Here is a 48215-nt window from a genome sequence, read left to right on the forward strand (position 1 = left end):
GCGTACGACTTGGACAGGTCGATGTTGCTCGTCCGGGCGTGGTGCTTGATCCACGCGGCCCGGGACTCGCCGACCAGCGGCGGCCCGGACAGGAAGCCGGTGCAGCGACCGCGGTCGTCGACGGCCAGCTCGGCCGCGACGATCTCGTCGAACAGCGGCTCGAGCGGGCGGGTCAGCGGGCGGACCGCGCCGGTGATCAGGATCGTCTTGTGCCCGGCGGCGCGGTGCTCGCGGATCCGTCGTACGGCGGCGCCGCTCAGCCGTTCGAGCACGTGCTCTGCGAGGATCTCGTCGACGATCTGGTTCAGCTCCTCCAGATCGGCACCGGCGTACCGGCGGTAGATCGTCCGGAGGAACGTGCCGCGGTCCTTGCGCTCGGCCGCGATCAGCTTCGGCAGCTTGCGCAGCATCGCGCCGAGCTCGCCGACCCGCTGCGGGCCGTCCAGCTCGGGCAGCCGCATCCACAGGTAGGTCTCGATCACGTTCGAGGACAGCAGCGTGCCGTCCATGTCGAACGCCGCGATCACCTTGGACTCCGAGGAAGGCTCGACCTTCTTCAGTACGCCGGCGGACTCGGCGAGCGCCTTGTTCCGCTTCTTGCGGACGACGTCGAGGCGGCGCATCGACTCCGTGACGCTCGGACAGTGCAGCTCCTGCAGGTAGTACTGCCAGTCCACGATCGAGGTGTCGCACCAGAATTTCTCCCGGTCGTCACCCTCGAGCGCGTTGTGCAGCGCCAGCACGTTGTCGTCGATGAACTGCAGCTCGGCCTGCGCGTACTCGGAGTACAGATCCATGTAGCGGCGGAGGAAGTCGAGCCGGCGCTTCTGCACGTCGAGCTCGCGCGCGTACTTGCGGACGCGTTCGCTCCGCGGCACGGTCGTGATGATCTTGTCGGCGATCTTGTGGGCCTTCTCGCCGTACCGGAGCATGCTCTCGACCGAGTCGCCGCCGGGGAACTTCCAGACCGGGAGCCGGACCGCGCCGCGCTCGCCGAGGTCGAAGGGGTGCTTGGAGAAGTACGCGCGGACGCCGGCGTACAACTGCTCGAAGGTCAACGGGTTCCGGGCGCCGGAGCTGACGTGGTAGTACTCCGGCTTGCTCAACTCGGGCTCGGTCGCCATCACCGCGCAGATCGCGCCGACCACGTGGTCGACCGGGATGATCTCGACGACGGAGTCGGGGCTGGCCGGGAACTCCGGCAGCTCACCGCGCCCGTAGGCCAGGATCAGCGGCTCGGCCATCTTGAAGCCTTCGATCCAGCCCGGGTGCGGGGACTGCAGCGCCGACTCGATGATGGCCGGCCGGACGATCGACGTCGGCAGCTTGCCGGCGAACTCCTCGACCACGCGCTCACCCAGCGCCTTGGTGAATGTGTAGCAGTCGGTCCAGCCGAGGCTGCGGGCGCGCTCGGTGCCGGTCTCGACCAGCTTCTTCGCGACCCACTCGATCCGGCGGCGCTCGGTGTCCGCCGCGGCGGTCAGGTGACCGGCGCGGCGATGCAGCTTCTCCGCTTCCTTGCGGAACTTCGCCAGCATCGGCGCAGAACGGGACTGCTCCTCGATCCGGGCCTTCATCGCCATCCCGGCCTCGGCCTCGGCCCGCCAGTCGACCAGGTGCTCGACCGGGGCCTCCGGGATCGCGCCCCGGCGGCGGCCCGCGGTGTAGGCGGTGGAGATGTGCACGTAGTGGACCGGGCGGCCGGTCTCGACGATCCGCTCGAGCAGGCTCTTGGTACCGAGCACGTTGGTCGTGAACGCCTCGTGGATCGGCGGGTCGAAGCTGACGTCGCCGGCGCAGTGCACGACGATGTCGAGATCCTTCGGCAGCTCCGGTACGTCGGACAGGTCGCCGTCGATGACATGGATCCGGGCCGCGGTCAGCGCCTCGGCGTCGGCGTACTCCGTGCCCTCGCCGTAGAACGGCTTGAAGATGTCCTTGCGGAGCATCTGCGCCATCCGGTCCGCGCCGGACAGCGAGCCCTTCGGCCGGACGATCGCGGCCACGGTCGTGCCGGGCAGCTCGCCGATGATCCGATGCAGCAGCGCTTCACCGACGAATCCGGTGACGCCGGTGACAAGGACCTTCTTGTCCTTGAGCTTGTCGGCCAGACTCACTTGTCGCCTCCACGCGTGAGCTCGAGTGCCTCGGTCAGGGTGAACGCGCCGGCGTACAGGGCCTTGCCGACGATCACGCCTTCGACGCCGTCCGGCACCAGCGTGCTCAGAGCCCTGAGATCGTCGAGGCTCGAGACGCCGCCGGACGCGATGATCGGCTTGTCGGTGCGCGCACACAGGTCGCGGTAGAGCTCCAGGTTCGGGCCCTGGAGCATGCCGTCCTTGGTGACGTCGGTGACCACGTAGCGCTCGCAGCCGGCCGCCTCCAGCCGGTCGAGCACCTCGTACAGGTCGCCGCCTTCCTTGGTCCAGCCGCGCGCCGCCAGCGTCCGGCCGCGGACGTCGAGCCCGATCGCGATCCGGTCGCCGTACTGCTGGATGATCCGGTCGCACCACTCCGGGTCCTCGAGCGCGGCGGTGCCGATGTTTACCCGGCGGGCACCGGTCGCGAGGGCGGCCGTCAGGGAGTCGTCGTCGCGGATGCCGCCGGACAGCTCGACCTGGACGTCGAGCTTGCCGGTCACCTCGGCGAGCAGTTCCCGGTTGCTGCCGCGGCCGAACGCCGCGTCCAGGTCGACCAGGTGGATCCACTCCGCGCCGGCCTCCTGCCAGGCCATCGCGGCAGCCAGCGGATCGCCGTACGACGTCTCGCTCCCGGCCTCGCCCTGCACGAGCCGAACCGCCTGCCCGTCCGCCACATCGACGGCAGGCAGCAGCACTAAATGCCCTGACCGGGGCGGCGGGGTGGGGGACGAATCTGACACCGACATGGCCCACACCCTAGAGGGCGTTCCTGAAGGATTCGTAACCCGGACGCCCGCTGAGTCGTTCATATCCGATCTGTCTCAGCAATACCAGCAGGGTCAGTGGTCCTATCATTACGCTGGTCGGGTGGCGACTGTCGAGCAACTCGAAACCGACCCGCATCCGACGCTGGCATCGATCCGGCCGATCGGGTGGATCGAGGCGCTGAGCACCTGGATGGTCACCTCTCGCGCGCTGGTGCTGAAGGTGTTGCGCGACCCGGAGACGTTCACCGTCGACGATCCGAGGTTCTCGACGGCACAAGTCGTCGGTCCGTCGATGCTTTCGCTCGACGGCGCCGGTCACAAGGCACATCGCGATCCGTTCGAGTCCCCGTTCACCCTGGCCGAGACCCGCCGTCGCTTCGTCGGCCCGGTGCAGCAAACCGTCGACGAACTGATGGCCGCTCTTCAGGCCGATCGCGCAGCCGTCGGCCCGACCGCGGACCTCCGCCCCGCGCTCGCAGGGCCGTTGTCCGTCGCGGTGGTTGCGTTGTCGCTCGGGTTGCCGCCTGCCTCGGCCTCGACGGTGCTCGACTGGTACACGGCGATCTCCGCGTCCGTGTCCGGTGTTTCCGCAGGCCACCCGGTGAGCGCCGAGGGCGCCGCCGCGTTCGGTGAACTGCACAAACATGTTGCTGCAGGCATCGACTCGTCGGACTCGCTGATCGCCGCGGCTGCGCAGGCCGGGCTGGGTGTCGACGAGGTCGTCGCGAACGCCGCCGTACTGATGTTCGGCGGTATCGAGACCACCGAGGGCATGATCACCAACGCCCTCTGGCACCTGCTGACCAACCGTGACCAACTCGACCTCGTCCTCGCCGACCCGACGCTCCTCCCCAACGCCATGGAGGAGTCACTCCGCCTCGAGCCGGCCGCCGCAGTGGTCGACCGCTACGCCACCCGCGACATCGAGCTCGCGGGCGCACAGATCCGCCGCGGCGACATGGTGACCGTCTCCCTCGCCGGCGCCGGCCGCGATCCGGAGATGTTCGAGTCGCCCGACACGTTCGACGTACGCCGACCCAATGCGCGCCGCCACCTCGCCTTCGCGAGTGGACCGCACATCTGCCTCGGCATGCACCTGACCCGGCTCGAAACGCTCACCGCGCTGGAAGCCGTCCTCCGGCTCCCCGGCCTTCGCCTCGCCGCGGACTCACCCGCGCCGAGAGGTCTCGTCTTCCGCAAGCCGTCCGCGCTGCGCGTCAGCTGGGACGCCTGAGAACCAGCATCGTCGCGGAGTACACCGGCATCAAACGATCCGGATCCTGCTCGGCATCCGAGGCGAACCGCTCGAACCCGGGCACGACCTCATCCTCCGACAGGTACTCGAACGTCGAGAACGCCCGATGACTGAGCCGCTGGTAGCTCTCGCTGAAAGTCCGCGGCTCCTCGGCAGTGATCCGTACGACGTCCTCGTCCGGGACCAGCCCCGCCTCGGTCGCGAGCGCCTTCACCTCCCCGATCGAGAGGTACATCGCCGCGTCAACCGCCCGCGCGGACGGGAAGTACTCGTACCAGAACAAGTCCGGCATCACATCCGAGAACTGGCTGCGCAGCAACGCCACTCCCCCGGGCCGCAGGACCCGGTGCACCTCGCGCAGAGCCTGCAGCTGATCCGGGAAATGATGGAACGACAGGAACATCAGCACCGCATCAACCGATGCCTCAGGCAACGGAATCTGCTCGGCGCTGCCGCTCAGATAGGTCACGCGCGGATGCAGCTGGGCGGCCTCACGCATGCGGTCGGACGGCTCCACGCCGTACACCCGGCCCTGGAACTCCTCGGCCAGCCCCGGGCTCAGCCGACCGGTCCCACTCCCGAGATCGAGCACATCCAACGGCCGCCGCTGCGGCAGGTACGTCGCGAACGCCGAGGTCCACCGGCGTACTTCGGCGGGCTGCATCCCACGGCCCGCGGCGTACACACTGCCCATCCGACCGTTGTAGTCGACCATCTCAAAACCCTACCGTGCGAAGAACACGTCGTACGCGAGTCGCAGGATCAGGGCGGACACGACGACCAGGAAGATCACTCGGACGAACCGGCTGCCACGGGCAACCGCCGTCCGGGCGCCGAGGAGACCGCCGAGCATGTTGGCCGCACCCATGATCAGGCCGAGGCCCCACAGCGGTGCGCCGTGGAGGGCGAAGACGATGATCGCGCCGAGGTTGGTGGCGACGTTCGCGATCTTCGCCTTTGCACTGGCCTGCAGGAAGTTGTAGCCGAGCAGACCGACGAGGGCGAAGATCAGGAACGAGCCGGTGCCCGGGCCGACCGCGCCGTCGTAGAAGCCGATGAGTACGCCGACCCCGCTCGCCGCGAGGTAGTGGTCGCGGCCGTCAAAGCGCAACGCGGTCCGTGCGCCGAGCGACGGCTTCATCGCGGTGTAGATCGCGACCACGATCAGTAACACCAGCACGATCGGCTTGAACCACGACATCGGGATCTTCGTCGCGACCAAGGCGCCGGTCGCCGCGCCCAGCCCGGCGAGGATCGCGAGCGGCAGGACGGTCTTCTTGTCCGGCCGGACCTTCACGCCGAACGTGACCGCGCTGGTCGTCGTACCGCACAGCGACGAGATCTTGTTCGTCGACAGGATCTGCGCCGGCGAGGCGTTCGGGAGACCGAGCAGCATCGCGGGAAGCTGCAGCAGTCCGCCGCCGCCGACCACGGCATCGATCCAGCCCGCCGCGAAGGCGGCGATCACCAGGAACAGCAATGTCCACAACGAAATATCAGGCACAGCGGGAGATCCTCACGGACCCGATGATCAGGTAATGGCGTTGTGCGATTCAACCCTTACAGACCCTTAGGCGGGTCAATGAGAGCTATGACACCCGATCCGGGAGAATGGCGGAGTGAAGTTCCTACTGCTGATCCACAACAACGCCGAGGCGCTCAAGCAGTTCACCGAGCAGGAGCTGGTCGAGATGTCCGGCGGGGGCGAGCTGGTCGCCGCGACCGCGCGCGAGCTGTTCGCGACCGGGGAGCTGGTATCGATCCTCGGGCTCAAGGACCCCGGTGAGGAGAAGGACATCCAGCTGGTCGCCGGTACGCCGGTGATCTCGGACCGTCCGCTGCTGGAGACGAAGGAGTTCCTGGCCGGCGCGATGGTGCTGCACTGCGACTCGGTGGAGCGGGCGCTGGAGATCGCGGCGCGGATCCCGTTGGCAAGCTTCCGTCGCGTCGAGCTCCGCGAGATCCGTCTGGACCAGGACGACTTCCTGTCCCAGCTGGACGGTTTCCTGACCGGGCCTGGCGAATCGTGAGCGATCCCGCGGTGCCCGAGCTCGAAGCGGCGATTCGGGCGGCGGCGCCGCGGGCACTGGCGGTTCTCGTCCGGCGGTACGACGCCTTCGACCAGTGCGAGGACGCGGTCCAGGAGGCGCTCGTCGACGCGTTCGTGCAGTGGGGCGCGAACGGCGTACCGGAGCAGCCGGTCGGCTGGCTGATCAGCGTCGCGTCCCGCCGGATGATGGACGGCTGGCGACGCGACAACGCGCGGCGGCAGCGCGAGCTGAAGGACTTCCTGCGGGCGCCGACCGACCAGTACGACCCCGACGAGTACCACGAGGACGCCGACGACACAGTCCGGCTCCTCGTGCTCTGTTGTCATCCCGCGCTGACGCCTGCCTCCCAGATCGCGCTGACGTTGCGCTCGGTCGGCGGTCTCACCACAGCCGAGGTGGCCGCCGCTCTGCTGGTCAGCGAGAGCACCGTCGCGCAGCGCATCAGCCGGGCGAAGCGGTTGATCAAGGACGCCCGGTTCGAGCTCCCGACGGCCGAGGAGTACGACGAGCGGCTGGCCGCCGTACTGCAGGTCCTTTACCTGATCTTCAACGAAGGCCACACCGCGAGCGCCGGGGAATCGTTGCAGCGCGTGGATCTCGCCGAGGAGGCGCTCCGGATCACCCGCTTGCTGTGTCAGGCCACGGGCGAAGCCGGCGAGGTGGCGGGCTTGCTCGCGTTGATGATCCTCACCCACGCCCGCCGCGACGCGCGGACCGGGCCTGGCGGGGACCTGATCCCGGCCGATCGGCAGGACCGATCCCGCTGGCACGCCGACGAGATCGCCCAGGGCACACGCATCGTCGAGGAGACGCTGCGCACCGGCGCCGTCGGCCCGTACCAGCTGGAAGCAGCGATCGCCGCCGTGCACAGCGAGGCCGACTCGGTCGAGACCACCGACTGGGAACAGATCGCCGGCCTCTATCGCCTCCTCGAGAAGGTCGACCCGAGTCCGATGGTGAGGCTCGGCGCGGCCGTCGCGATCGCGATGACCGAAGGCCCGGAGGCCGGCATCGCGATCGTCGAAGAACTCGCCGACGACAAGTACCTCGGCGAGCACCATCGCCGCCTGTCCGTCCTGGCCCACCTGCACGAACTCGCCGGCCGGACGGACCTGGCGCGCTCCAACTACCTCGCCGCGTTGGAGCGCACCCGGAACACGGCCGAACAGAACTACCTGCGCGACCGCATCGCCAACCTCGACACGTGATGCCGGCTCACACGGCCTGCGGAGGCACGCTCAGCGCGTTGCGGAACACGTGGCCGGGGTCGACCTCCCGCTTGAGCGCGGCGAGCCTGGCCCGGTGTGACGCCGGGTAGCAGCTGTCGAGGTCCGCGTCGGTCGGGTCCGACAGGAAGTTCAGGTACGCGCCGTTCGGCCGCAGGGTCTGCCAGAAGGCGTCGAACTCCGCGGGCTGCGAGCCTTGGGCTTCGAGCGTTCCCATCAGCACCGAGTTGACCATGAACTGCGCGTCGCGGTGGGCGAACGCGGTCGCGTCCGCCGGCATCGCACCGAACGCGCCACCGAGCGCCCGGATCTCCATCGCCATCGCCGGCAGCTGCTGACGTCCCTCGAGCAGCCTGCCCGTGAGATCGGGCCACCACATGTCGAAGAGGCCGTTGCGGATCCGCGGACGCCAATCCGCGGGCATCGACATCTCCGAGAACACCTCGGCGTACGGCACCTCGGCGACCTTGTCGGTCAGCAGCGTGCCGAGATTGCGCAGCGGCTCGAGAAGCGCAGGGTCTCCGGCGACGCACACCATCACGGCGACGGGGACCTGACGATCGGCCATCATCGTCGGCGCGAGCTGCAGCGACGACGTCACCTCCGCGGGCGCATGCGCTGCGTACTCCGCCCAGCCGTTGAGCACCTGCTCCGTTTGAGTCCACGGGTACAGCAAGGTGCCGAAGTGCACGGTCGGCTGCCGCACGGCGGTGATGTCGTACGACGTGACCACCCCAAGACTGCCGGCCGCGCCGCGCAGTCCCCAGAACAACTCCGGTTCGTTCGCGGCGTCGACCCGGCGTACCGAACCGTCCGCGGTGACGACCTCGGCCGACACCACGTTGTCGATCGCCAGCCCGTGCTTCCGGACCATCCAGCCGATACCACCCCCGGCCATCAACCCACCGACGCCCACACTCGCCGTATCCCCCGACGAGATCGCCAGCCCGAGCTCTCCAAGTCGCGCGGCCACGTCTCCCCAGGTCGCGCCGACGCCTACGCGAACGACATCGTCCGCCAGCACCTTGACCTCGTCCATCGGCCGTACGTCGATGACCACGCCGCCGTCGTTCGTACCGAACCCGGCCGCGTTGTGCCCACCGCTCCGTACGGCGACGGGCAGGTCCTGCGCCTCGGCGTACCGCAACGCAGCGACCACATCAGCGGCACCCGTACAGCGCACCACCACGCTCGGCCGGCCCTCGGCCATGATCACCCGTCCGGCATCGGCGTACCCGGCGTCTCCGTCCACGAGGACCTCACCCAGCACAGCCCCGCGAAGCTCGCCGATCCCCCGGCCAACTACTACAGATTCCGTCATCGCCAACTCCCTAGATCCGAGACGCCCCCTCTGGCGTCTCACCCCGGGATCGGAGCCGATTCGCATTCCTCGACACGGTCGACGAAAGAAATGCAACCGGCCCCACTCCGTGCGGAGTGGGGCCGGTCCAGTGCTGGGGCTCAGCCGCGGACAGCCGCGACCAGGTGGTCGACGACGTCGGCGACCGGCACGTCGGCGCGGTCGCCGGAGCGGCGGTCCTTCACCTCGATGGTGCCGTCCACGAGACCCTTGCCGACGACGGCGATCGTCGGGATGCCGATCAGCTCGGCGTCCTTGAACTTCACGCCCGGCGACACCTTCTCCCGGTCGTCGTAGATCACGCTCAGCCCGCGCGCCTCCAGCTCGGCGGCGATCTCGGCTGCCTTCGCGAAGACCTCGGAGTCCTTGCCGGTGGCAACAAGGTGGACGTCGGCCGGTGCGATCTCGCGCGGCCAGACCAGGCCGAGCTCGTCGTGGTTGCCCTCGGCGATCGCGGCCACCGCGCGGGTGACACCGACGCCGTACGAGCCCATAGTGACCGTGACGAGCTTGCCGTTCTGGTCGAGGACCTTCAGGTCTAGAGCGTCGGCGTACTTGCGGCCGAGCTGGAAGATGTGGCCCATCTCGATACCGCGCGCCGTCTCCAGCGGACCCGAACCGTCCGGCGCCTGGTCGCCGTCGCGCACCTCGGCGGCCTGGATCGTGCCGTCCGCGGTGAAGTCGCGACCGTGCACCAGGTTGATGACGTGGAAGCCTGTCCTGTCCGCGCCCGTCACCCACGCCGACCCCTCGGCCACCCGCGGGTCGAGCAGGTACCGGATCTTCGACGTGTTCTCGGCACCCAGCACGCCAGGCCCGATGTAGCCCTTCGCCAGCGACGGGTTCTTCTCGAAGTCCGCCTCCTCGAAGGCCACGACCTCGGCCGGCTCCACCTGCGCACCGAGGCGCTTCTCGTCGATCGCCCGGTCCCCCGGCACGCCGATCGCCAGCGGCTCCCGGGTCCCGTCCGGGTGCACGAGCATCACGAGCACGTTCTTCAGCGTGTCCGCGGCGGTCCACTCGCGGCCGTCGGTCCGCGGGTGCTTCGCGTTCAGCGCGTCGACGAGCGTGTCGATGGTCGGCGTGTCCGGCGTATCCACGACCTCCGCGGCCGGTACGCCGGACGCGTCGACGGCCGGCGACTGCGGCACCACGACCGCCTCGACGTTGGCGGCGTACCCACCCGGGGAGCGGACGAAGGTGTCCTCGCCATTCTCCGCGATCGCGAGGAACTCCTCGGACCGCGACCCACCCATCGCACCGGACATCGCCTGCACGATCACGTAGTCGAACCCGAGCCGGTCGAAGATCTTGATGTACGCCTCGCGATGCTTCTCGTACGACGCGGCGAGGCCGTCGTCGTCGACATCGAACGAGTACGAGTCCTTCATCACGAACTCACGCCCGCGCAGCACGCCGGCCCGCGGCCGCGCCTCGTCGCGGTACTTGTTCTGGATCTGGTAGATCGACAGCGGCAGGTCCTTGTACGACGAGTACAGATCCTTCACGACCAGCGTGAACATCTCCTCGTGCGTCGGACCGAGCAGCATGTCGGCGCCCTTGCGGTCCTTCAGCCGAAAGATGTTCGGCCCGTACTCCGTCCAGCGGCCGGTCGCCTCGTAGGGCTCGCGGGGCAGCAGTGCCGGGAAGACCAGCTCCTGCGCGCCGATGGCGTCCATCTCCTCGCGGACGATCCGCTCGACGTTGCGCAGCACTCGCAGGCCCAGTGGCAGCCAGGTGTAGATGCCGGGCGCGGCGCGACGGATGTACCCGGCGCGGACGAGCAGTTTGTGGCTCGGGACCTCCGCGTCCGCCGGGTCCTCGCGAAGCGTGCGGAGGAACAGCGACGACATACGCAAAATCACGGGAGTCTCCAAGCGTGCAAAAGTAGAAAACGGGACGTCACAGAGAATATCCGTCCGGCGGATATGCTCTCACCACGTTATCCACAGGGCCGCACCGGGGAGCGTACCCGAGGGTGATCAGGGCAGTCGGCCGTACGGAGTCGCGGCGGCCCGGGCCGCGTAAACCAACGCTGGTTTCAGCAGCGGCCAGAACGTCGAGGAGACGCACGAGAAGGGCGGCAGAAATCCGGCGCACCAGCCGGTTCGAGGGCCGATCTCGAAGGTGTACGCCGGGACGCCGCGCGTCCCGTACAACCAGTCGATGGTCGAGCCGGGTGTGAAGTACCCGATCCCGCCGTCCCCCGTCGACACCGGATAGCCCGTGAGCGCACCCATGTTGTTGCCTAGGGCCACCAACGCCTCCCGGTCCGGCGCGGCCGTGTCGGTGTATCCCCAAGGGGCGAGGATGTCGTTGCCGTAGCTGTGCAGCGTCACGAAGACGCCGGTCGTACTCGCGGCGGCCCGCTCGTCCTCGGCGCCCTTCGTGTCGGGAAAGATCTTCGCCAGCAGTCCCTGGATCGCAACCGTCTCAGGCTCGGACGCCGCCTTCGCACCCGGATACATCTCCGTGCACGGACCGCCTTGGTCCGCATCCCAGTGGAACGACGAGTTGCGGTTGAGGTCGACTCCGGGATACCCGGTCGAGCATCCGCCCGCACTGTCGTCGAGGTTCTTGCGCTGCAGCAGCGGCCGGGCCGGATTCGACGCGACGACATCCACGCCGTCCGGGTTCGCGATCGGCACCACCCACAGCTCGCGGGTGTCGAGCAGGGCGGTGAGCTCAGGGTCGACGCCGTACGACGAGACGAGCAGGTCGATCCACTGGTACGCGATCTCGCCGGTCACGATCTCGCGCGCATGGATCTGGGCGTGCAGGACGAACTTGGGCTTCTTCCCGGTGCTGTTCAGGGCACAATCGCCGGGCGCGAGCTTTGTGATGCACAGGGCCTGGATCTCGTGCCCGCCCCGGCCTTGCGCCTTCGTCCACGAGTCGCCGATGTCGTACAGCTTCACCAGATCCGGATGTGCCGCGGCAACGGCCGCATCGTGCTGCTCGTGGCCGGCGACGGTGTGGTACCCGCCGTAGTACGTCACGCCGGGCGCCGAGTAGGCCGTCGAGGACAGCAGCATGAGGGCAAAGGTGCACAGAAGAACCGCGAGCCTTCGCATGCCGACCAGCCAACCCGACAACCGCCGGCTCCGGATCACGGAGAGTAAGCAGTATCAGAACAGAATCGTCGCGAAGGTCTCGATCGTGCGGAATCCGACCCGCTCGTACGCCGCGCGCGCCGGCAGGTTGAAGGCGTTGACGTACAGCGTGACGACGGGCGCGATCTGCCGGGCCAGCTCCACCACCGCCGCCATACCTGGCGCGGCGAGGCCGCGACCGCGGTACTCCGGATCGACCCACACGCCCTGGATCTGGCACACGCCGGAGCCGACCGAGCCGACCTCGGCCTTGAACACGACCCGGCCGTCCTCGATCCGCGCGAACGCGCGCCCGGCCCGGATCAGCTCCGCGACCCGCGACCGGTAGAACGTCCCGTCCGGACCGGTCTGCGGCGGTACGCCGACCTCCTCGGTATACATCGCCACGCACGCCGGATACAGGATCGGGAGCTCGACCGGCTCCACCTCGCGGACCAGCGGATCCGGAGCGATCAGCGGCGACCCCTCGATCACCATGAACGGCTGGTCGTCCCGCACCTCCCGGGCCGGACCCCAGTGCGGCTCGAGGATGCTCCACAGCTGATCGACCGCCCGGGCCTGTCCGAGGATCTGGAAGCAGTTCCGCCCGCGCCGCATCGCGTACGCCGCGAACGCGCGCAGCGCCGCGTCGTCCGCGCCCACCGGCACCATGTTGCCGCCGGCGTGGCACAGGGCCTCCAGCGCGCCCTTGTCGACATACCCCCAGACCTCGGCGCCGCGCCGCGGGTCGAGTCCGGACGCCTGGACCAGGCTGTCGACGAACACATTCACGACCGGATCGCGGGCGATGACCGCGCGCGCCGCCGCGAGGTCACGAGGACCGAGAACCCGTACGCCCACGCGCAGAACCTAGCGGATGAACGCCGTACTCGTATGCAACGGGGCCGGGTCAGGAAAGCTCGGTGTCCTATCCGGCCGCGATCCGGCGCAACGGCGAGGTCCAGGCGAAGACCACGCCGACGCACCCGCACAGCCCCATCAGCACCATTCCGGTGCGCGGTCCGAAGGCGTTGCCGAGCACTCCGCCGACTACCGAGCCCAGCGTCCACCCGACGCCCCAGGACAGCATCCGGCCCGCTGTGTTGACCCGGCCGAGCAGCTTCTCCGGAGTCACCTGCTGGCGGTACGAGATCGCATTGACGATCACCAGCACGTACGCCGAACCCCAGACGAGCGTTGCCAACGCAGCGGCGACCCAGTCGGGTGACAGCGGTGTGAGCACGCCCAGGAGCGCAGAGACCGGCAGTGCGTACAGCGTGATCGCTGCGGGCGGCATCCGCTTCAGCAACCGGGGCAGACTGAGTGCGGCGATCAGTCCGCCGATGCCCCAGGTCCCCCAGACCAGTCCGAACCGGAGTCCCGACGTACCGATGTGGAGGACGCGGTCGCACCAGACCACGATCAGGGCCATGAATCCACCGCCGGCGAACGACTGCACGCTGCCGACGATCGTCATGGTCCGTACGCCGGCGTGGTGGATCAGGTACCGCAGGCCGTCAGCGATGTCGGTCAGTACCACCCGCGGCCGGAGCGGTGGCTGACCCGCGCGGGACTCGGACATCGCCCGCACGATCCCTCGGACGGCGAACGCGGACGCTGCGAAGCTGAGCGCGTCCAGCGTGAGCAGGCTGGCCGGATCGAGTACGGCGAGAGTCAGACCGGTCAGTGGCGGGACGAACAGCTCGATCAGGCTCGACGCAGTCCAGACCGCGGAGTTGGCCTGCGCTACCCGGGCCCGGCCGACCAGGACCGGCAGTGCACCGAAGTTCGCGCCGTCGAAGAACGTGTAGACGGATTGAACGGTGAACGCGACCACTAGCACATGCGCGATCGAGAGCACGCCCAGCAGATGCGCGAGCGGCACCGACCCGACGAGTACGGCGTTCACGCAGTCCGCGGTGATCATCACGCGCCGCCGGTTCCAACGGTCTGCGAGCGCGCCCGCGAACAGTCCCGTCAGCAGGTATGGCGCCGACTCCAGCGCTGTCACCAGCGCGGTCAGGACAGTCGAACCGCTCAGCCGGTAGACGAGCACTGGGAGCGCGATCGCTGTGACCATCGACCCGGTGATCGACAGCGCGCGGGCAGTCCAGTACCGCCGGAAGTCCGGGTCGTCGCGCAGCCGATCGGGGACCACTGTCGTCATGGCGGCATCCTGCATGTTCATGTGCGGTCGAGGTCAAGGATCAGGAAGTCGCCGTCGAGTCCGGCGCGTCGTACGGCGGTCATCCGTGCACCACGACCAGTTGGCCGTCGGGGTCCACGATCTCCAGTCCGGTCGCGGTCCGCGTCACGTCGTACGTGCCGAGCCGGCTTGCGACTTCGTCCAGGGGCTCCGTGGTGCTGAGGTCCAGCCGTACGGCGAACGCGCCGTCGGCCGGGCCGAACCGCACAGGGGTCTGCAGGCCGACGCCTTCGAAGAAGCGGCGCCAGGCCGGCTCCTCCGCGCCCGTCAGGTACGGCGTGACCGACCATCGCTCGTCCGGACGCGCGTCGTGCAGTTTGTAGCCGTACATGTCCTCGGAGCGCTCGTCGACCCAGATGACGACGCCGTCCGGTCCCGTCACGGACAGCACGCGCCCGTACGCCTCGTCGAAGACGGTCGCGTCGACGAATCCGACCTGTTCGAGCCGGTCGCGCAGCTCGTAGATCTTCTCCGCCTCGAAGGACAGCGTGGTCTGCCCCGGCCGGCCGCCGGTACTGCTGCTCGCGGCGTCGTGCAGCGCGACCATGCCGCGACCGGTCAGCATGTCGACCCAACCGCCGCGCTCGGACTCGATCCGCGACCGCAGCCCCAGCTTCTCGAGGAACGCGCGCATCGCCTCCACGTCCGCCGTGAACCGCAGCGGTCTGATCACCGCGTTGTTCAGGTCGTTCATCCCCGCGCCTCCCCGTGCTTGTCCAGGTACTCCGCCAGCGCCTGCTCGACCAACGCCGACAGGCTGGCGCCCTCGTCGATGGCCTTGTGCTTCACCCGCCGCACCAGCCCAGGCGGCAGATACACGTTGAACTGCACCTTCTTGCCACCGTCATCCGCCATGGCTATATTGCTAGCATCCTAGACAGCTAACCGTCAACCGACAGGGAGATCCGACGATGAACCTCCGCTTCGACCACCTCGGTCTACTCACCGACACCCGCGAGAAGAACCAGGACCTGGCCGACTTCTTCGCGGGCATCCTCGGCCTGGAGATCTCCGGCACCGCGAGCGAGGGGTACGCCGAGGTGAGGGCCGGCGCGATGACGATCGCGCTGCACACCGGCGCGATGATCGACGGCTTCGGCCCGCTCGGCGGCACCCTCCTGCAGTTCAGCAGCGACGATGTCCGCGCCGACATCGAAGAGATCCGCCGCCGAGGCGGCAACGTCGTCCTCGAGCCGACCGAAACCGACTGGGGCACCACCTCGGCGTACGTCGCGGGCCCCCACGGCGTGCTGGTCGAGCTCTACAAGTTCACCGGCTAGACGGCCGCCAGGAGGGCGTCGTCCAGTTCCTTCTGGAGGCGCGCCTTCGGGCGGGCGCCTACGACGGACCAGATCATTTTGCCGTGGTGGAACAGGATCAGGGTCGGGAGCGCCATCACGCGGTAGCGCGCGGAGACGGACGGGTTCTCGTCGGAGTTCAGTTTCACGACCGTCAGCTGATCGGCGCGGTCGGCGGCGATCTGGGCGAGGACCGGCGCGATCTGGTGACACGGCGGGCACCACTCGGCCCAGAAGTCCACGAGCACGGGCTTTTCGGACCGCAGCACGACCTCGTCGAAGGTGGCCTCGTCGACGGTACGCAGTTCACTCATAGTTGTTTCATCCTCCAGCTCTCGGCATCGGTCAGGAGGTCGGTCAGCCGGGCCCGCAGATCGGTGAGCTCGGCGATCCGCCGGTCCACGTCCGCGATCCGGGTCCGGTACGCCGTGAGCGACGCCGGACATACGTCCGCGCGCTCGTTGCCGGCGCGCAGGCACTCGATGAACGGGTACGTCTGCTCCGCGGTCAGCCCGAGACTGAGCAGCGCCTTCACCTCACGCACCACGACCACATCGTCCGCGTCGTACGCCCGGTACCCGTTGGACTCGCGCCGCGGTTTGAGCAGCCCCTGCGCCTCGTAGTACCGCACGGCTTTGACCGTCACACCGGCCTCGGCCGCCAGATCGCTGATCCGCATCCCGCCTCCTTCACCCCGACGCTAAACCTTGCCCCCAGGGTCAAGGTCAAGCCAGGATAGTCAGTGGCCCCGGAACGCCTCCTCCAGCCACCAGGACGGCTGGGCCGCGACGACCTTCGCATCCACGAGCATCGGCGCCGAACGCGGTCCGTCCAGCCAGTCCTTGACCGCGGTCAGGTCGCCGGCCGTGCGCACAGTTGCGGCCTCGAAGCCGTAGCCGCGCGCGATCGCGGCGATATCGGTCGGCGGGAACACCACGGTGTCCAATGCGTGGCCGCCGGGAGCGAAGTGGTGCACCTCGGCGCCGTACGCGTCGTCGTTGTAGACGACGACCAGCATCGGCAAGCCGAGCCGTCGGACAGTGTCCAGTTCCGCTGCACTCATCAGCGCGCCGCCGTCGCCGAGCGCGGCAACGGCGAGCCGATGCGGCTGGGCCAGCGCGGCGCCGATCGCGGTGGCGAGGCCGAGTCCGATCGACTGGAACGCCTGGGTGAAGCACAGGCCGTTCTCGTCGGGCACGTCCAGGTATGCGCTCGGGTAGCCCATGAAGTTGCCGGAGTCGACCGCGACCACGCGTTCGGCCGGCAGTACGTCGTCGAGCGCGATGCTCAGCGTCCGCGGGTCGATCCGCTCCGCAGTACTCATGTCGTCGTACTCGACGTCCCGCCAGCGCACGCTGCCGAGCTCGGCCGTGCGATAGCCGGTGTGCTGTTCGCCGAATGCGTCGAGAGCGAGCTCGGCGGTCAGGCCGACGTCACCGGTGACTCCCAACTGGATCTCGCGATGCGCACCGAGAGCCGACGCGTCGTCGTCGACCTGCACCACGGTCGCGTCGGATCCGATCAGCTGACCGTGGCGCATCGTCCACATGTTCAGCGCGCAGCCCCAGCCGACGATGAGGTCTGCGGCGCGGATCAATTCCGCAGTACGTGGTGAGGCGAAGCCGCCCGAGATCCCGAGCGACCAGGGGTTGCCGTGGAACACGCCGTGCGCGACAGCCGAAGTCGCGAGGAGTGCACCGGATCGTTCCGCCAGCGCTTCGAGGATCCGGCCATGTCCGCGAGCTCCGCGGCCTGCGACGAAGACCGGCCGCTCGGCATGCCGCAGCAGGTCGGTCAAGGCGGCGACTTCGGCGGCATCCGGCACCACCGCCTCCCGCGACGGCAGCTCTGCCGTCGGCCGGGCGGCCGCCGGTGACGGGACCTCCAACGCCTGCACGGGAAGCGGCACGTTCAGCAGCACCGTCCTGCGCCCGCGTACTGCGGTCGCCACCGCGTCTTGCGCCTCCGCTACCGCTGTCTCCGCCGAGCTGATCCGCACGGGGACGGCGCCGACGGCACGAGCCAGCGCCGCTTGGTCGACGTAGAAGTTCGAGCGCGGCTCGAGGACCTCAGCCGCGACCACGACCATCGGCGTACGGCTCTTGGCAGCCTCGGCAATCCCGGTCATCGCGTTCGTCAGACCGCAGCCTTGATGGACAGTGAGCGCGGCGACCGTCCCGCTCATCCGCGAGTACGCGTCGGCCATCGTGGCCGCGCCGCCCTCGTGGCGCGCGGCGACGAACCGCGCGCCGGCGGCCACCATCGCGTTCGTCAGGTGGAAGTTGCCAGACCCGACCACGCCGAAGACCTGGCGGACGCCCGCGGCCACCAATGCCCGGCCGACGGCGTCCGCGACATTCATCAGCGTTCGACCAGCGCGAGCACCCAGGCAGGAGCGCCGGAACCGCCGACGATCGGCAACGGTCCCGCGATGATGACGGCGCCGGTCGGGGGGAGCTGCGCGAGGTTCTGGAGCTGCGTCAGCCCGTACTTGTCACTGCCCATCAGGTACGAGTGGCACGGGAACGGCGGGTCGAACGAGTGCGCCTTCCCGGCGTCGGTGCCGACGGTCTCGACGCCCATGCCGAGGACGGGCGACTCCTGCGCGACCCAGCGCGCACACTCGGGCGACAGACCTGGCGTGTGCGGTCCGTTCTCGTCGGCGTTGAGGAACGCCTCCTGCGAGTGCGATCGCGCGTCCCAGCCCGTGCGTACGAACAGCCAGCCGCCGGCGGGCAGCGGGACGTTCTCCGCCTCCCAGGCCTTCAAGTGGTCGACCTCCACGAGGAAGTCGGGGTTCTTCTCCACGTCGGCGGTGAAGTCGAGCACGACGGCCGGTGCGATCAACCGGTTCGCCGGGACCGAGGCGATGTCGGCGAGGTCCTTGCCGGTGACCCAGTGGTTCGGCGCGTCGAAGTGCGTGCCGGTGTGCTCGCCGCTGGTGAAGTTGTTCCAGTACCAGGCCGGGCCGCGATCGTCGTACCTGCTGATCTCCTCGAGCGCGAAGGGCGCCGTCTGGCCGAACTCCGGCGGCAACTGGATGACCGGCGTCGTCGCGGACAGCGGCGAAGTCAGATCCACCACCACGATCGACCCATCCGCGAGCGCAGCCGTTAGTGCCGACAGAAGCGACGAACCGGCCATACGAACCTCCAGCGAGTGGCGTACTTGACCCAAGGCCAAGTCAGCATAGACCGCATGCTCCTCGCCACCTTTCGTTCACCGGAACTCGCTCCGGGCGGACGTGTGGTCGAACGCACCGCGGTCCGCGGGGTGCTCTTCCGCGGACCGAAGTTGCTGCTGCTCGCGTCCCGCCATGGCGACTACAAGTTCCCTGGCGGCGGCGTCGAACCGGGTGAGTCCTTCGAGTCGGCGCTACGCCGCGAGTTCCGTGAGGAGTGCGCGTACGACGCGGTTGCCGTCGGCGCCGAGCTGGCAACGACCCGCGAGGAGGTGCCGGCGATCGACGCGGAGTACGACGTGTTCGGCATGACCTCGTACTACTTCGGATGCTCGGGCGGAACGCCAGCTGGTGATCAGCAGTTGGAGGGCTACGAGGCCGAGCTGGAACTCACGCCGCGGTGGGTGACTGTCGACACCGCGCTGGCGGCGAACCGCAGGGTGATGGAGAGCGGCGTCGGCGTGATGCGCTGGTTAGTGCGCGAGACCGCCGTGCTGGAGTGGCTCAGCGCACGTAGTCGCTGACCCACTCCCCCAGCACCTTCGCGCTGGCATCCACCAAGGCGGGCCAGTCGAGGGCCGCCTCATCCGCTGAGTCGGACACGTGCTTCACGACGCGGACCGGTACGCCGTACTCGCGGCAGGCGTACACGACGCCGTACGCCTCCATGTCCACCAGATGCGCCCGCTCTGCCAGCCGCTGCCGGACGACCGGATCCGTCACGAACACATCCCCCGACGCGAGCACCGTCCCGTCTCCGCCCTCGATGTGCAGCTCATCCTGCGGGTCCAGGCCGATAGCTCGAACGGCTTCCGCATTCACATCGTGATTGATCACGGTGCTCGGCAGAAACAGTCCGGAGAGGCCGTCCCGCAACGCCCCGGTCGTCCCGACATTCAGCACCACTACGTCAGACGTATCGCGTCCAGCCAACGCCCGGCTCACCGCAACAGCAGCCGCCGTCTTCCCAACCCCGGTGACCACCAGCGGCACCCCCGCCGGAACATAGCGAGCCTCACCGGCAACGGCACAGACAACCAGATACTCGGACATCCTCAGCGTGACCCTTTCGGCAGAGGTTCGTCGGCCGCCAGGAGCTTCACCATCAGGGCGATGAACTGGCGACGTTGCGCGTGGGTCAGCGGCTCCAGAACCTGTTCCTGGATATCGTCGATGACATTGTCGAGCTCCACGAGTTGGGCAATCCCCGCAGGGGTGATGGTGACGATATTGCGACGCTTGTGCCTCGGGTCGACAGACCGCTCGACGAGCCCACGCGACTCGAGCTCGGACAGCGCCGCGGTGACGTCACTGCGATCGATCCCGGTCCCCCGGCCCAGGTCGGCCTGACTCGCCGGCCCCCACTCCTCGAGCGCGGCCAAGAGCCGGTAGTGGTAGCTGCGAAGTCCGCTGCCGTGCGACTCGAACCCGGCGGCGAGCAGACCCGACGAGCGGGCGAAGGTCCGGCTGATGAGCCAGGTCGGACGATCCTTGACGCGATCGGGAGTACGACGCGGCGCGTGGTCCATCGGCATGGACAGACGATATCAGTTGTTGGTGCGACCAACACTTGCTATGTTGGCCATACCAACACTGAAACCTCGGGAGACCGGCTCATGGGCGAATCCATCACCAGCAGACCCGAACGGATTCTGGTCATCGGCAGGAGTCCGGGCGTGATCCTCGACGCCACCGACATCCTGCGCAGTAAGGGCTTCCACGCCGACGCGACGAATCGGTTCGACGACGTTCTGACGGAGTACGACACGACGAGCATCGATGTCGTCGTGTTCGGCGGGATGGTTCCACCCGGCACCAAGCAGCACCTCAGCGAGGCGATCTCGAAGGTCAACGGCCAGGTCACCTTTGTCCAAGGCCTCGCCGGAATCGCAGGCCTTATCGCTGCCCAGGTCGAGAGCGTCCTGTCGACTGCCGGCGACGACAACGGCGTGGCCTATGACGCCGCGAACAGAACGGTACGGATCACCCTGCAGGAGCCGTCCCAGGTTGTCGTCGAGGCCTGGTGGGCCACGTCATTCACCCCTCCCGAGCCCGCGAGCACATCGATGCGGATCGCCGACTCCCACTTCGGCCCGGGCGAGCACCTCATTCCGCTCCCGGCCGACGTTCCGGCCGTGGCATCGTTCGTCACCGCGTCCGTCGGACCGGCCGTCCACGCGTTCACGGTCGGCGCCATGCCGGCCGCAGTACGGCGCATGGTTCCAACCGACGACCCGACCCAACCACCCACGCTCCCGCCGGTCAGACCGGTAGCAACCCACAACACGACGACAACGCGCTGACCAGGGCCGGCGTACGTCAGCTGATGGAGACGGTGGGTTCGCCGGGTTCGGTGGTTTCCATGGTTTCGGCGATGCGCATGGCCTCTTCGATGAGGGTTTCCACGATGGCCGACTCCGGGACCGTCTTGATGACCTCACCCTTGACGAAGATCTGGCCCTTGCCGTTGCCGGAGGCGACGCCGAGGTCGGCTTCGCGGGCTTCGCCGGGGCCGTTCACGACGCAGCCCATGACGGCGACGCGGAGCGGAACCTCCATACCCTCGAGGCCGGCGGTGACCTGCTCGGCGAGCGTGTAGACGTCCACCTGGGCGCGACCGCAGGAAGGGCAGGAGACGATCTCGAGCTTGCGCTCGCGCAGGTTCAGCGACTGCAGGATCTGCAGGCCGACCTTGACCTCCTCGACCGGCGGCGCGGACAGCGACACCCGGATCGTGTCACCGATGCCCTTCGACAGCAGCGCACCGAAGGCCACCGACGACTTGATCGTGCCCTGGAACGCCGGCCCCGCCTCGGTCACGCCGAGGTGCAGCGGCCAGTCACCGCGCTCGGCCAGCATCTCGTACGCCTGCACCATCACGACCGGGTCGTTGTGCTTGACCGAGATCTTGAAGTCGTGGAAGTCGTGCTCCTCGAACAGCGAGGCTTCCCACACGGCCGACTCGACCAGCGCCTCGGGCGTGGCCTTGCCGTACTTCTCCAGCAGCCGCTTGTCCAGCGATCCGGCGTTCACGCCGATGCGCAGCGACGTACCGTGGTCCTTCGCCGCCTGGGCGATCTCCTTGACCTGGTCGTCGAACCTGCGGATGTTGCCCGGGTTCACGCGGACCGCGGCGCAGCCGGCCTCGATCGCGGCGAACACGTAGCTCGGCTGGAAGTGGATGTCGGCGATCACCGGGATCTGCGAGTGCCTCGCGATCTCCGGCAGCGCGTCGGCGTCCTCCTGCCGCGGGCAGGCGACCCGGACGATGTCGCAGCCCGCCGCGGTCAGCTCGGCGATCTGCTGCAGCGTCTTGTTGACGTCGTTGGTCGGCGTCGTCGTCATCGACTGCACCGAGATCGGTGCGTCGCCGCCGACCAGCACGCTGCCGACCTTGATCTGACGGGTCTTGCGGCGCGGCGCGAGGGTCGGAGGCGGCAGCGCGGGCATGCCCAGGTTGATGCTCATGTGTCCTTAACCAGTGTGGGTGAGGGTCAGCCGTTGAAGAGCTTGATGGGGTTCACGATGTCGGCGATGACGAGCAGTACGCCCATCACCACGATCGCGCTTGCTGCGACGTACGCGATCGGAAGCAGTTTGGCCACGTCGACGTACCCGGGGTCGGGGCGGCGGAACAGCTTGGCGAAGCCGCGCCGGATGCCTTCCCAGATCGCGCCGATCATGTGGCCGCCGTCCAGCGGCAGCAGCGGGATGAAGTTGAACAGGGCAAGGAACAGGTTCAGCGAGGCGAGCAGCAGGATCCCGGTGGCGATCTTCTGGCCGACGCCGAGGTCGCTGGAGGCGACCTCACCCGCGACCCGGCTCGCGCCGACGACGCTCATCGGGCTGTCCTGGTCACGCTGACCGCCGACGATCGACTTGGCGACCCCGACCAGCTTCTCCGGGAACTTGCCGAGCGCCTGCACGGTGCTGACGGTCAGCTTGCCCATCTGGTCGACGACGAAGCCGAAGCTCTGCCGCTCCACCTTCTCGGTCGGCGAGATGCCGAGGAAGCCGACCGACACGAGCTTGTCGGAGGTGGCGCTCTCCTGCACCTGGTTCACGATCGTGTTGGTCTGCAGCGTCTTCCGCGCACCGTTGCGCTCGACAACGATCGTGGCCGGCTTGTCGGTGTTCGCGCGGATCAGCGGGGTGAGCTGGTCCCAGCTGCTGATCTGCGTGCCGTTGAAGGAGACGATCTTGTCGCCGACCTGGAAGCCGGCGACCTTGGCCGGCGACACCTTGTCGGTGTCGGTGCACTTCCGGTCGGCCGATGCCTGGTTGGCCGGGATCACACAGTCGGTGACGGTGGAGACCGTGGTCTGCGCGACCGGCGTCCCGTAGAGCATGTACAGCCCGCCGAACAGCACGAATGCGATGACCACGTTCACCAGCGGCCCGGACGCCATCACGATCAGCTTCTTCCACCACACCTTCTGGTAGAAGAGCCGGCCGTCGTCCTCGGGCGAGATCGTCTCGTACTCCGCGGACCGCGCGTTCTCGACCAGCGACTGGATCGGGCCGGTGTTGGCCTTGCGGACCTTCGTCGGGTCCTGCCCCTTGCCCGGCGGCAGCATCCCGATGATCCGGACGAACCCGCCGGCCGGGATCGCCTTGATGCCGTACTCCGTCTCGCCGCGTCTGGTCGACCAGACGGTCCGGCCGAAGCCGACGAAGAACTGCGTGACCTTCATCCCGAACGCCTTCGCCGGGAGCATGTGGCCCATCTCGTGCAGCGCCACGGAGATCAGGACCCCCAGCACGAACAGCACGATGCCGACGGTGGTGAGAAGCACGGTCATGCCTTCTGGTTCTCCTGGCTGCTATCGGTGGCCGGTAGTGATCTCACGAGCCCGGTTCCGGGCCCACGCGTCCGCGGCGAGCACGTCGTCGACGGACAGTTCCACATACGAGGGTACGTCGTGTTCGGTCACCACCCTGGCGATCGTGTCGACGATCCCGGTGAACGGCAGCCGTCCGGCCCGGAACGCCTCCACACAGACCTCGTTCGCCGCGTTGAACACGGCCGGCGCCGTACCGCCCCGGGTGCCTGCCTCGCGGGCCAGGCCGACCGACGGGAATTCGTCGTCGTCGAGCGGCTGGAACGTCCAGGTGCTCGCCTCGGCGAAGTTCCACGGCGGCGAAGCGTCCGCTATCCGGTCAGGCCAACCCAGCGCGAGCCCGATCGGCACGGTCATCGTCGGTACGCCGACCTGCGCGATCGTGGCGCCGTCGAAGAACTCGACCATCGAATGGATCGCCTGCTGCCGGTGGATCACGACGTCGATCCGGTCCATCGGGATGCCGAAGAGCAGATGTGCCTCGATCAGCTCCAGGCCCTTGTTGACCAGCGTCGCGGAGTTGATCGTGACGACCGGGCCCATCGCGAAGTTCGGGTGGGCAAGGGCTTGCTCGACCGTGACATCGGCCAGTTCGCTCCGGGGCCGCCCGAGGAACGGGCCGCCGCTCGCGGTCAGCAGGAGCTTGCGAACCTCGTTCGGAGTACCGGCGCGCAGGCACTGGGCGATCGCGCTGTGCTCGGAGTCCACCGGGACGATCTGGCCGGGCTTGGCCCGCCGCGTGACGATCGGGCCGCCGATCACCAGCGACTCCTTGTTGGCCAGGGCCAGCGTGTTCCCGGCGTCCAGGGCGGCCAGCGTCGCGTGCAGGCCGACGGATCCGTTGATTCCGTTGAGAACCACGTCACACGGCATCGCGGCGAGCTCGCTGGCGGCCTCCGGTCCGGTGATGATCTTCGGGATCCGGAACTCGCCCTGGGCGTACCCCTTCCGCTGCGCCTCCGCGTAGAACGCCAGCTGCAGGTCCTGCGCGACCGTGGCCTTCGCCACCGCGACGACCTCGACGTCGAACTCGAGCGCCTGCTCCGCCAGCAACCCGACGTTGTCGCCGCCGGCGGACAGCGCGAGCACGCGGAACCGGTCGCGGTTCCGCCCGATGAGCTCGAGCGCCGTGGTACCGATCGAGCCGGTCGAGCCGAGGATGACGACGCTGCGTGAGTTCACGGCGCCATTGTTCCAGGTCCGGTTCCAGATCGGGTCAGCCGAGGTACAAGCGGAACGGCAGCGCGCCGAGCCTGATCTCGTCGCCGTCACCGACCATCGCGGTCTCGATCCGTACGCCGTTCACCGACGTCCCGTTGGTGGACCCGAGATCCCGCAGCTCGTAGCTGGTCGCATCGATCCGCAGCAACTCCGCGTGGTGGCGGCTGACTTCCTGGCGGTCGATGATCACGTCGCAGTCCGGCGCGCGTCCGATGCGGACCAGGTCGAGCAGCGGTACGACGTCACCGTCCTCCCCCACGAGCACGGGCTGCGGCCCGGTCTCCAGCGCGGTCGCGATCTCGCCTACCCCGGCGGTGCGGATCGACAGCGAGACGATCAGGTCGTCGCCCTTGTCCACGTGCAGGTTGTGCTGAGCGCCGTACCCCTGCAGCAGGTCGGCGTGCTCGTCGATGACCACAGCGGACACGTGGTAGTACCCCGGCGGTAGTTGTGCGTACGCCGCTGAGCCGAGCGAGGTCGTCAGCACTACTGCGTCGTACTCGTGGTGAGAGACGTCGGTGATCGTGATGAGGACCGGGTTGTTCGCGGTGAGGTGTGCCTCGGCGCCGGTGTCGCCCGGAGTGAACTCGACAGTCAGTAGCGGCGCGGGCCGGCTCTCGTCCAGCCCGACCAGTCGGTCGACTGCGGGCACGGTGCCGGTCGGGATGGCGAGCGGCACGTACTGACCGTGCGACCGCACCAGGAGGTCGAGCTGTGGCCTCGGCACTCGGTTGCGGCGGGCCAGCAGGTACGCGTTGACCATGCCCTTGCCGAAGATGAAGGCCACGTCGCCCACCACGGCGCGCACGAATCCACTGATCGGCTCCATCTGCACCCCTAGCTCCATCTGCACCCCCAGTGCATCAGTATCCAGGAATCACGACTCCGGTACGGCGGTGTCCGGTGTGCCGCGTACCGTGGCCCGGTGACCAGCGTGCTCATCATCGAGAACGATCCCGACAGCGGACCCGGCAAGCTGCTCGACTGGCTGGACGACCGCGGGATCACGGCCGTCGTGGTCCGGGCCTGGGACGGTGAGCCTGTCCCCAGCAGCATGGGAGACCATGCGGCGTTGATCATGCTCGGCGGCGGGCTGCTGCCGGACGAGGACGACCGCGCCCCGTGGTTGCCTGCCGAGCGCGAGCTGCTGCGTGCCGCACACGGACAGGTCCCGGTGCTCGGGATCTGTCTGGGCGGCCAGCTGGTGGCGCACACCTTCGGTGGCCAGGTGCAGGGGAAGTACGGGCTTCCGGAGAAGGGTGTGACGGCACTGAGTGTGCTGCCCGCTGACGACGTGCTGCTGGACGGCCTCCCGTCGACCGTCCGGGCGGTCGAGAGCCACCAGGACCAGATCACCCGGCTCCCGCAGGACGCCGTACTGCTGATGTCCAGTGAGCGGTGCCCGAACCAGATGCTGCGCGTCGGCGAGCGGACCTGGGGCGTGCAGTTCCACCCTGAGGTCGCGGCCGATCGGGTCCGCCGGTGGAACCCGGAGCGGCTGCGGTCGATGGGGTTCGATCCGGATGCGCTGGTCGCGGACGCCGAGAAGTACGCGGCGGAGCTGGACAAGACCTGGTCGACGGTCATCGGCCGATTCCTGTCGAACCTGTAGCGGCGCTACCCTTCGTCGCATGAGTCTGGAGCAGCCGCCGCCCGGTCACCGGGCATCCGACAACGACCGCGAACGCGCCGCCGCCGTGGTCCAGGAAGCACATACCGACGGGCGGCTGGACTTCGAGGAACTGGACGAGCGGCTGACCCAGATCTACTCGGCCAAGACCCAGCTCGAACTGCGCAACGCGACCGCCGACCTGATGCCGATCGCCCACGGCAGTTCGCAGGAGCTCACCCTCCGTGCGAGGCACAGCGCGCAGAAGCGGGAAGGCGCGTGGGTCGTGCCCGAACGCATGACCGCGATTGCCGAACACTCGTCCGTCAAGCTCGACTTCACCGACGCCGTGGTCCACTGGGCCGACATCCACGTCGACGCGCAGGCGATCCACAGCTCCGTGGTGATGGTGATTCCCGAGGGCTGGAGCGTTGATATCGACCAGGTCGAGTCGAACCACAGCAGCGCCAAGAACAAGGCGGTAGCACCTCGCCCCGGCGGCGTCCGCCTGCACGTCACCGGCAAGGCCCACCACGCCAGCGTCGTCGTCCGCCACCCCCGCAAACGCCACTGGTGGTGGCCCTGGTACACCAAGTGATGGATTAGCGTTCGTCCTATGACCGTTTCGCTTGATGTCGTTGATGTCGACTCTTTGCTGACCGAGGAAGAGCTCGATGTTCGGGCAGCGGCTCGGCGGTTTGCGGATGAGCGGTTGCGGCCGGCGTTGCCGGAATGGTTCGAGACGGCTTCGATTCCCGCGCGGGAGCTGGCGAAGGAGCTGGGGGCGCTCGGGTTTCTCGGGATGCACCTGACGGGGTACGGGTGTGCCGGACTGGGACCGGTTGCGTACGGGCTTGCCTGCTTGGAGATCGAGGCGGCGGACTCGGGGATGCGGTCGCTCGTCTCCGTGCAGGGCTCGCTCGCGATGTACGCGATCTGGAAGTACGGCAGTGACGAGCAGAAGAACGAGTGGCTCCCCCGGATGTCCGCAGGTGAGGCGATCGGGTGCTTCGGCCTGACCGAGCCCGACTTCGGCTCGAACCCGGCCGGCATGCGCACCAACGCCCGCCGCGACGGCGACGACTGGGTGCTGAACGGCTCGAAGATGTGGATCACCAACGGCTCCGTCGCCGACGTCGCGATGGTCTGGGCGCGGACCGACGACGGGGTCCGCGGCTTCGTCGTACCGACGTCGACGCCCGGTTTCTCGGCGCCGGAGATCAAGCGGAAGATGTCGCTGCGCGCGTCTGTCACCTCCGAGCTGGTGCTGTCGGATGTGCGGCTGCCCGGCTCAGCTTTGTTGCCCGAGGCACGCGGTTTGTCCGGCCCGCTCGGCTGCCTGAACGAGGCCCGGTTCGGCATCATCTTCGGCGCGATGGGCGCGGCCCGCGACTGCCTCGAGACCGCGATCGCATACGCCGGGGAGCGGATCGTGTTCGACAAGCCGCTCACGGCGTACCAGCTGACCCAGGCCAAGCTCGCCGACATGGCGGTCGAGCTGAACAAGGGCGTCCTGCTCGCCGTACACCTCGGCCGGCTGAAGGAGAAGGGCACGCTCCGCCCCGAGCAGGTGTCGGTCGGCAAGCTCAACAACGTCCGTGAGGCGATCGCGATCGCCCGCGAATGCCGCACGATCCTCGCGGCGAACGGCATCAGCGGCGAGTATCCGATCATGCGGCACGCCAACAATCTCGAGTCGGTCCTCACCTACGAAGGCACGTCCGAGGTCCACCAGCTCGTCATCGGCCAGGCGCTGACGGGCCAGTCCGCCTTCCGCTGAGCGCATACAACCGGCCTGTTCTGGGCACGGGGAGTGAGATCAGCTACTCCGTGTTGATGGAAGGAGCAGGTATGCGGATCGGGGCCGGGATCGCACTCGTGGTGATCGGCGCTGTCCTCGCGTTCGCCGTGCGGGACACGTCCGACACGTTCAACCTGACTGCTCTCGGGATCATCATCATGCTCGGCGGCGCGGCCGGCATCTGGCTGTCGTACCGCCTCGCCAATCAGCGCCGAATCACCGACAAGCCCGTCATCGACCCGGAGGTCGAGCGCCAGTACCGCACGGACCCGCCGGAACGCGTCTCCGACGAGCCGATCGACGTCACGCCGCGGACCGCCCGGCCCCGCCCCAGAAGGTAGTCGCCCCTCGCCGGCGCGATCCGGGTGCACCATGAGTCCATGGACAACCGTGAACTGCTCGAACGCCTGTGGACGTCCGACGGCGAGCTCGTGCTCTCGGCGGAGGCCGAGCACGAGATGCGCACGGAGGACTACGTCCTGGAGATGCCGCAGTCCGGCGAACGCATCGTCGGGCGGGACACCATGCGTGCGATGCAGCAGGAGTACCCGAACCCGCCGTCGATCCAGATCCTCCGCATCACCGGTTCCGGCGACCACTTCGTCGTCCTCGGCCGGTCGGACTACAGCGGCGACATCTACTACGTGGCGAACGTCGTCGAGTTCCGCGACGGCCGGATCGCCCGCGAGACCCGGATCTACGGGGCTCCGTTCGACCCGCCCCCGTGGCGGGAAAAGTACGCTACTTCGCCACCTCAGTAGCCCTGGACTCGCGGACCACGGTCACCCGGATCTGACCCGGGTACGTGAGCTCCTCCTCGACCTGTTTCGCGATATCGCGCGCCATCACCTGGGCCGCGATGTCGTCGACCGCGTCCGGTAGAACCATCACCCGGATCTCGCGGCCGGCCTGCATCGCGAACACCTTCTCGACGCCGTCGTGGTGCATCGCGATCTCCTCGAGCCGTTCGAGTCGCTGGACGTACGCCTCCAACGACTCCCGCCGCGCGCCCGGCCGGCCGCCGCTCACCGCGTCCGCAGCCTGCGTCAGCACCGCCTCGACGGTCCGGACCTCGACCTCGTTGTGGTGCGCCTCGATGCAATGCACGACGTCGTCGTTCTCGCCGTACTTGCGGGCCAGCTCGGCGCCGACGATCGCGTGACTGCCCTCGGACTCGTGCGTGAGCGCCTTGCCGATGTCGTGCAGGAACGCGCCGCGCTTGCACAGCTTCGGATCCAGCCCGAGCTCGGCCGCCATCATCCCGGCGATGTGGGCGGACTCGATCAGGTGCTTGAGCACGTTCTGCCCGTACGACGTCCGGTAGCGCAGCAGCCCCATCGTGCGGACGAGCTCCGGATGGAGATCGGTGATCCCGACATCGGCCATCGCGTCCTCGGCGGCCCGCTGGCACAGCTCGGCGACCTCGCCCTTGCTGCGCTCGTAGATCTCCTCGATGCGGCTCGGATGGATCCGGCCGTCGAGGACGAGCGAGTCCAGTGTCAGCCGCGCCGTCTCCCGGCGTACCGGATCGAAGCAGGACAGCAGCACGGCTTCGGGGGTGTCGTCGATGATCAGGTTCACGCCGGTGGTCTGCTCGAACGACCGGATGTTGCGGCCCTCGCGGCCGATGATCCGGCCCTTCATGTCGTCACTCGGTAGGTGTACGACCGAGACGACCGACTCGCTGGTCTGCTCGGAAGCCAGCCGCTGCACCGCGCCGGTGATGATCTTGCGGGCCTTGATCTCACCCTCGTCCTGGGCCTGCCGCTCGATCTCGCGGACGATCGTGTGCGCGTGCCGCTTGGCCTCGTCCTCGATCGACGCGACGAGCTCGGCCTTCGCCTGCTCGGTGGTCAGGTTCGCGACGCCTTCGAGGATCCGCCGGCGCTCGTCCTCGAGGTCCTTGATCTCGTTTTTGCGCTTCTCCAACTCGCCAAGCAGCGCGGTCAGCTCGGTGTGGCGTTCCTCGAGGGCGCGGTGCTGCTCGTCGGCCCGCTCCTCGCGCTCGGTCAGCCGGTGGTCGCGGCGCTCCATCTCGAGACGCTGCTCCCGCAGGTCGTCCCGGATCGACTGCGCCTCCGCCTCGGCTTCTCGCCGTACTTCGGACGCCCGCTGCTCGGCATCACGCCGCACCTCGGAGGCTCGGTCCTCGGCGCTGCGGCGGATCTCCTCGCCGCGTTGTTCGGCCGCCTCGGCGCGGGTCCGCAGTACGGCGGCCTCCTCCTCGGCCTGCCGCCGGATCAGCTCGGCCGCGGACTTCGCGCCGGCGGTCAACTGCGCGGCCTCGAGTTGGGCGGTCGAGTTGTCGGCGGCTTTCCGGCGGGAGAGGTTCAGGCCGATCCAGGCCAGCAATCCTGCGATCAGCAATCCGATCAGGGCCAGGCCAACCGACATCGCGGTCATCGGCTTCTCCCCTCTCCGTCGAGTCCCACGCGGGACTGTGGCCGTCTGTCGAAGGGACTCCCCACCGGTACGGCTGAAGGCGCCGCCGGGGTCCGGCGGCTATCGGGGTACGGCAGTGCCGGTGCCGCCTGGTAGGGCGGTACCGGTGTCTACCGTTGCGACGGTATAGCTGTGCTCGCCTCCGTGGATGCCGCGTGGTGCGGCTTTCCGGCGTTGCTTGCCTCGCTTGCTCACCGTGAGTCGCCGCCGACAACGCGGAGATCGCGGTGACGCCGCTCGCGCCCCTGCCGGCCAGGTAGCCGTCCGGGTTTTGCGTGCGGTGCCGTCTATCGACAGCGCGTCGCGCCGTCGTCCTTCCTTCAGCTCAGTCGAGCGTGGTTGCGTCATTTTTACCGGTCAGCCGGCCTGTTTCACCCGGCTCACCGATCGTTATATCCGCCACCGTTGCGGGTGGATTCATCCCTTCTTGATCCCGAGGCTAAGCGCGGCCCATCACGCGGTCAAGACGGACACTCCTCCGTCACCTGGCGGATGAGACCACTCCGCGCACTGGACTACTCCACAAACGGGCATGGGCGTACGTTTGGTCAACCTTCGCCTCGATCGCGATGGCGAGGTCGCCGCGAGCCGTCCGGATCTCCAGCACCCGCGGCGCTGAGGCGGCCGCGGGGCTGCAGATGTGGACTGGTCAGTTGGCGGGGCCTTGCGCGGGCCTGTCCGGCTGCGTGCTCTCCGCCGTACCCGCGGTGGTGGACTCCGAGGTCGTTTCCGCAGGTGTCTGCTCCGCCTGGGCCGGCTCCTCGTTGGACTGCTGGTCGACATACGTGCCGACCTTCTGCTGGACCGAGTCGACCTTCTCCGCGTACTTCCCGCCGGTCTGCTTGTCGATCAGGTCGCCGGCCTTCTCGACGCCGGCTTTGATCTTGTCCGGGTTCTGCTTGACGACATTCCGGAGCCAGTTCTTCGCCTGTTCCTGGAAATCGTTCATTGCACCCTCCGCGGTGTCTGGGGCGGATCGACGGAAAATCCCAGCCTACGGACCGGTCCAAATACCAGTCCTACCTCGGATAACACACCGTCGCACCGCACCCGTCAACGCCCCTCGCCGCTCACCGGACCCGAAACCGGTTCACTCTCCGTCACCGCCTGTCGAGGTGCGCCTTCGCGACCGTCGCCGGGGCGTACACCAACCACCCGTCAAGCAGCGCGTCCCGGAGCACATCTTCCGGCACCTTGTCGAGCTCCACGAGCACCGCGGCGTACCCATTGAAATGCGGAATCGTGAAGAACCCGTCCCCTGCCCGGGCGGCCAGCACGGCTTCCTTCTCGGCGAGATCCTCGACCTTGATCGCCAAGATCGGGCCGGCCGGCGGCGTCTCGTCGCCGTACCGCTTCAGATCCGCCTTGCTGAACGGCCGCTCCCACGCAAACCCCTTGCCGCCGACCGCCCAGGTCCGATGCCCGTGCTTCATCGTCTCCTCGGTCTCCGGCAACTGCCCAACCAACCGCTCCACATCCTCCAAACTCACCATGCCGCCGACGCTACTCCCGGAGACGACCGCCGCGCTCCTGCTACGACCTACGCCGAGGCGGGGCACGCCGGTCGGCAACTACATCGCCTCGCACGCCGCCAGGTCCAGCCGTGCCCCCGCCTCGGGCAGCACAGGCGCCGGCAACTAGGCCGCTTCGTACATCGCGAGGTTCAGCCGTGCACCCGTCTCGCGCAGCACCGGAGGCCCGCTGATGCAGTCGTGGCAGACCACGCACGTGAGATCACCGAATGTCTTGCAACACCGTTGGCCGATGCTCGGGCGCCAGTGAGCCTCTCGAGGAACTGCAACAACCACCGTGCGAGGAACTTCTGGCTACTGACCCATCCACCCGCAGCCGCTCCCGCAGGGGTTTCAGTTCATCCGTTCACGCTGATCCCGTCCCGCGGCAGCGGCGCGGTCCACGGCGAGACCGCCATGCCGTCCGTCGACTGTACGAAGTGAGCGGTCGCCGAGCTTTGTCGTTCTTGCTGGAGGCGTGCACGCCACCCGTAACCCGCGACCGATCGGCCGGTCGAGCGCATGCTCGTCCGCGACCGCCCGCAGCGGCTCCGACACGGTCCGACCTACCCACCGGTGCGGGCAGTACGCCATGGTCGAACAGCCCGGCGTTCTCGTCGTCCCAGCCGGCCGGAGTGCTGGGATACCGGAACCTCACCAGCACTGCCGGGTCAGCGACCGAGCACGACCTTTAGCAAGGTCAACAGCTCAGGCGGACCTATGCCGGTTGGCCTGCCGTGGCCCAGAGCCAGGGACCGGTGCTCGTATCAGCGCCGGCCGGAGCGCCGAGGTACGGGACCCTCGCCGATACTGCCGGGCCACGTACCGAGCACCACCGTTTGGCAAGATAAACGGCTCGGGCGGACCTATGCCGGTTGGCCTGCCGTAGCCCAGAGCCACGGACCGGTGCACCGCGTGAACCCGGCGTGCAGGTAGAACTCGGCTGCCTCTTCGTCGACGGCCGAGACGAAGACCACCTCGGCACCCAACGCTCCGAGCCAGGACCTGCACTGAGCAAGCAAAGCCGCGCCCGTCCCGGAGCCGCGGCTTGCTGGATCTACTACGAGCTCCTCCACCACGCCGTACGGCTCGTGCCCGTAGTCGACGAACGTCGCCACCAGGAGGCCAACGATCTCGTTCTCTCCGGCAACGAACGTCCGCGCCTGCTGACGGATCTCGGGCAAGGTTGTCCCGTCTGCATCGTCTCCGTGCAAGTCGCGCAGCAGCCGCCGGATCCCCGCGCGATCCGCCGCTGTGGCTTCACGCACTTCGTACGTCATTCAGGTCCTAGCCCGGACGAATCGAGAAGCGGGAACTCGTCGTGCGAGGCATCCAGCTCCTCCTTCACGATGCTCATCGCCATCCCGCCCGGATACCCCTTCCGCGCAAGCATCCCGAGCAAGCGTCGCATCGCCACCTGCCGCTCCAGCGAACGCATCGACCGCAGCTTCCGCCGTACGAGCTGCCTCGCGGTCTCTTCTTCCTGCTCCGGCTCCAGCTCCTCGAGCGCGTCCCGGGCCAGCTCCTCATCCACGCCCCGCCGCCGAAGCTCCTGCGCCAGCGCGCGCTTCCCCAACCCACGCCCACGATGCCGCGACTCCACCCAGGCGTTCGCAAATGCGGCATCGTCAATCAGCCCGACCTCGGTGAACCGATCCAGCACCTCATCGGCCACGTCGTCCGGAATTTCCCGCTCAGCCAGCACATCAGCCAACTCAGCCCGAGTCCGCGGCTGCCCCGTCAACTTGTCCAGCAAAATCGTCCGAGCCACCGAATGAGGATCAGCGTCCTCCTCCATCACAGCATCCCCAAGCCGCTCCGGCTCCTCACTCTCCCGCCGCTTCCGCCCCCGCCCAAACCCTCCTCCCCCTACCGTCCGCCGCCCCCGACTCCCCCGCCCACCGGCAGGCCGACCCTCCGCCGCAACCGACCCACCACGCGGCGCACCGCCACCGACGGCGTCACCCTCGCCATCCGACGTACGCCCGCCTGCCCGCCTGTCAGCTACCGACGGCTCCACTGCAACAGCCTCGCCACCCGGCGCACCGCCCGCTGCACTCGCAGGCTGCTCCCCAGACACCAAGCGCCCCGCCCGCGCTGTGCGCTCCGCAGGCGCCGAGCGATCCGCGGTGAGAGACCCACCGCCCGCACCTACAGTGCCATCCGCAGCCCCGCCCGCCGACGAGTGCCCGCCTGCACGCAGCGCGCCATCCTCACCACCCGACCGACGCCCGCCTGCCGGCCCAGTAGACCCCGAAGCCCCCGAAGCCCCCGCCGCAACCGACTCGCCACCCGGTGCACCGCCACCGACGGCGACACCCTCACCATCCGACGTACGCCCGCCTGCCCGTCCGGCAGCTACCGACGGCTCCACTGCAACAGCCTCGCCACCCAGTGCACCGCCCGCTGCACTCGCAGGCTGCTCCCCAGACACCAAGCGCCCTGCCCGCGCTACGCGCTCCGCAGGCGCCGAGCGATCCGCGGTGAGAGACTCACCGCCCGACACGCCATCGCCCGCACCCACAGGACCATCCGTAGACTCGATGCGTTTCGCCGCGACAGACCCGCCCGCCGACCGGCGCCCGCCCGCTGGCAGCGCACCATCTGCAGCTCTCGCCCCGTCCGCCGCGTGGGACCCGTCGACCGGCGTGCTCTTGTTCGGCCGTACTGCGTCATCGGTCGGACTCTCGTGGTCCACCGGATGAGGTTCGTCGGACGGCGTGCTGTCGTCCACGGGTAGCGCTCGTCGAGAGGGCGCGCTAGAGGCCGGTGAATACTCGTCGCTCGGCGAGGGATGGTCTGCGCGGGACGTGCGCTCCGGTGTAGACCTTCGACCCGGCGGAACGTGTGGGCTCCGTGAGGTGGTGGCGGAGGGTTCGACGGCAGCTGATGAATCCGCGTCTGCCCATGGGTCGAACTGTTCTGGTGGGGTGCCTAGGTCCGCGGCCCGGGCAGGCGCGTCGTCTGCGAAGGCGCGTGCGTCGGCCCACCGATCCGCGGCCTGCCTCTCGAACGTACGGGCAGAGCGCTCATCCTGCTCGCCCCAAGGATCAGCAGAACTCGCATTCGACGCACGACCCGACGTACGCCGACGTTTTGTTGCCGGTCGAGCCTTCTCCTGCTCGTCTTGCTGTTCGTCCCACGGATCGACGTTGCCGGCAGTTCGCCTGATGGAGCCAGTACGACGGCGGGAATTGTTCCACCCCGACTCGTCCTCCCCCACGAAGTCATCCGCATCGGCCTCGCGACGCGCACTCGCCGTACGAGCACGCCCCGAGCCGGGACCGGAACGACGAGCCGCGCCCGGATCGTCACGACGACCTCGCTCAGCGCCACCAGCTAGATCGGTACTGCGATCGGACCCAGAGCGCTGGCTCGTGTTGTTGGAAGCCGTCGAGGCGTCTGTGCCTGCCGCCAGGAGCTTGCGGGCCAGCGCGAGGCGCTCGTCGTGGGGTAGAGACAGTGCCGCGGGGGCAGCGTCGTCGGCAGCGGTGGGCTGCCGGGGGACGCTGCCGCCCGCGGTGGGTCGGTCAGAAGTCGACATCGACCTCGGCCGTGGCGGCCTCGCCGGCCGGCTGGTCAAGTGTCGGGCCGATGCCCATCTTCTCCTTGATCTTCTTCTCCAGCTCGTTGGCCAGATCGGGGTTGTCGCGCAGGAAGTTCCGCGCGTTCTCCCGGCCCTGGCCGAGCTGGTCGCTCTCGTAGGTGAACCAGGCGCCGGCCTTGCGGACGAAGCCCTGATCCACACCGAGGTCGAGCAGGCTGCCCTCGCGGCTGATGCCCTGGCCGTAGATGATGTCGAACTCGGCCTGCTTGAACGGCGGGGCCACCTTGTTCTTCACGACCTTGACCCGAGTCCGGTTGCCGACCACGTCGGTCCCGTCCTTGAGCGACTCGATCCGGCGCACGTCCAGCCGCACCGACGCGTAGAACTTCAGCGCCTTACCACCGGTCGTCGTTTCCGGGGAGCCGAACATCACGCCGATCTTCTCGCGCAGCTGGTTGATGAAGATCGCGGTCGTGTTGGTCCCACTGACCGCACCGGTCATCTTCCGCAGCGCCTGGCTCATCAGCCGGGCCTGCAGACCGACGTGGCTGTCGCCCATCTCGCCCTCGATCTCGGCCCGCGGCACCAGCGCGGCCACCGAGTCGATCACGACGATGTCGATCGCGCCGGAGCGGACCAGCATGTCGGCGATCTCCAGCGCCTGCTCACCGGAGTCGGGCTGCGAGACCAGCAGTGCGTCGGTGTCGACGCCCAGCTTCCGCGCGTACTCCGGGTCGAGCGCGTGCTCGGCGTCGATGAACGCCGCGATCCCGCCGGCCCGCTGCGCGTTCGCGACCGCGTGCAGGGCGACCGTCGTCTTACCGGAGGACTCCGGACCGTAGATCTCCACCACGCGGCCGCGCGGCAGACCACCGATCCCGAGCGCGATGTCGAGCGAGATCGACCCGGTCGGGATGACCTCGATCGGCGGCCTGTTCTGCTCCCCCAACCGCATGACCGAACCCTTGCCACACTGCCGCTCGATCTGCGTCAGCGCGGTCGCAAGCGCCTTCTCGCGATCGGCCACCGCGCGCTCCGCACTCGCTGCACCCGCCATGTGAATGCCACCTGACCCATCTCATAATCGGGGCCGCTTCCCAGCCGCCCGGAGGACTTCTCGTGTCGCAAGAGAAGGTATCCATCACGTCGGACAGTTTTCGTCGCCACTTCCGAATCTGTGGACAACTCGGCCGTCCGCCACACCTTCCGCGCACCAAAGTATCCCGAACACGTGTTCGAATCACAACTGACACGCCGAAGCTGCCCAGGCAACCGATCTGACCCGCCGGATCCCTACCCTTGCGGGCGTGAGCGACCGTCCCGACGTGCCCGATTCCGCCGTGATCCTGGCCCTCAGCAGGGTCGAGTTCGGGATCGACACCGTACTCGACGCGCTCCGCACCCCGGACCCGTTCGGCGTCCGCAGCATCCTGACCGGGTACTCCGCCCAGGAGAAGCCCAACCTTGCCGAGAAGGCCCTGATCCTCGCGATCGACCGGCTGCTGATGATGAAGGTGCCCGGGCACGCAGAGTGGCCGAAGCTGCCGCTCGCCAAGCGCTGCGACTGGTGGGTGGAGCGGCTCGGCGGATTCGCTGCCGTCGTCGCGGCCCTCCCCCGGATCAGCGGTGCGGCCGCCGACCGGCTCCCGATCAAGGACACCCTCGGCGCGACCGTGCAAGCGATGGTGATCGGCGCGATCTGCCGCGAGTACGGCGTAGAGACGCACGCGGACCGTACTGCGGTCATCGCACGCGTTCTGACCGACCGTCCGATCACTCCGGACGAGGTCCTCATGTACGACGACCCGACCGCGGCCGGACAGGACGTGGCGAAGCAGCTCGGTCTCGGCGACAATTCCGAGGAGGCCGGCCTGCGCCAAGGCATCCGTCTGCTCTGGCGGATCAGCAAGCTGTTCGGTGGGCTCGGTGAGGTGTTCGAGGAACGTCCACGCGGCAGCCTCGGCGCCCGGTTCGTCGGCAAGCTCCCAGGCATCGGCATGGTCGGCGGGTACTTCGACGAGCGCAAAGCCATCCGCAAAGCGGCCTACGAGGCGGCGGACCTGCTCACGGGCAATGCGTTCCGGGTCAAACCCGTCTGAAGGACTGGGACCGGCCGCCGCAGTACTGGGATGATCTCCGCATGACTGGGATCGTCATCGCACGACCGGACGACAGCTGGCCCTCGCAGTACGAGAAGACCGCGCACGCGATCGGCGGACTGCTCGGCGAACTGGCCCAGCGGATCGACCACATCGGCTCCACCTCGGTACCCCGCCTGCCGGCCAAGGACATCCTGGACATCCAGGTCACAGTCGGCTCGGAGCCGGAACTGGACGACGTGGCAGAGCGCATGGTCGCGGCGGACTGGGAGCTACGCCCGCCGCGGCGCGACCATCCGGTGCCAGGTCTGCCCACCGATGACATGCAGTGGGTGAAGCGCATGCTGGTCGAGCCGATGTACCGCCGCCGGGTCAATCTGCACATCCGGGTGGCCGGTCGCGCCAACCAGCGGTACGCGCTGCTGTTCCGCGACTACTTGCGCAGTCATCCGGAGACGGCACGCGCGTACGCGGCCTTCAAGCAGCACGCTGCGGCGCTCCGGCTCGAGATCGGCGACTACACGGACCTCAAGGACCCGGTCTGCGACCTCATCTATCTACCGGCCGAGGAGTGGGCGTCCCGCACCGGATGGACGGTCTAGAGCGTTAGTTGCCTAAGGCATCAGCGTTCGCTGGGCGGCAGGTTCAGGTGCGCCCACACGGCACGCCAGACCACCTTCGCTGCCTCCCCCTCGGCAAGGGCCTCGACGACCGTACGGCCGCCGAGTTCCTGTACCACCTGGGTCTCGGCCCAGGTCCGTGCGTACGCCGGACCGAGATGGTGATCCATCCGAGCCCAGAACTCCGTCAGTCTCATTCCTGCCCGTCATCATTCCTCGGCGGCGGTCCCCAACCGCCCTGCTGCCCCGGCTGGGGTCCCGAAGGACCACCCTGCTGCGGCGGCTGCTGACCGTACTGACCAGGCTGCCCCTGGCCGGGCTGCTGTCCCCAGCCACCGGGCCCCTGCTGCGGCGGCTGTCCTTGCTGAGGCGGCTGTCCCTGCTGGGGCGGCGGCTGCTGACCCGGTTGCGGACCCCACTGCCCCGGCTGAGGCTGCCCAGGGTACTGCGGCTGACCAGGCTGACCAGGCTGACCAGGCTGACCGCCGTACGGCGGCTGCCCCGGCTGCCCCGGGTACTGCGCCGGCGGGCCGCCGTATGGACCAGGCTGACCTTGCGGACCGCCGTACGGACCGGGCTGACCCGGGTACTGCCCACCTGGACCAGGCTGCCCGTACCCCTGCTGACCCGCGTACGGCCCCGGACCGCCGTACTGACCGGGCTGGCCGGGGTACTGCCCGGGGTACGGCTGTCCGTAGCCCTGCTGCCCCTTACGCCTTCGGCTGCGCAGCACGAAGAACACAATCGCGGCGATCGCCAGCAGCACCAGCACGATGATCAGAATCAGTGCCCACGTCGGGAATACGCCGCCTGCCTCGGACGTCAACGAGATCTTGCCGAGCTTGTCGAGGCTGTCGTACGTCGCCGTGCGGCCGCTGATCTTCGCGCCGTCGTCGTGCTCGAGGATCTTGCCCGGCATGGTGATCTTGAAGTTCACCTCGGGCTGAGTGCCGGACGGGACGCTGCCGAGGTTGCCGGCCTTCACCGTCACCATGACCTTGTCGCCGTCCTTGCGGAAGCTGACGCCATCGCCGCTCGAGGTGCCCATCTTGTCGAACGGCACGCTCTCGAAGGTGCAGCTCGACCCGACGTACTTGTCGTCCTCGAACGAGTTGCAGTTGACCCCTTCGGTGGTCGTCTGCTTGATGCCGCTCTCGATCTGCTGGCGGACCTTGTCGAGGGACTGGCCGCTGGACTGCAGCAGCTGCTTGTCGACCCCGATCTTCATGGAGCCCGAGACCGTCTCGTTCGACCCGACCTTCAGATCGGCGTCGAGCTTGACGCACCCGGTCAGAGCGACCAGGCAGGCCACGACGACGAGCGCTGCGCGTACGCGGTTGATCATGTCGCCGATCATTCCAGACGACGGGGACAACCTCTGCACCGGACGGAAAGCGTCTCCTCACGGTCTGCGACGAACGGCTCGTGAAAATTGTCGGTGGCACCCGGCAAGATGGTCAGCGTGAAGAAGACCAGCGCGTTGAGCCGGTTCTCGCCCGCGACCCGGGCGTGGTTCGGCGACGTCTTCGAGGCGGCCACCCCGGCCCAGCTCGAGGCGTGGGACGCCATCACCGCGGGCCGGGACGCGCTGGTGGTCGCCCCGACGGGTTCAGGCAAGACGCTGGCAGCCTTCCTCTGGGCGCTCGACCGCCTCGCCACAACTCCCCCGCCGGACGATCCGAAGCTGCGCTGCCGAGTGCTGTATGTATCACCGCTGAAGGCGCTCGCGGTCGACGTTGAGCGCAACCTCCGCGCGCCACTGATCGGCATCCGCGAGACCGCGCGCCGGCTCGGTGAGGCGCCGATCGACGTCGAGGTCGCGGTGCGTTCGGGCGACACCCCGGCAGGTGAGCGACGACGGTTCGCGACACGACCTTCCGACGTACTGATCACGACCCCGGAGTCGCTGTTCTTGTTGCTGACCTCGCAGGGTCGGGAGTCGTTGCGCGGGGTTGAGACCGTCATCGTCGACGAGGTCCACGCAGTCGCAGGGACCAAGCGGGGCGCCCACTTGGCGCTCACACTCGAGCGTCTCGACACGTTGTTGCCCAAGCCTGCGCAGCGGATCGGTCTGTCCGCGACTGTGCGACCGGTGGAGGAGGTCGCTCGGTTCCTTGGTGGCGAGCGGCCGGTGACTGTGGTGCAGCCCAAGTTCACCAAGCAGTGGGACCTGAGCGTCGTCGTTCCGGTCGAGGACATGGCTGAGCTGGCCGCGACGGAGGTGGAGACCTCTGGATCCGCGGCGAGTCCGCAGCAGCACGCATCGATCTGGCCGCATGTCGAAGAGCACGTCTTCGATCTGATCTCCCAGCACAAGTCGACGATTGTCTTCGCCAACTCGCGACGGCTGGCCGAGCGACTGACGGCGCGGCTCAACGAGATTGCAGCGGAGCGGGCCGAGCTGGAGTTGCCTGAGTTGGGCTCACCGGCTCAGCTGATGGCCCAGTCCGGCGGATCGCTCGCGGCGCCTCCGTTGATCGCGCGAGCCCATCACGGCTCGGTCAGCAAAGAGCAGCGAGCGCTGATCGAGGCGGATCTGAAGTCGGGTCGGCTGCCGTGCGTGGTGGCGACGAGCAGCCTCGAGCTCGGCATCGACATGGGTGCGGTCGATCTGGTGATCCAGGTCGAGGCGCCGCCGTCCGTCGCGAGCGGATTGCAGCGCGTAGGGCGTGCCGGTCACCAGGTCGGAGCCGTGTCGCGCGGCGTGCTCTTCCCGAAGTTCCGTGGCGATCTGATCGACACAGCCGTCGTCGTGCAGCGGATGCGCGACGGGATGATCGAGAGCCTGCACATCCCGGCCAACCCGCTCGACGTGCTCGCTCAGCAGATCGTGTCGATCGTCGCCCTCGATTCGGTCGACGTTGACGAACTGTTTGCTCTGGTACGTCGCTGTGCACCGTTCGCTACGTTGCCGCGATCGGCGTACGACGGGGTGCTCGACATGCTCTCAGGCCGGTATCCGTCGGACGAGTTCGCGGAGCTGCGACCGCGGATCGTGTTCGATCGGGTGAGTGGCGAGATCTCCGGTCGACCGGGTGCGCAGCGGCTGGCGGTGACCAGCGGCGGGACGATCCCGGACCGTGGGCTGTTCGGGGTGTTCCTGGTCGGCGAGTCGACGAATCATCGCGTCGGCGAGCTCGACGAGGAGATGGTGTACGAGTCGCGCGTCGGCGACGTGTTCACGCTCGGTGCGTCGAGCTGGCGGATCGAGGACATCACCCACGACCGGGTGCTCGTCTCCCCCGCGCCGGGCCAGCCGGGCAGGTTGCCGTTCTGGAAGGGCGATGCGGTTGGGCGGCCCGCTGAGCTTGGCGCGGCGACCGGCGCGTTCGTCCGCAAGATGGCGTCGTTGCCTGCCGGCAAAGCGATCGAGCGCGCGCGGACCGCAGGCCTCGACGAGTACGCCGCCAACAACCTCGTGTCGTACCTCGCTGAGCAGCGGGACGCGACGAGCCGCGTGCCGGACGACGTGACGATTGTTGTCGAGCGGTTCCGCGACGAGCTGGGTGACTGGCGTGTCTGCGTGCACTCGCCGTACGGCGGTCAGGTGCACGGCCCGTGGGCCCTGGCGATCGCGGCGCGGCTCCGGGATCGGTACGGGATGGACGCGCAGTCGGTCTCGGGCGACGACGGGATCGTGCTGCGGCTGCCCGAGACGGACGAGGCGCCGCCGGGTGCGGATCTCGTGCTGTTCGATCCGCAGGACATCGAGGATCTGGTGACCACCGAGGTCGGCGGGTCGGCGTTGTTCGCAGCTCGGTTCAGGGAGTGTGCCGCGCGGGCGTTGTTGCTGCCGCGACGCAATCCGGGGCGGCGATCACCGCTGTGGCAGCAACGGCAGCGGGCGTCGCAGTTGTTGAGTGTGGCAAGCAAGTTCGGGTCGTTCCCGATCGTGCTCGAGACGTTGCGCGAGGTGTTGCAGGACGTCTACGACCTGCCGGCGTTGAAGGCTCTGCTGACAGGGATCAGCGAGCGCAGGATCTCGGTCGTCGAGGTCGAGACGTCGGAAGCATCGCCGTTCGCGAAGTCCCTGCTCTTCGGCTATGTGGGCGCTTTCATGTATGAGGGCGACAGTCCACTCGCGGAGAAGCGCGCGGCCGCGCTGTCGCTCGATCAGAGCTTGCTGGCCGAGCTGCTTGGGCGCACCGAACTGCGCGAGCTGCTCGATGCGGAGGTTGTTCTTCGGACCGAGGCCGAGCTGCAGCGGCTGGCCGAGGATCGACGAGCGCGTGACGCCGAAGGCTTGTTCGACGTACTGCGGATGGTCGGTCCACTGTCGTTGCCGGAGGCAACACAGCGGTGCGTCGACGGTTCGGATGCCGAGTCGTGGCTGACGTCGTTGGCGGCCGCTCGCCGGGTGGTGCGAGTGCGGATCGCGGGCGAGCATCGGTGGGCAGTCGTCGAGGACGTGGCGCGGTTGCGGGACGCGCTCGGCGTGCCGCTGCCGCCTGGAGTCGCGGAGGCGCACGCGGAGCCGGTCGCCGATCCGCTCGGCGATCTGGTGTCTCGGTATGCACGAACGCATGGGCCGTTCCGGGCGATCGATCTGGCGACACACCTCGGGATCGGGGTGGCCGTCGTCAGCGAAGCGTTGCGACGGTTGGGTGCGGCTGGACGAGTCGTTGAAGGCGAGTTCCTGCCGGGCGGGATCGCGCTCGAGTGGTGTGACAGCGAGGTCCTCCGACTGTTGCGGAGGCGGTCTCTTGCTGCATTGCGCAAGGAGGTCGAGCCGGTTGATCCGTCCGCGCTGGCCCGGTTCCTGCCTGCCTGGCAAGGGATCACGAGCAGCCGAGGCCGCGGGTACGACGTACTGCTGGGCGCCGTCGAGCAACTAGCAGGATGTGCGGTGCCGGCCTCCGCGTTGGAGTCGATCGTGCTGCCTTCGCGAGTGCCTGGATATCAGCCGTCAATGCTGGACGAGCTGACGGCGACCGGCGAAGTCGTGTGGGCGGGTTCGGGCTCGTTGCCCGGGACAGACGGTTGGGTGTCGCTTCATCTCGCCGACAACTGCGATCTGACGCTCCCTGATCCTGATCCGGATCTCGAGCTGAGTGAGACGCACCAGGCTGTGCTCGACGCATTGTCGGGTGGCGGCGCGTTCTTCTTCCGACAACTGAGCGATGCGGTTGGAGCCGCCTCCGGCGTGGTGGACGACGAGACATTGGTCAGCGTCCTCTGGGACCTTGTCTGGGCGGGATACCTGACCAACGACACCCTCACACCGGTCAGGTCACTCGTCGGTGGTGGGCGAGGCAGTCATCGAACACGCCGTGCGACGCCACGTGCGCGGCCCGGTCGTCCGATGCGTCCTGGGCGGCCGTCGATGCCCGCGCGGAGTGGTCCACCCACAGCGGGCGGACGATGGTCGTTGCTGCCGGCCCGCAGTTCGGATGCGACCCGGCGGGCGCATGCCGCAGCGGAGACGTTGCTGGATCGCTACGGGATCGTAACGCGCGGGTCGGTGATCACCGAGCGGACGCCCGGTGGGTTCGCGGCCGTTTACAAGGTGCTGAGCGCGTTCGAGGAGTCCGGGCGGTGCCGCCGCGGGTACTTCGTCGCAGGGCTCGGGGCAGCTCAATTCGCGTTGCCCGGAGCCGTCGACCGGTTGCGCGCGCTCGCGGAGCTTCCGACCTCCGCGTCTCCAGCGCCCGACGGTCCCTTCGGCTCTGCCGGACGATTCGGGCCGGGTGGTGCACGACCAGGAGGTGCCGGCCGTGGCCCGAAGGACGAGGAGCTGAACGCGCGCGCCGTCGTACTCGCGGCTTCCGACCCAGCCAATCCGTACGGCGCCGCCTTGCCGTGGCCCGAGCGAGAGAGCGCAGGCGGTCATCGCCCTGGCCGGAAGGCCGGTGCGTTGGTCGTCATGGTCGACGGACAACTGATCGTGTACGTCGAGCGCGGCGGGCGGACTGTGCTGAGCTTTACCGAGGATCCTGACCTGCTCCAGCCGGCGGTTGATGCGCTGGCGTTGTCGATCAGGGACGATCAACTCGGCAAGCTGAGCGTCGAGACGGCTGATGGTGAGCAAGTGCGGCACACAGCCTTCGGCGATGCGCTGGCGAAGGCCGGTTTCCATGCGACACCACGCGGTCTGCGTCTGCGGGCTTGACATCGGGAGCGATCGGTCATGCCCGAAGGAGACACCGTCTGGCGAGCTTGCAAGCGGCTGAACCAAGCGCTCGCAGGACAGGAGCTCGTGCGTACGGACTTCCGGGTGCCGTCGCTCGCAACGACAGACCTGAGCGGACGCACGATGCTCGAGGTCGTTGCGCGCGGCAAGCACATCTTGATGCGTCTCTCGGGTGGATTGACTCTGCACAGCCATTTCCGGATGGACGGCAGCTGGCATCTGTACCGACCGGGTGAGCGGTGGCACGGCGGGCCTGATCACCAGATCCGCGTAGTGCTCGAAACCGCACCCTGGACGGCTGTCGGCTATCGGCTGCCGGTGCTCGATCTCGTCGCGACGGACGACGAGGACAGCGTGGTCGGGCACCTCGGACCTGATCTGCTGTCGCCGTCGTTCGACCGGGCTCTCGCTATCGCGAACCTCGAGTCCGATCCCGAGCGGACCGTCAGCGAGGCGCTACTCGACCAGCGGAATCTCGCCGGGATCGGCAACTTCTATCGCACCGAGGTCTGCTTCCTCCTCGGTCTGCACCCGTGGCGCCAGATCTCGGCCGTCGATGTCCCCGCCGCCGTCGACCTCAGCCGGAAGTTGCTGAAGGCGAACGTCCGCCGCGGGGCGCAAGTCAGCACCGGCGTCGACCGCCCGGGACAACGCACGTGGGTGTTCGAACGCGCGGGCAAACCCTGTCACCGCTGCGGCACGACGATCCTCACCGCATCACTCGGCGAACCGACCCGCGAACGGGTTACGTACTGGTGCCCGGCCTGCCAACCCGAGAGCTGACCGGAATTGGCCTGTGGACAACGCCGGCGGCGAACAAGAACGCGGATATCTTCTCTGACGTATCGAACAAATGTTCGATCGAGAGGAGAAGGTGATGTGCGACCGGTGCGGCGGTGTGAGCGACGAGCAGATCTCGCGACAGATCGAGGACAACATCCGGACCTTCGGCTGGACGATGCAGTACGTCGAGGGCGACGGTGCCCGTAATCCAGCCTTCGGGTACACGCTAGGGCTCAGCCTGTACCGGCATCCGGAGATCATCGTGTTCGATCCCGAGCCGTGCTGGGCATATCTCGGGCTAAAACCGCTCGCATGGGCGGTGATGGGCGGCGCGGTGTTCGACGAGGGTGACGACCTGTCGGGCTTCTTCCCGCCTCCGGAGACGGCGCAGCTCCTCCGGTTTCCCGACTCGATCCATCACCTGTACACGGCGAACCAGATGTTCCGGCAGCCGGGCGACCCGCCGCTGCCCGCGCTACAACTGATCTGGCCCTCGCGCGTGGCATTGATCCAGCCGTCCGGCAGCAGCCCTACCCCGGACGGGAGCGGGCGGTGACCAGGCGCTCAGGCCGCGGAGGCCACGACCTCCGACTCGATGGTCGGGTGCGCCAGCACCAGAGCCTCTTCGCGGGCCAGATCCTCGCTCACCTCGGCGAAGACCGTCGACAGCGGCACGTCGAGCGCCGTGCAGATAGCTGCCAGCAGCTCGCTGGAGGCTTCCTTCTGGCCACGCTCGACCTCGGACAGGTAGCCGAGACTGACGCGGGCGTCAGCGGACACCTCGCGGAGGGTGCGCCCCTGGCGCAGCCGCTTACGCCGCAGCACGTCGCCCAGCAGGCCGCGAACCAGCACCATGAGGTTTCTCCCTTCCGCCTGTCCGGCCGTGTCTACTCGCACGGTAGCTCGGCCGTAGGAACCAACGGTACCTGTTGCTGGGTCACTACCTCTCGCAATGTCCACCTTCGGTGCGCCGCGCCAGTCTGCCTTACCTGTCACCATGCTGGTCCTAACACCCCGTTCAGTCGAGTTCTTCCGCCACAACGGCGGCTCCGAGTTCGAGGACGGCCTGCACGCTTCCCCGGCGTACTGCCGCTCGGTCACCGGACAACTGCAGTTTGCGCACCTTCACGGACCCCGGTCCGGCCGCGGCGACATACACCGTGCCGGCCTCGATGCCCGGCTGCGGGTCCGGACCGGCCACACCGGTCGTGGCTAGCCCGTAGTCCGCCTCCAGACGCTCCCGTACGCCGGTGGCCAATGCGGCAGCCGTGTCCGCGTGGACCGGGCCCACAGCAGCCAGCAGATCCTCGGGCACGCCGGCGAGCTTGGCCTTCAGGTCGGTCGCATAGACGATCACGCCACCCCGATACACAGCCGACACCCCCGGCACATCCGTCAGAACCGCCCCGACCATCCCACCTGTCAACGACTCAGCGGTCGCAAGCGTCACGCGACGCTCCATCAACAGGCCCACCAACCGTCCGACCGCCGCCTCAAGCCCGTCCTCGGCCACCCGAAACCTCCCGCGCTCCAGATCTGTACCCAACGCATTGTTGAACAAGAACCGCCGCTAGACGAGTGCGCTAAATCCGCCTCGGCTCAACGCCGGGTCAGCGAGCAGCTCGAGCTGGTGCTCATAGATCACTGCCCACGGCCGGGGCGTCGACTACGAATCCGCCAGCCACGCCAGCATCTGACCACGCAACCAGCAGCGGCCTACCGCTTCGGCGTGCAGGGTCGAATGGTTAAAGACCGCGAGGCCGATGATGCTGTGGCCGGATGCCGGACGGTCGCCAAATGTCGGGATCGCCGGCGCAACTCCAACCCCTTCCACCGACACCCAGGCGATCGGCCGGTTCGTCGCCGCTGCATCGAGACGCTGCAGAAAGCGAAGACGGCTTTCAAGCGGGAGATCCGAGAGTGCCCATGTCGTGGTGACCACGGGCAGGGCGTCTGCCGGCACTCGCGCGAGCGCGTCGGGCAGGAGATCGACCTTGTCACCTTGCATCAAGAATGGAGGCACCGACGCAACCAACTCCAGCTCGCCTTCGAGCCTTGCGATCCGCTCCGGCTGATCGGGCGGCACGCAAGCACGCAACCACCGAGCCTCGTCCGCATCCCGCGTATCGATCGGCTCGAGGTCGATGCCGATCCGCGCGACGACCTCGGGTACCGCATGTGACGGGATGGCACGATCCCCCACAACCGACGCGGACACCTGGACGGGAGACGACGGGTCGCCAAGCGTCTGCTCGTTGCCGTAGGTGATGGCGGCGCGATCGACGTTCAGGTTGAACCCAGCCGAGCAACCCACGTCGATCAGGCCGATTGCGCTCGCGCCGGTCCTTCGCGCCACCTCGGCAATCGCCGGGTACAGCACGGCGTGATTGCCAGCCGGATTCGGCCGCACTTTCCGGTGCGCGACAAGTGCAATCACGGCCTCGGTCATCTCCACCAGCGTCTGAATCGCAGCGTCGGTCGCCCCGTGGACGTTCGTAGTCACAGCAGAGTCGGTGGATGCCGGCGAGGCAGCTACCGCTTTGTAGGCGGTGGCGAGCGTTGGCGCTTGGCCCGTGAGGGCCAGGTGGTGGAGGGCGGCGAGGATGAGGGCCGGGTTTCGCTTGCGGGCGGGTACGGCTTCGATTGCACTGAGGGCTTCATCGGACTCGCTCAGGGCGAGGGCGATGCGCTCATACAGAGGCGAGATCTTGGCGGCGTCCACCTGCGCGAACCGCCGGTACATCTGCGCGAGCTTGCCGTCCCTGCCACTAGCCCTCGCACTTCCAGCACTCGACCTCGGCACCCCAACGAGTCTAGTCACCCCACAGCCCACCCAGCCCGACCTGCAGAACGACCGGCACGCGAGCCGACGTGTAGAGCGGTCAGCCGGAGGGCCGACGAGTAGAAGCTCTAGCCGGACGGGTCGACGAGTAGAACGGCTAGCTGTTGCGGGTCATGAGGTTGTTGACGGTGGGGTTGAGTAAGGGGGACGGATCCTTCGGCGGCAGGATGAGAACTGCCAAGTCACCCATCT

Annotated in this window: 48 protein-coding genes (1 of these 48 running past the window's edge); 16 read left to right on the top strand and 32 right to left on the bottom strand. The window is 68.2% G+C overall.

Features of this window, described 5'->3' with window-relative positions; genetic code table 11:
- Together AB0J62_RS28990 and priA are read right to left on the bottom strand one after the other, a co-directional pair.
- Positions 1–2117 carry the 5' portion of an HAD-IB family hydrolase gene (locus tag AB0J62_RS28990; RefSeq protein ID WP_363877651.1) on the bottom strand. Its footprint begins 175 nt before the window's first position, so the window shows 2117 of its 2292 coding nt (coding positions 1–2117); the start codon lies at positions 2115–2117; its stop codon lies beyond the left edge, outside the window.
- A complete protein-coding gene (gene priA / locus AB0J62_RS28995; RefSeq protein WP_363877654.1) occupies positions 2114–2887 on the bottom strand; it encodes a bifunctional 1-(5-phosphoribosyl)-5-((5-phosphoribosylamino)methylideneamino)imidazole-4-carboxamide isomerase/phosphoribosylanthranilate isomerase PriA in 774 nt (257 codons plus the stop codon). The genes AB0J62_RS28990 and priA overlap by 4 nt, the downstream gene beginning before the upstream one ends.
- A 121-nt stretch (positions 2888–3008) precedes the next feature.
- On the opposite strand from priA, the gene AB0J62_RS29000 reads away from it, so the two are divergent.
- Positions 3009–4142: a cytochrome P450 gene (locus AB0J62_RS29000; RefSeq protein WP_363877656.1), complete on the top strand. Its 1134-nt coding sequence runs from the start codon at positions 3009–3011 to the stop codon at positions 4140–4142.
- On the opposite strand, the gene AB0J62_RS29005 is transcribed toward AB0J62_RS29000, so the two are convergent.
- A complete protein-coding gene (locus tag AB0J62_RS29005) occupies positions 4126–4878 on the bottom strand; it encodes a class I SAM-dependent methyltransferase (protein WP_363877659.1) in 753 nt (250 codons plus the stop codon). The two genes, AB0J62_RS29000 and AB0J62_RS29005, sit on opposite strands and share 17 nt — an antisense overlap.
- 9 nt (positions 4879–4887) lie before the next feature.
- Entirely contained in the window at positions 4888–5667 is a 780-nt protein-coding gene (locus tag AB0J62_RS29010; RefSeq protein WP_363877661.1) for a TSUP family transporter, read from the bottom strand.
- A 115-nt stretch (positions 5668–5782) separates the two neighbouring features.
- Here AB0J62_RS29010 and AB0J62_RS29015 point away from each other — a divergent pair, with 115 nt between their 5' ends.
- Together AB0J62_RS29015 and AB0J62_RS29020 are read left to right on the top strand one after the other, a co-directional pair.
- Positions 5783–6193, top strand: a complete 411-nt coding sequence (locus AB0J62_RS29015) for a YciI family protein (protein ID WP_363877663.1) — start codon at positions 5783–5785, stop codon at positions 6191–6193.
- An 11-nt stretch (positions 6194–6204) separates the two neighbouring features.
- On the top strand, positions 6205–7422 hold the full coding sequence (locus AB0J62_RS29020; protein WP_363877665.1) for a sigma-70 family RNA polymerase sigma factor: 1218 nt from the start codon (positions 6205–6207) through the stop codon (positions 7420–7422).
- Positions 7423–7429: 7 nt separating this feature from the next.
- Here AB0J62_RS29020 and AB0J62_RS29025 read toward each other — a convergent pair whose 3' ends face one another.
- From AB0J62_RS29025 to AB0J62_RS29055, 7 genes are all read right to left on the bottom strand, one after another.
- Positions 7430–8761, bottom strand: a complete 1332-nt coding sequence (locus tag AB0J62_RS29025) for an FAD-binding oxidoreductase (protein WP_363877667.1) — start codon at positions 8759–8761, stop codon at positions 7430–7432.
- Positions 8762–8901: 140 nt separating this feature from the next.
- The gene (locus AB0J62_RS29030; protein ID WP_363877669.1) at positions 8902–10665 is read right to left on the bottom strand and encodes a proline--tRNA ligase; all 1764 of its coding nucleotides are present in this window, start codon (positions 10663–10665) and stop codon (positions 8902–8904) included.
- A 117-nt stretch (positions 10666–10782) separates the two neighbouring features.
- A complete protein-coding gene (locus AB0J62_RS29035) occupies positions 10783–11835 on the bottom strand; it encodes a M14 family zinc carboxypeptidase (protein WP_363877671.1) in 1053 nt (350 codons plus the stop codon).
- A gap of 93 nt (positions 11836–11928) precedes the next feature.
- Complete coding sequence (locus AB0J62_RS29040; protein ID WP_134098534.1) at positions 11929–12753, bottom strand: GNAT family N-acetyltransferase; 825 nt, start codon at positions 12751–12753, stop codon at positions 11929–11931.
- 67 nt (positions 12754–12820) lie between these two features.
- The gene (locus AB0J62_RS29045; RefSeq protein ID WP_363877674.1) at positions 12821–14059 is read right to left on the bottom strand and encodes an MFS transporter; all 1239 of its coding nucleotides are present in this window, start codon (positions 14057–14059) and stop codon (positions 12821–12823) included.
- A gap of 79 nt (positions 14060–14138) precedes the next feature.
- A complete protein-coding gene (locus AB0J62_RS29050) occupies positions 14139–14792 on the bottom strand; it encodes a VOC family protein (RefSeq protein ID WP_363877676.1) in 654 nt (217 codons plus the stop codon).
- A complete protein-coding gene (locus tag AB0J62_RS29055) occupies positions 14789–14953 on the bottom strand; it encodes a CopG family transcriptional regulator (RefSeq protein WP_328998984.1) in 165 nt (54 codons plus the stop codon). The genes AB0J62_RS29050 and AB0J62_RS29055 overlap by 4 nt, the downstream gene beginning before the upstream one ends.
- Positions 14954–15009: 56 nt before the next feature.
- Between AB0J62_RS29055 and AB0J62_RS29060 the strand changes: the two genes are divergently transcribed.
- Positions 15010–15378, top strand: coding sequence for a VOC family protein (locus AB0J62_RS29060; protein ID WP_363877679.1), 369 nt, complete (start codon positions 15010–15012; stop codon positions 15376–15378).
- On the opposite strand, the gene trxA is transcribed toward AB0J62_RS29060, so the two are convergent.
- The 4 genes from trxA to AB0J62_RS29080 are packed head-to-tail and all read right to left on the bottom strand — an operon-like array spanning position 15375 to position 18540.
- Entirely contained in the window at positions 15375–15710 is a 336-nt protein-coding gene (gene trxA, locus AB0J62_RS29065) for a thioredoxin (protein WP_363877681.1), read from the bottom strand. The two genes, AB0J62_RS29060 and trxA, sit on opposite strands and share 4 nt — an antisense overlap.
- Positions 15707–16075 (bottom strand): MerR family transcriptional regulator, encoded by a 369-nt coding sequence (locus tag AB0J62_RS29070; RefSeq protein WP_363877684.1) that lies wholly within the window; start codon positions 16073–16075, stop codon positions 15707–15709. The genes trxA and AB0J62_RS29070 overlap by 4 nt, the downstream gene beginning before the upstream one ends.
- Before the next feature lie 60 nt (positions 16076–16135).
- On the bottom strand, positions 16136–17758 hold the full coding sequence (locus AB0J62_RS29075; RefSeq protein WP_363877686.1) for a thiamine pyrophosphate-binding protein: 1623 nt from the start codon (positions 17756–17758) through the stop codon (positions 16136–16138).
- Entirely contained in the window at positions 17758–18540 is a 783-nt protein-coding gene (locus tag AB0J62_RS29080) for a cyclase family protein (protein WP_363877688.1), read from the bottom strand. Before AB0J62_RS29080 ends, AB0J62_RS29075 begins: the two co-directional genes overlap by 1 nt.
- Before the next feature lie 54 nt (positions 18541–18594).
- Here AB0J62_RS29080 and AB0J62_RS29085 point away from each other — a divergent pair, with 54 nt between their 5' ends.
- Positions 18595–19101 carry an NUDIX domain-containing protein gene (locus AB0J62_RS29085; protein WP_363877690.1) on the top strand — a complete coding sequence of 169 codons (507 nt, stop codon included), beginning with the start codon at positions 18595–18597 and terminating at the stop codon, positions 19099–19101.
- On the opposite strand, the gene AB0J62_RS29090 is transcribed toward AB0J62_RS29085, so the two are convergent.
- A complete protein-coding gene (locus AB0J62_RS29090; protein ID WP_363877692.1) occupies positions 19082–19630 on the bottom strand; it encodes a nucleosidase in 549 nt (182 codons plus the stop codon). The genes AB0J62_RS29085 and AB0J62_RS29090 overlap by 20 nt on opposite strands.
- A gap of 2 nt (positions 19631–19632) precedes the next feature.
- Positions 19633–20112 carry a MarR family winged helix-turn-helix transcriptional regulator gene (locus tag AB0J62_RS29095; RefSeq protein ID WP_363877694.1) on the bottom strand — a complete coding sequence of 160 codons (480 nt, stop codon included), beginning with the start codon at positions 20110–20112 and terminating at the stop codon, positions 19633–19635.
- An 81-nt stretch (positions 20113–20193) separates the two neighbouring features.
- Here AB0J62_RS29095 and AB0J62_RS29100 point away from each other — a divergent pair, with 81 nt between their 5' ends.
- On the top strand, positions 20194–20880 hold the full coding sequence (locus tag AB0J62_RS29100) for a hypothetical protein (protein ID WP_363877696.1): 687 nt from the start codon (positions 20194–20196) through the stop codon (positions 20878–20880).
- Positions 20881–20896: 16 nt separating this feature from the next.
- On the opposite strand, the gene ispG is transcribed toward AB0J62_RS29100, so the two are convergent.
- Genes ispG through AB0J62_RS29120 form a run of 4 tightly spaced genes read right to left on the bottom strand, consistent with a single transcriptional unit; the run spans position 20897 to position 25468 of the window.
- On the bottom strand, positions 20897–22045 hold the full coding sequence (gene ispG / locus AB0J62_RS29105) for a flavodoxin-dependent (E)-4-hydroxy-3-methylbut-2-enyl-diphosphate synthase (RefSeq protein WP_363877698.1): 1149 nt from the start codon (positions 22043–22045) through the stop codon (positions 20897–20899).
- A gap of 26 nt (positions 22046–22071) precedes the next feature.
- A complete protein-coding gene (locus AB0J62_RS29110; protein ID WP_363877700.1) occupies positions 22072–23379 on the bottom strand; it encodes a site-2 protease family protein in 1308 nt (435 codons plus the stop codon).
- Positions 23380–23400: 21 nt separating this feature from the next.
- The gene (gene dxr / locus AB0J62_RS29115; RefSeq protein WP_363877702.1) at positions 23401–24600 is read right to left on the bottom strand and encodes a 1-deoxy-D-xylulose-5-phosphate reductoisomerase; all 1200 of its coding nucleotides are present in this window, start codon (positions 24598–24600) and stop codon (positions 23401–23403) included.
- A gap of 34 nt (positions 24601–24634) precedes the next feature.
- Complete coding sequence (locus AB0J62_RS29120; RefSeq protein ID WP_363877704.1) at positions 24635–25468, bottom strand: FHA domain-containing protein; 834 nt, start codon at positions 25466–25468, stop codon at positions 24635–24637.
- Between the two features lie 96 nt (positions 25469–25564).
- On the opposite strand from AB0J62_RS29120, the gene AB0J62_RS29125 reads away from it, so the two are divergent.
- The 5 genes from AB0J62_RS29125 (at position 25565) to AB0J62_RS29145 (ending at position 28810) form a co-directional block, all read left to right on the top strand.
- Complete coding sequence (locus tag AB0J62_RS29125) at positions 25565–26251, top strand: type 1 glutamine amidotransferase (protein WP_363877706.1); 687 nt, start codon at positions 25565–25567, stop codon at positions 26249–26251.
- 19 nt (positions 26252–26270) lie between these two features.
- Positions 26271–26846, top strand: coding sequence for a DUF1707 domain-containing protein (locus AB0J62_RS29130; protein WP_363877708.1), 576 nt, complete (start codon positions 26271–26273; stop codon positions 26844–26846).
- An 18-nt stretch (positions 26847–26864) separates the two neighbouring features.
- Entirely contained in the window at positions 26865–28028 is a 1164-nt protein-coding gene (locus tag AB0J62_RS29135) for an acyl-CoA dehydrogenase family protein (protein WP_363877710.1), read from the top strand.
- A 71-nt stretch (positions 28029–28099) separates the two neighbouring features.
- Complete coding sequence (locus tag AB0J62_RS29140; RefSeq protein ID WP_363877712.1) at positions 28100–28390, top strand: DUF6458 family protein; 291 nt, start codon at positions 28100–28102, stop codon at positions 28388–28390.
- Between the two features lie 39 nt (positions 28391–28429).
- Positions 28430–28810 carry a nuclear transport factor 2 family protein gene (locus AB0J62_RS29145; protein ID WP_363877714.1) on the top strand — a complete coding sequence of 127 codons (381 nt, stop codon included), beginning with the start codon at positions 28430–28432 and terminating at the stop codon, positions 28808–28810.
- On the opposite strand, the gene rny is transcribed toward AB0J62_RS29145, so the two are convergent.
- The 6 genes from rny to recA form a co-directional block, all read right to left on the bottom strand.
- Positions 28791–30452: a ribonuclease Y gene (gene rny, locus AB0J62_RS29150; RefSeq protein ID WP_363877716.1), complete on the bottom strand. Its 1662-nt coding sequence runs from the start codon at positions 30450–30452 to the stop codon at positions 28791–28793. The genes AB0J62_RS29145 and rny overlap by 20 nt on opposite strands.
- A gap of 688 nt (positions 30453–31140) precedes the next feature.
- On the bottom strand, positions 31141–31440 hold the full coding sequence (locus AB0J62_RS29155; RefSeq protein WP_363877718.1) for an antitoxin: 300 nt from the start codon (positions 31438–31440) through the stop codon (positions 31141–31143).
- 151 nt (positions 31441–31591) lie between these two features.
- Positions 31592–31984 carry an MmcQ/YjbR family DNA-binding protein gene (locus tag AB0J62_RS29160; RefSeq protein WP_363877720.1) on the bottom strand — a complete coding sequence of 131 codons (393 nt, stop codon included), beginning with the start codon at positions 31982–31984 and terminating at the stop codon, positions 31592–31594.
- 884 nt (positions 31985–32868) lie between these two features.
- Complete coding sequence (locus AB0J62_RS29165) at positions 32869–33282, bottom strand: GNAT family N-acetyltransferase (RefSeq protein WP_363877722.1); 414 nt, start codon at positions 33280–33282, stop codon at positions 32869–32871.
- Entirely contained in the window at positions 33279–33773 is a 495-nt protein-coding gene (locus AB0J62_RS29170) for a regulatory protein RecX (RefSeq protein ID WP_363877724.1), read from the bottom strand. Before AB0J62_RS29170 ends, AB0J62_RS29165 begins: the two co-directional genes overlap by 4 nt.
- Before the next feature lie 1759 nt (positions 33774–35532).
- Positions 35533–36606 carry a recombinase RecA gene (recA, locus tag AB0J62_RS29175; RefSeq protein WP_134098484.1) on the bottom strand — a complete coding sequence of 358 codons (1074 nt, stop codon included), beginning with the start codon at positions 36604–36606 and terminating at the stop codon, positions 35533–35535.
- A gap of 250 nt (positions 36607–36856) precedes the next feature.
- On the opposite strand from recA, the gene AB0J62_RS29180 reads away from it, so the two are divergent.
- Together AB0J62_RS29180 and AB0J62_RS29185 are read left to right on the top strand one after the other, a co-directional pair.
- Positions 36857–37648: a hypothetical protein gene (locus AB0J62_RS29180; RefSeq protein ID WP_363877727.1), complete on the top strand. Its 792-nt coding sequence runs from the start codon at positions 36857–36859 to the stop codon at positions 37646–37648.
- A 41-nt stretch (positions 37649–37689) separates the two neighbouring features.
- Positions 37690–38250: a GrpB family protein gene (locus tag AB0J62_RS29185; RefSeq protein WP_363877729.1), complete on the top strand. Its 561-nt coding sequence runs from the start codon at positions 37690–37692 to the stop codon at positions 38248–38250.
- Positions 38251–38270: 20 nt separating this feature from the next.
- Here the strand turns inward: AB0J62_RS29185 and AB0J62_RS29190 are convergent, their stop codons facing one another.
- Positions 38271–38465 (bottom strand): DUF3046 domain-containing protein, encoded by a 195-nt coding sequence (locus AB0J62_RS29190; protein ID WP_363877731.1) that lies wholly within the window; start codon positions 38463–38465, stop codon positions 38271–38273.
- On the bottom strand, positions 38462–39613 hold the full coding sequence (locus AB0J62_RS29195; protein ID WP_363877733.1) for a hypothetical protein: 1152 nt from the start codon (positions 39611–39613) through the stop codon (positions 38462–38464). The genes AB0J62_RS29190 and AB0J62_RS29195 overlap by 4 nt, the downstream gene beginning before the upstream one ends.
- Before the next feature lie 108 nt (positions 39614–39721).
- Between AB0J62_RS29195 and AB0J62_RS29200 the strand changes: the two genes are divergently transcribed.
- The 3 genes from AB0J62_RS29200 to AB0J62_RS29210 all read left to right on the top strand — a co-directional run bounded on the left by AB0J62_RS29200 (position 39722) and on the right by AB0J62_RS29210 (position 45737).
- Positions 39722–44377 carry an ATP-dependent helicase gene (locus AB0J62_RS29200; RefSeq protein ID WP_363877752.1) on the top strand — a complete coding sequence of 1552 codons (4656 nt, stop codon included), beginning with the start codon at positions 39722–39724 and terminating at the stop codon, positions 44375–44377.
- A gap of 18 nt (positions 44378–44395) precedes the next feature.
- Complete coding sequence (locus AB0J62_RS29205; protein ID WP_363877735.1) at positions 44396–45181, top strand: DNA-formamidopyrimidine glycosylase family protein; 786 nt, start codon at positions 44396–44398, stop codon at positions 45179–45181.
- Positions 45182–45275: 94 nt separating this feature from the next.
- The gene (locus AB0J62_RS29210) at positions 45276–45737 is read left to right on the top strand and encodes a DUF4262 domain-containing protein (protein ID WP_363877737.1); all 462 of its coding nucleotides are present in this window, start codon (positions 45276–45278) and stop codon (positions 45735–45737) included.
- A gap of 8 nt (positions 45738–45745) precedes the next feature.
- Here the strand turns inward: AB0J62_RS29210 and AB0J62_RS29215 are convergent, their stop codons facing one another.
- From AB0J62_RS29215 to AB0J62_RS29225, 3 genes are all read right to left on the bottom strand, one after another.
- Entirely contained in the window at positions 45746–46036 is a 291-nt protein-coding gene (locus tag AB0J62_RS29215) for a helix-turn-helix transcriptional regulator (protein ID WP_134098469.1), read from the bottom strand.
- Between the two features lie 163 nt (positions 46037–46199).
- On the bottom strand, positions 46200–46694 hold the full coding sequence (locus tag AB0J62_RS29220; protein ID WP_363877740.1) for a CinA family protein: 495 nt from the start codon (positions 46692–46694) through the stop codon (positions 46200–46202).
- Between the two features lie 153 nt (positions 46695–46847).
- Positions 46848–47924, bottom strand: coding sequence for a DUF2332 domain-containing protein (locus AB0J62_RS29225; protein ID WP_363877742.1), 1077 nt, complete (start codon positions 47922–47924; stop codon positions 46848–46850).
- Between the last annotated feature and the right edge of the window lie 291 nt (positions 47925–48215).

It is taken from the genome of Kribbella sp. NPDC049584, from assembly GCF_040675555.1.
Lineage (GTDB): Bacteria > Actinomycetota > Actinomycetes > Propionibacteriales > Kribbellaceae > Kribbella.

Excerpts from the sequence above, each read along its gene's own strand:
- AB0J62_RS29095 (WP_363877694.1), bottom strand. The coding sequence starts at position 20,112 with ATGCCGATGGACCACGCGCCGCGTCGTACTCCCGATCGCGTCAAGGAT.
- AB0J62_RS29200 (WP_363877752.1), top strand. The coding sequence starts at position 39,722 with ATGGTCAGCGTGAAGAAGACCAGCGCGTTGAGCCGGTTCTCGCCCGCG.
- AB0J62_RS29205 (WP_363877735.1), top strand. The coding sequence starts at position 44,396 with ATGCCCGAAGGAGACACCGTCTGGCGAGCTTGCAAGCGGCTGAACCAA.
- AB0J62_RS29110 (WP_363877700.1), bottom strand. The coding sequence starts at position 23,379 with ATGACCGTGCTTCTCACCACCGTCGGCATCGTGCTGTTCGTGCTGGGG.
- AB0J62_RS29130 (WP_363877708.1), top strand. The coding sequence starts at position 26,271 with ATGAGTCTGGAGCAGCCGCCGCCCGGTCACCGGGCATCCGACAACGAC.
- AB0J62_RS29080 (WP_363877688.1), bottom strand. The coding sequence starts at position 18,540 with ATGGCCGGTTCGTCGCTTCTGTCGGCACTAACGGCTGCGCTCGCGGAT.
- AB0J62_RS29210 (WP_363877737.1), top strand. The coding sequence starts at position 45,276 with ATGTGCGACCGGTGCGGCGGTGTGAGCGACGAGCAGATCTCGCGACAG.
- AB0J62_RS29190 (WP_363877731.1), bottom strand. The coding sequence starts at position 38,465 with ATGAGACTGACGGAGTTCTGGGCTCGGATGGATCACCATCTCGGTCCG.
- priA (WP_363877654.1), bottom strand. The coding sequence starts at position 2,887 with ATGTCGGTGTCAGATTCGTCCCCCACCCCGCCGCCCCGGTCAGGGCAT.
- AB0J62_RS29155 (WP_363877718.1), bottom strand. The coding sequence starts at position 31,440 with ATGAACGATTTCCAGGAACAGGCGAAGAACTGGCTCCGGAATGTCGTC.
- AB0J62_RS29135 (WP_363877710.1), top strand. The coding sequence starts at position 26,865 with ATGACCGTTTCGCTTGATGTCGTTGATGTCGACTCTTTGCTGACCGAG.
- AB0J62_RS29185 (WP_363877729.1), top strand. The coding sequence starts at position 37,690 with ATGACTGGGATCGTCATCGCACGACCGGACGACAGCTGGCCCTCGCAG.
- AB0J62_RS29055 (WP_328998984.1), bottom strand. The coding sequence starts at position 14,953 with ATGGCGGATGACGGTGGCAAGAAGGTGCAGTTCAACGTGTATCTGCCG.
- AB0J62_RS29005 (WP_363877659.1), bottom strand. The coding sequence starts at position 4,878 with ATGGTCGACTACAACGGTCGGATGGGCAGTGTGTACGCCGCGGGCCGT.
- recA (WP_134098484.1), bottom strand. The coding sequence starts at position 36,606 with ATGGCGGGTGCAGCGAGTGCGGAGCGCGCGGTGGCCGATCGCGAGAAG.
- AB0J62_RS29085 (WP_363877690.1), top strand. The coding sequence starts at position 18,595 with ATGCTCCTCGCCACCTTTCGTTCACCGGAACTCGCTCCGGGCGGACGT.
- AB0J62_RS29215 (WP_134098469.1), bottom strand. The coding sequence starts at position 46,036 with ATGGTGCTGGTTCGCGGCCTGCTGGGCGACGTGCTGCGGCGTAAGCGG.
- AB0J62_RS29025 (WP_363877667.1), bottom strand. The coding sequence starts at position 8,761 with ATGACGGAATCTGTAGTAGTTGGCCGGGGGATCGGCGAGCTTCGCGGG.
- AB0J62_RS29120 (WP_363877704.1), bottom strand. The coding sequence starts at position 25,468 with ATGGAGCCGATCAGTGGATTCGTGCGCGCCGTGGTGGGCGACGTGGCC.
- AB0J62_RS29195 (WP_363877733.1), bottom strand. The coding sequence starts at position 39,613 with ATGATCAACCGCGTACGCGCAGCGCTCGTCGTCGTGGCCTGCCTGGTC.
- AB0J62_RS29035 (WP_363877671.1), bottom strand. The coding sequence starts at position 11,835 with ATGCTGCTGTCCTCGACGGCCTACTCGGCGCCCGGCGTGACGTACTAC.
- AB0J62_RS29165 (WP_363877722.1), bottom strand. The coding sequence starts at position 33,282 with ATGACGTACGAAGTGCGTGAAGCCACAGCGGCGGATCGCGCGGGGATC.
- trxA (WP_363877681.1), bottom strand. The coding sequence starts at position 15,710 with ATGAGTGAACTGCGTACCGTCGACGAGGCCACCTTCGACGAGGTCGTG.
- AB0J62_RS29050 (WP_363877676.1), bottom strand. The coding sequence starts at position 14,792 with ATGAACGACCTGAACAACGCGGTGATCAGACCGCTGCGGTTCACGGCG.
- AB0J62_RS29045 (WP_363877674.1), bottom strand. The coding sequence starts at position 14,059 with ATGACGACAGTGGTCCCCGATCGGCTGCGCGACGACCCGGACTTCCGG.
- AB0J62_RS29145 (WP_363877714.1), top strand. The coding sequence starts at position 28,430 with ATGGACAACCGTGAACTGCTCGAACGCCTGTGGACGTCCGACGGCGAG.
- AB0J62_RS29225 (WP_363877742.1), bottom strand. The coding sequence starts at position 47,924 with ATGTACCGGCGGTTCGCGCAGGTGGACGCCGCCAAGATCTCGCCTCTG.
- ispG (WP_363877698.1), bottom strand. The coding sequence starts at position 22,045 with ATGAGCATCAACCTGGGCATGCCCGCGCTGCCGCCTCCGACCCTCGCG.
- AB0J62_RS29075 (WP_363877686.1), bottom strand. The coding sequence starts at position 17,758 with ATGAATGTCGCGGACGCCGTCGGCCGGGCATTGGTGGCCGCGGGCGTC.
- AB0J62_RS29070 (WP_363877684.1), bottom strand. The coding sequence starts at position 16,075 with ATGCGGATCAGCGATCTGGCGGCCGAGGCCGGTGTGACGGTCAAAGCC.
- AB0J62_RS29060 (WP_363877679.1), top strand. The coding sequence starts at position 15,010 with ATGAACCTCCGCTTCGACCACCTCGGTCTACTCACCGACACCCGCGAG.
- rny (WP_363877716.1), bottom strand. The coding sequence starts at position 30,452 with ATGACCGCGATGTCGGTTGGCCTGGCCCTGATCGGATTGCTGATCGCA.
- AB0J62_RS29100 (WP_363877696.1), top strand. The coding sequence starts at position 20,194 with ATGGGCGAATCCATCACCAGCAGACCCGAACGGATTCTGGTCATCGGC.
- AB0J62_RS29140 (WP_363877712.1), top strand. The coding sequence starts at position 28,100 with ATGCGGATCGGGGCCGGGATCGCACTCGTGGTGATCGGCGCTGTCCTC.
- AB0J62_RS29090 (WP_363877692.1), bottom strand. The coding sequence starts at position 19,630 with ATGTCCGAGTATCTGGTTGTCTGTGCCGTTGCCGGTGAGGCTCGCTAT.
- AB0J62_RS29160 (WP_363877720.1), bottom strand. The coding sequence starts at position 31,984 with ATGGTGAGTTTGGAGGATGTGGAGCGGTTGGTTGGGCAGTTGCCGGAG.